Here is a 57,671-nt window from a genome sequence, read left to right as displayed (position 1 = left end):
CCTGTCCTGGCAGTGGGCGCGCGACGTCGAGCGCTCGATCATCGCGCCGGTGCAGGCGCGCGGCAAGGTGCAGGCCCTGATCGTCAGCGCCGAAGGCGTGGTCCTGCTGGGGCCCGAAGACCTGCAGGGCAAGACCATCGATCAGCCCAGCCTGCGCGAAGCGCGCCAGCAACGCACCGGCTACCTGGTCGAGGAGTGGCCGGACGGCCGCTCCTACCTGGTCGGCTACGGCGCGACCAAGGGGCGCGGCATCTATCCGGGCCTGGGCTGGAACGTGCTGGTGCGCCAGGACGTCGAAGACGCCTACCGGCCGGTGGCGCGCCTGCGCGAGCGCGCGCTGTGGAGCGGGGCGGCGCTGGCGGTGCTGTTCTCGCTGGCCGGCGTGCTGGTGGCGCGCCGCATCACGCGTCCGCTGGGCGAACTGGCCGATTCGGCCGACCGCCTGCGGCGCGGCGACACCACCGAGCTGGTGCCGAGCCGCGACGGCTACGACGAGGTGCGCAAGCTCTCCGGCGCGCTGAACGCGCTGGTGACCGACCTGGTGCAGCGCCGTGCCGAGCTGCAGGACTTGAACGCAACCCTCGAGCGGCGGGTGGAGGAGCGCACGCGCGACCTCGAGCGCGCGCTGGCGGCGGTGCGCGCCAGCGAGCAGCGCATCGGCGCCATCGTCGACGCCGCCCAGGATGCCTTCGTCGCGGTCGACCAGCGCGGCCTGATCGTCGACTGGAACGCCGCCGCCGAGCGCATGTTCGGCTGGCGCCGCCACGAAGCGGTGGGCTGGCCGCTGGCCGAGCTGGTGGTGCCGGAGCGCCACCGCGCCAGCGTCGGCAAGGCCTTGCACGCCTTCCGCCAGACCGGCCAGCTGGGCGCGCTCGGGCGGCGCCTGGAGCGCACCGTGATCAACCGCCAGGGTGCGGAATTCCCCATCGAGATGACGGCCGGCCTGGCCGGTCAGGGCGAGGACGCCTTCTTCAGCGTGTTCCTGCACGATATATCGGAGCGCAAGAAGGTCGAGCGCATGAAGAACGAATTCATCTCGACCGTCTCGCACGAGCTGCGCACGCCGCTGACGTCGATCCGCGCGTCCTTGTCGATGCTGGACGAGGGCATGGCGGGTGAGCTGGCGCCGGACGTGGCCGGCCTGATCCGCATCGCCAGCCAGAGCGCCGAACGCCTGGTGCGCATGGTGAACGACCTGCTCGATATCCAGAAGATGGAGTCGGGGAAGATGGAATACCGGCGCGCGGCCCAGCCGCTGCTGCCGCTGGCCGAGCATGCGCTAGCCTCGATGCAGGGGCATGCCCAGCAGGCCGGCGTGCTGCTGCGGCTGGACAGCCAGCAAGGTGCGGAACATATCCGCGCCGAGGTCGATCACGACCGCATGGTGCAAGTGCTGGTGAACCTGCTGTCGAATGCGATCAAGTTCACGCCGCATGGCCGGGCCGTGACCCTCGGGCTGGCGCAGAGCCAGGGCAAGGCGCGCCTGACCGTGACCGACGAGGGGCCGGGGATTGCGCCGGAGTTCCGCAGTCGGGTGTTCGAGCGCTTCGCGCAGGCGGATGCGGCGGATACGCGGCCGAAGGGCGGGACGGGGCTGGGCCTGAGCATCAGCCGGGCCATCGTCGAGGAGCATGGCGGAACGATTGCGTTCGAAACGGAGATGGGGAAGGGGACGCGCTTTGTGGTGGGGCTGCCGACGGCCTGAGGCCTTGCGTGGGAGCACGGTATGACACCCTGGGGCGCGTGTCGCTAGCCGTCGCCGGCAGCGATTGCCGGCCACATGGCGCCGATGCGAGGATGGACATCGCGGCTAATCGACGCCGCCTTTGTCCCCACTCTCAGGCTCCCATGAAAATCAAGATCCTTTCCGCTTTTCTGCTGTGCATCTTCGCCTCGCAGCCGCACGCTGCCGATACCCCCTTGTTCCGCATGGCCGCGAGCCCCGCACCGAATGCCGGTGGCATTTCTCCGGGCATGGTGTTCCAGGAGGTCGAGCGTAGCGACACCGCTTCGACCGTCGAACTCTTGCATCCTGCGGGAAGCGTCGCGGCAAAGTCCATGTTCATGCTGCGCGGCGCTTGCGCGTTGGCGAAGGAACGGGGAAAACGGGCGTTCAGGCTCGTCCAACTGTCCAGGCCGCTGCTCCGCGTTTCGTTGCGTTTTGTGAGCGAAGAGGATGCGGGCAAGTCCGCGCCGGAGTCCTTAATGGGCGAAGACAGAGTTGTTTCGGCCGCCTATTGCGATGGGATCCGCTCGGTCTTCCCGGAATAGTCCATGCACGACGTGGGAATATGCGTATTTCTTCATCGAGTTCGCCGGTACACTGCCTGGCTATGACACCGCATAACAAACTCCGCCTCGCGAACGTTCTCATGATATTGGGAGTCGCACCCGTCCTGATCGGCCTGGTCTGGATGGTCTCCGGTTACTCGTCCGCGCCACATGGCAAGGTGTACATTGCTGAAGCGCTGATGAAGATTGGCTTCGCCTATATGTTCGCACTCGTCGTGAGTTCCGGCAGCGCTGTATGGTCGCTCATTGTCGAAAAACGCAATACTGGAACGCGCGTAGGCGGCACCACTGCTATCAGATTGCTTGCTGCTTTCTTTCTGGCTGCCCCGTTAATAATCGGTATGTTTTAAGGATCGCACGGGGATGGCGAATCACGATCATTCTGCGGGCAGCGGTGTACAAGTACGTCTGCAATCGGCCACAAGCGGTCAGCTATGCGCGGGCTCAACAAGGAACATCCATGAATAAAAAAGATGCGGTTCGAGCGAATTTTTGGAATGAATCGACAGGCCATTGCGACTGCTGCGGCAAGCAATCCAAGACAATCTGGGGATGGCGCGAAGATCATATCCAGGGAACTACAACTTCGGCCTTTCTTCTGGTAGGGCGAGATCATCGTCGTCACGGCTAAGAACGCCTAACGAAACCTTCAGAGCAAGGCGCCGCGGCGAAGACAGTACGCCTGTACGGCAAGGAGCCGGCCTGTACGGCAAGGAGCCGCAACGCGGCTACGGAGGTTTTGTTAGGCGTTCCAAGTCCGCTTGAAGTCGGAACGGACGAACCATCCGGTCGGTTGCGGATCGCTGGGAATGCACGTAGCAGTCACGCACAGGAACTTGGTTTCCCGCCTGCGCGGGAACGACGGTCAGGTGGCGGGGCGCTGGTTAGCGCCATTCGTGCAGCGCTATTCCTCCGAATCCCTTCCAAGCTCCGAAGGCGGTTTCCAGCTTCGGCAGCAAACGCGTCAACGCCGCCTTATCCGCGTGGAAGGTCGTGGCCGATCCATCGACGCTTCTGCTGCCGGCCAGCGTGAACGCCTGCGCCTTCGCATGCGCCGCCGGTTGTCTGAGCACTATTAGCACCTGTTGTCCCTCCAGTTCGAACAGCAGCATGTCGCCTGCAGCCCCTTTAGCCGCGCGCTGGTAGCGACGCTGGGTCTCTGCCCCGATCGGCCCCGCCTCCAGCGCAATGCGCACCTGCTTGCCATGCATCTCGGCCCAGTCCAGGAAGGGCACGGCGAAGCGGTAGATCTGTCCAGGATCGGTGCGGTAATCCATCACCGACAGCGCGTCGGCCGATCTGGCCAGCTCGCGCAGCAGATCCGGCTTGCCATCCCACCAGAACGGCACGACGAATTCCAGCCGCATCGATCCTGCCGCCTCGCGCAACCGCGCCGCCAGTTCCAGGTAGCGCCGGTCGCGCTCCGACGGCGGCAGCACATGCGCCGGAAGCAGGTAAGGTTCGACGTCGAACTGCATGCCTTTCAGGCGCGCAGCCGGTTCCGCCTGCGCGTTGTAGGCGGCATAGGCACGGGCGCGCGCCGCCGTGGGCGCCTGCTCTCCGGGCAGCACCATGTGCGGGTCGCCATCGACCGCGGTCACCGCGATGCCGCGCGCTCCGGCCGCCTTGACGAAGGCCGCCAGTGCTTCCGGCTCGATGACGCGTCCTTCCTGAAGAGGAACAGTGACGAACAGCTCGCCGATCTTCTCTTGCGTGGCCCAGTCGATCAGCGCCTGGCCGCGCTCGCGCCATTCGGCCTGGTTCCAGATCCAGGTCGAGCGGGGCGCCCGCGCAGCCGCGGCCGGCTCCAGAGTCAGTGCGTCGAGCGACAGGCTGGATGCCTGCGCCGGACACAGAATAGTGAACTGTTCCCACGTGTGGCGCTCCAGGCCCGCGGGCAGGGACAGCCGCCCGGTGGAGGACAGGCTGCCCATGTCGATCGCATCTTCGCGCGCGGCGCGCGCCGCGTCAGCGGCCTGCCACAGGAATTGTCCCTTGCCTGAAAACGTCGCCTGCAGGCTTGCCGCGGCACGCGGCAGGTACCAGGGGCCGCGCAGCAGCACGCCGGCAGGTTTCGTCCCGGCCTTGCACTCGATGCGCAGGCGGCCATCCTGCAAGCTCGCCTGAACGCGCTCCTCGACCCCGAAGGTACGCATCCGCATTGTCGCCAGCAGGTTCTCGCCGAAGGGCATCGGCGCCGGTAGATCGGGCTGCGGCTTGGCGGGCACCAGGGTATGTTCGCTGACCGCCAGCGTCCCCTTGCTGTCGTCACCCTGCAGCAGGATGGTCTGTTCGGGACGCGCATCCGCCGGCAGCATGTACACCGTCTCGATCCGCGCGACGTCGATTCCCAGTTCGATCTTGCGGCAGCCCGGACCATCGCCGATGAAGGCGCGCGCCGGCGCGTCGCCCGTGGCGGGACAGACGCTCAGCGTTGCGGCATGCAGCGGGGCGGTCATGACGAGCAGGGCAAGAAGGTGGCGGGACATGAGGGCAGTCTAGCGCGTCGCCTATTTCTGGGCGCCGCTTTGCCAGGTGCCCTTGCGTTTCATCGTGCCCCAGGTTGATTCCGTCTGCATGGCCCAGCGCCACAGGCCGATCAGGCGCCAGACCGAATTGAGCTGGCGGTAGCCGAAGTTCTCGAGGATCACGACCAGCCCGAGCATCAGCAGCTGCTTGCCGCGCGGGTAGATGTGGAAGGACATCTCTTCCAGCAGCAGGCCGGAGGCCGACAGCAGGATGCCCAGGCCCACGGCCACGAACAGGAAGGCGCCGAAGGCCTGCCACGAGATCAGCCCGGTGAAGAAGGCCAGCACCATGAACACATAGCCGCCCAGCTCCACCAGGGGCCCCAGCCACTCGAACAGCAGCATGAAGGGGAAGGCCAGCCAGCCCGGCACGCCGCCGTTGCGCGACAGCGGCAGGCCCCAGTTGGCGTTCAGGCTCTCGGCCAGGCCGCGCTGCCAGCGGATGCGCTGGTTCCTGAGCGTCTTGTAGTCTTCCGGCGCCTCGGTCCAGCACACCGGGTCGGGCACGAACTCGATGCGGTAGGGCTGGCGGCGTTCGCGCAGCAGGCGGTGCATACGCACCACCAGTTCCATGTCTTCCCCGATGGTGTCGCGGCGGTAGCCGCCGGCCAGCACCACGGCGTCCTTGCGGAACACGCCGAAGGCGCCCGAGATGATCAGCATGCCGTTCATCGACGACCAGCCCAGACGCCCGAACAGGAAGGCGCGCAGGTATTCGACCACCTGGAACAGCGCCCAGATGTTCTTCGGCAGCCCGACCTTGGTGAGGAAGCCGCCGCTGACCTCGCAGCCGTTGGCCACGCGCACCGTGCCGCCGGCCGCTACCACCGTCGGGTCGCGCAGGAAGGGTTCGGTCACCTTGGCCAGGCTGTCGCGCTGCAGGATCGAGTCCGCGTCCACGCCGCAGAACAGCGGGTAGCGCGAGATGTTGATGCCGGCGTTGAGCGAGTCGGCCTTGCCGCCGTTGACCTTGTCGATCACGCGTACGTTCGGGTAGCGCGTGGAGCGGTAGACCTGGCGCACTTCCTGGGTCGGGATCTGGCGCCGGTAGGCTTCGGGAAAGGGCAGCAGCGCGAACTCGCGCTTGAGCACCTCGAGGGTGCTGTCCTTGGAGCCGTCGTTGATGATGACGATCTCGAACTCGGCGTAGCTGAGCTGGAGCATCGATCGGATCGAGGCGGCAATGGTCGCTTCCTCGTTGTAGGCCGGGACCAGGATGCTGATCGGCGGCTCCAGGCCCGAGTAGGCGCGCGGCAGGTCGGCCATGAACAGTTCCTGCCCCTTGCGGCGCAGCGCGCGCAGCGAGAAGGCGTTGAGCGTCAGGTAGCCCACGTTCAGCGCGATGAAGTAGCAGAACACGAACCAGGTGATGAATTCGACCAGGAAGTGGCTGAAGCTCATGCTGTCTCCTCCTCGGCCAGCACCTGCTGCAGCATGTCGGCCGCGAAGCGGTCGGTGAGCGAGGCGCGCAGCTGTTCCAGGTCGGCGCGCGATAGGGCCGGCAGTTCGCGCAGCGCCTGCGCGGCGCGGTAGCGCACCCACCATTGCGGGTCGGCCAGCAGGGCGCCCAGGCGGTCGGCGTCTTCGCGCGTGCCGATGCGGCCCAGCGCGCGCGCGGCCTGCACCCGCACCTGCCAGTCTTCATGGGAGAGCAGGGCGCGCACCTCCTGGATGGTCTCGGGCGTGATCACGCCGCGAAGGCCGGCGATGACGATCGGCACCGCATCGCTGCGCAGGGCGCCGGCCAGCACCTCGGCCGGCAGCGATACGCGCAGCGCCTCGGCGATGCGCAGCGCGCGCGGCAGGCGATCCCGCGGCAGGGTGGGCAGCACGCGTCCCAGCACCTTCGCCGTGGGCGCTGCGGCTTGCTGCAGGATGCCGGCCACGTGCGACAGCGCCCAGTCCTCGCGTTCGATGAACAGCGGCGTCAGGTACTCGGCGGCGGCATCGGGATCGACCCGCACCAGCGCCCACAGGGCGGTGAGCGAGGCCGCGCTGTCGCTCAGCTCCGCCAGCGGCAGCAGCTGGGGCCAGGCTTCGCGGTCGCGCAGGTGGCCCAGCACCAGCACCGCCAGCAGGCGTTCCTCGCGCGCGCCACGGGCCAGCATCGCGCGCGCCAGGCGGTCCGCGCCCAGCTCGCGCGCCATGGCGTTGAGGGCCTCGGTGGCCTCGCCGCGCAGCGAACCCTGCAAATGCACCCATAGGCGCAGGAAAGCCAGGCGCTCGCGCGGGGCCAGGACAGGCAGATCGGGACGTTCGCCGACGATGGTCTGGTTCAGCAGCGGGCGCCAGCGCGCCAGCACGCGTGCTTCGTGGCGTTCGCGCCGGCGCAGCGACACCCGCAGCTGGACGATTTGAAGGCTCAGCAGGAGCGTGAGGCCAAGCGCGACGATTCCCGTCCAGAGCGCGACGGTGACGAAGGGATCAGACGACTGGACGATCGCCAATGCGGCCTCGGACGGGAATCATGAAGAATGCCACCGTCATGCGGCGGGCCTCAGGAAGCGGCGCACGCGGGCCAGCAATTCGTTCGGCTGGAAGGGCTTGATCACGAAGTCGTTGGCGCCGGCGTCCAGGGCGCGCACGGTGTCGCGCTCGGTATTCTTGGCCGTCAGCATCAGGACGGGGACCGCGGCCCAGTCGGCGCGCTCGCGCACCAGGCGCACGATCTCGAAGCCGTCGATGTAGGGCAGCATCACGTCGAGGAGGATCAGGTCCGGCGCGACGGTGGCGGTGGCGATGTGCTCGCTGGCGGCGCGGCCGTCGGCAAGGTGGGTGACGCGGTAGCCCTGGCGTTCGAGCATGAAGCGCAGGACCTGGGCGATGTGGTCGTCATCTTCGACCACCAGCACGAGCGGCGTGGAAGTGGGTTCGTTCGGCATCTGTTCAATAAGAAGAAGTTGCCCAGATTATATAGCGGCGCCGGTATGGACGGTCGCTCGTTCAGTATAGGCGAGGGTCAGGGTGACCCGCTTCCGCCTCGCGCACCCACTGGGCGGGCGCGCAGCGGATGGAGCAGGGAGCGCAGGTCGTTGTGGTCGAGTTCGTACATCAGGGCCAGCAACTGGCCCAGCTCGCCCTTCGGAAAGCCTTCACGCGCGAACCAGCCCAGGTAATGGCCGGGCAGGTCGGCGATCTTGCGTCCCTTGTATTTACCGTAAGGCATCTCCCGGACCAGGAGCAGGGTGAGGTGTTCGGAATTCATCGTGCGTCACTTTAGCAAACAACGGCGAGCCTGTAGCATCTAAGGGACAATATGTGAACAAGGGGAGCAGACCATGAGCGACGAATTCGACCTGCAACGCTTCGTCGATGCGCAGGCGCCGGTGTACGACACGGTCGTGGCCGAACTGCGCGCCGGGCGCAAGCGCAGCCACTGGATGTGGTTCATCTTTCCGCAGATCGCCGGGCTCGGACAAAGCGAAATGTCGCAGCGCTATGCGATCCGCTCGGCCGACGAGGCGGCGGCCTACCTGGCGCATTCGCTGCTGGGCCATCGCATGAACGAGTGCGCGGGGATCGTGGCCGCGCTCGATGCCGACGCCATCGAGGATGTGTTTCCGCCGCCGGACGACGTGAAATTCCACTCGTCGATGACCTTGTTCGCCGACGTGGCGCCGGATGTGGCCGTGTTCCAGGCTTGCATCGACAAGTATTTCGATGGGGCGCCGGATCGCAATACGCTGGCGCGGCTCTGACGTGATTTGATTCGCCGGCTAGTGGGAGGAAAGTGGGCAGTTAGATGCTAGGCCTGGCCGTACTGCTTCTCCAGCACATTTTTGTGGCCACGCTCGGCGATGTGGATGATCACCGTATGCGACAGCACCAGGGTCGGATGCCGGGCCCGGTGCTTGGCGAACCAGAACACGTCGTCCAGCTCCTCTTCCTCGTGCGAGGTGGTCATGACCAGCTTGTCTTCCGGGATGTCGTCGTAGTCGTAGGCCTCGAGGTTGGCGTCGTCCACCGACTCCGCCCAGTCTTCGCAGTACTGGCCCCAGGCCAGCACGTAGCGGCAGTGCGAACCGGCCAGCCAGCGGCTCGCTTCCCAGCGCCACATTTCTTCGCAGACCTCGTCGATCACGAGCACGGCAAGGAAAGGGGCGGACGGGAGCAGGCCGACGGGCGGCAGTTCCTCGTTGGGGCGGACGTGAAGATAAGTCAGGGTCGGTTTTTGCATGATAGCGGTTGGATGCGTAAGCCCCGGCATTGTGCCAGATGCGGGCGTTTACAGCTTGTGCATGCCCGGCAGACCTTGTTGCGTATAATCGCCTCTGGTATTCCCAATATTTTCCAGAAAACAACAATTCATGGCTTCATCTTCCGACAACATCAGCATGGCGGTGTTCTGCGACTTCGAGAACGTCGCACTCGGCGTTCGCGACGCCAACTACGAAAAATTCGACATCAAGCCGGTGCTGGAACGCCTTCTGCTCAAGGGCAGCATCGTCGTCAAGAAAGCTTATTGCGACTGGGACCGCTACAAGGGCTTCAAGTCGACCATGCACGAAGCGAACTTCGAGCTGATCGAGATCCCGCACGTGCGCCAGTCCGGCAAGAATTCGGCGGACATCCGCCTGGTGGTCGACGCGCTCGACCTCTGCTACACCAAGTCCCACGTCAATACCTTTGTCATCATCAGCGGCGATTCGGACTTTTCGCCGCTCGTCTCCAAGCTGCGCGAGAACGCCAAGCAGGTGATCGGCGTGGGTGTGAAGCAGTCGACCTCGGACCTGCTGGTGGCCAACTGCGACGAATTCATCTTCTACGACGACCTGGTGCGCGAGCAGCGCCGCACCGCCGCCAAGCGCAAGGAAGAGCAGGACGCGCGCCGCGGCCAGCCGCAGAACAAGCGCCCGAGCGACGACCGCCGCAAGGAAGAGCTGGAAGCGCGCAAGGTGCAGGCGCTGGAGATGGTCGTCGAGACCTTCGACGCCCTGGTGACCGAGCGCGGCGATACCGGCAAGATCTGGGCTTCGCTGCTGAAGGACACGCTCAAGCGCCGCCGTCCGGACTTCAACGAGACCTATTACGGCTTCCGTACCTTCGGCAACCTGCTCGAGGAAGCGCAGACGCGCGGCCTGTTCGAGTTCGGCCGCGACGAGAAATCAGGCACCTATGTGTACCGCAGCGCGCATGCGCCGGTGCTGGTTCCGGCCGCGGAGCCGGCGATCGAAGCGCCTCTCGCCGAACAGGCGTTCCAGGCCGAAGCCGACGTGGCCGCCCTGGAGGCGCCGCAGGAAGAGCCGGTGCGCGAATCGCGCCGCCGCGGCCGTGGCGGCCGCAAGCAGGGCGGGCGCGGCGAGCAGGCTGCGCCGGTGCCGGAAGCGGGCTTGCCGGATGCCGACAACGCAGTGCCGCCATTGGCGCCTGAGCCTGCACTTGAATCGGCAGCGGACGCCGTTCCCGAAGCGGCGCCGCTGGAAATCCCGGCCGCCGAGCCGGCGCCGGCGCCGGCCAAGGAGCGCCGCCGTGCCCCACGCAAGACCGCCGCCCAGAAGGCAGCGGAGGCCGCTGCTGCCGCATCCGTGGCCGAACCCGTGGCCGAGCAGCCGGCGCCTGACTCCGCACCGGCCGAACCGGCCGAACCGGCAGCGGAGCCGGCCGTGACCGGAACGGAAGAGGGCGAAGACGAAGCAGGTAAACCGGCGCGCAAGAAGTCGGCCCGTCCCGCCCACAAGGCGCCGGCGCGCAAGCCCGCCGCACGCGGCCGCCGTCCGGCCAAGCCCAAAACGGGCTCGGAGAACGGCTGACCTGGCGAAGCTGCGCGTGTGCGCCGCACGCGCGCAGCTGCTGCAATAATGGAAAGGCCTGCGATGGCGCGGGCGACGCTGCAATGACCCGCCGAAGGAGCCTGCCATGCGAGTGCCTGCCGGACTGTTGCTGTTGTTTTCCCTGAGCGGGCTGGCGGCGGCAGCGCCACCGGCCGACCATCCCATCCTCGGCATCTGGCGCCTCAGCCTGCCCGAACTGGGCTGCTCCGAGACCTACCGCTTCCGCGGCGACGGCACCACGCTCGTCACCAGCGCCGAGGAAGTGTCCGAGAGCGAATTCAAGATCCCCGACAAGCCCAGCGCCAAGGGCTTCTATCGGCTGGAAGACCGCATCACCAAGGACAATGGCAAGAAGGATTGTTCCGGCGCCATCATGAAGGTGGGCACCCGCGCCACCAACTTCATCCGCTTCCACCCGTCCGGGGCCCTGTTCCTGATGTGCGCCGACGAGACGATGGAAACCTGCATCGGTCCCTTCGAGCGGGTGCAGGGCGAGGAAGCCTAGAACCTGATGGAATAGGTGTGAACCTGTCGGCAATAGGCGGGGTCGTCGCTTCGGTGTATATTGCTGTGCGAAACGACAACCTCACCCTCCCGCCGTCCTATGTCTCCCGTCCTGCTTTTCTGTATCCTGATCGCGTATTTCGCCCTGCTGCTGGGCGTCGCCTGGGCCACCTCGCGCAACGCCAACAACGACAGCTTCTTCATCGGTAACAAGAGCAGCAACTGGATGCTGGTCGCCTTCGGCATGGTCGGCACCACCTTGTCCGGCGCCACCTTCATCAGCGTGCCCGGCAATGTCGGCGCGGACGGCTTCGGCTATGCGCAGATCCTGATCGGCTACGTGATCGGCTACATCCTGGTCGCCTACCTGCTGCTGCCGCTGTACTACCGGCTCAAGCTGACTTCGATTTACCACTACCTCGACGTGCGCCTGGGACGCCGCGCCTACCAGAGCGGGGCGGGCTTCTTCATCATCTCGCGCCTGCTGGGCGCCACGGCGCGTCTTTACCTGGTCGTCAATATCCTGCAAGCGATCATCCTCGACAGCCTGGGCATTCCGTTCTGGATCACGACCCTGGTCATCCTGGTCATGATCCTGATGTATACCTACCAGGGCGGCGTCAAGACCATTGTCTGGACCGACACCCTGCAGACCACCTGCATGCTGTTCGGCCTGTTCGCCTGCGTCTGGTTCCTGCTGAACGAGCTGGGCATGTCGGTTCCCGAGAGTCTGAACGCGATGCAGTCGCAGGGCCTGTCGCGCATCTTCACCATGGACTTCGACAGCCCCAACTTCTTCCTCAAGCAGATCGTCGCCGGCGCCTTCATCGTGCTGACCATGACCGGCATGGACCAGGAGATGATGCAGAAGACGATCTCGGTCAAGACCGTGGGCGACTCGCAAAAGAACCTGCTGACCCTGACCGCCGTGCTGGTGGTGGTGCTGATGGCCTTCCTGTTCCTGGGCGGACTGCTCTACCTGTACGCTCCGACCGCCGGCGTGACCGCCACCGGCGACAAGATCTTCCCGGCCGTGGTCATGGGCCACTTGCCGGCCACGGTGCAGATCATCTTCCTGATCGCCCTGATCTCGGCCCTGTTCCCCAGCGCCGACGGCGCCATCACCGCGCTGACCTCGTCCTTCTGCATCGACATCCTGGGCATCAAGCGCCGCACCGACCTCAGCGAAGCCGGCAAGGAAGGCCTGCGCCGCCACGTGCACCTGGGCTTCGCCTTCCTGTTCCTGCTGCTGGTGCTGGGCTTCAAGATGGCCGACAGTCCGAGCATGATCGTGGTGATCCTCAAGCTGGCCGCCTATACCTACGGCCCGCTGCTGGGCCTGTTCGCCTTCGGCATGATGACCAGGCGCACCCTGCTAGATCGCCTGGTGCCGTTCGTGACGATTGGCGCACCGATCCTTTGTGCGCTCCTTGAGTACAATCAGGCTTACCTGCTCGGCTCTTACCGACTCGGGCTGGAATTGCTTATGGTTAATGGCATACTGGTATTTATCGGCCTGTTCGCGATCTCGCAGCGCGCACCGGCCGGGGCCGGACCGGCCACCGTTGCCGCCTGACAGAACGCTGCGTCCATTCATTGATGGGAGTTTCGATGGCATTCAAGCCTTTCAGCGCCGTGCGGCGCGGCTTCAGCTGGTTGTGGAGCGCGCTCGACGCGACCCGCCGCACCTTCGTCAACCTCTTGTTCCTGCTCTTTATCATCCTGCTAGCCTGGATGATCTTCGGCGGCAGCGGCGTCAAGCCGCTGGGCGCGAATACCGCGCTGGTGCTCGAGCTCAAGGGCGACCTGGTGGAGCAGTACCAGGCCTCGCTGCGTGAAACGGTGCTCGACAGCGTTGGCGGCGACAGCAAGCGCACCGTGCTGCTGCGCGACGTGATGCTAGTCCTGGACAAGGCCGCCAAGGACCCGAACATCTCCACCGTCGTGCTGCTGCTCGACGAAATGGACGGCGGCGGCCTGGCCATGCTGCGTGAATTCGGGGCCGGCGTCGACCGGGTCAAGGCTGCCGGCAAGAAGGTGGTGGCCTGGAGCGGCAACTACGACCAGAAACGCTACCTGGTGGCCTCGCACGCCAGCGAGGTCTACATGCACCCGATGGGCATGGTCCTGATCGAGGGTTTCGGCCGCCACAAGAACTATTACCGCGACGCGCTGGACAAGCTGGGCGTGACCGTCAACCTGATGAAGGTCGGCACCTACAAGAGCTTCGCCGAGCCCTACATCGCCAACGGCCCCTCGGACGCCGCGCGCGAAGCCGACACCTACCTGTTCAACGCCCTGTGGACCGGGTATACCGGCGAGGTCGAGAAGAACCGCAAGCTGAACTCCGGCGCCGTCGCACGCTTTGTCGACAGCCTGCCGCAGCAGATGGAAGCTGCGGGCGGCAGCTTCGCCAAGGTGGCGCTGGCCAACAAGCTGGTCGACGGCCTCAAGACCCGCGACGAGATCCGCGCCATGCTGATCAAGCGCGGCGTCTACGACGACGACACCAAATCCTTCCGCCAGGTTGGCTTCTACGACTACCTGTCGCGCCACCCGCAGAAGCCTTTCGGCAGCGCGGTCGGCGTGATTGTCGCCGCCGGCAACATCACCGAAGGCCTGGGCGGCCCCGGCGTGGTCGGCGGCCTGACCACGGCCAACCTGATCCGCCAGGCGCGCGAGGACGACGAAATCAAGGCCGTCGTGCTGCGCGTGGACTCCCCTGGCGGCAGCGCCTACGGCTCCGAGCTGATCCGCCGCGAACTGGAACTCACGCGCGCCGCCGGCAAGCCGGTGGTGGTGTCGATGGGCAGCCTGGCGGCATCGGGCGGCTACTGGATCTCGATGGCGGCCGACGAAGTGATCGCCGACCCCTACACGATCACCGGCTCGATCGGCGTGTTCGCCATCCTGCCGACGGCCGAGAAGGTGCGCGACAAGCTGGGCATCCATACCGACGGCGTGACCACGACCTGGTTGGCCGACGCCTACAACCCGCTGCGACCGCTCGATCCGCGCTTCGGCCAGGTGGTCCAGAGCAGCATCAACCACGTCTACGCCGAGTTCACCAGCAAGGCGGCCGCGGCGCGCAAGACCACGCCGGCCAAGATCGACGAAGTGGGGCAGGGCCGGGTCTGGACCGGCGCCCAGGCCAAGGAGCGCGGCCTGGTCGACCGCCTGGGCAGCTACGAGGACGCCCTGAACTCCGCCGCCCGCCGCGCCAGGCTCGGCGAGGGGTACCGCGTGGACTATGTCGAGCGTCCGGTATCGCGCGTCGAACGCTTCCTGCAGCTGATGGGCGCGTCCGCCTCCCAGGCGGTGACCATCCAGGTCAAGCTCGGCCTGCTCGAGGAAGCGATGCCGGCCGGCCCGGTGGCGGAGGTGGCCCGGGATATGGCCTTCCTGTCGGAGCTGACCAGGGAGCGCAAGCCGTTTGCGGCCGTCACGCACTGCCTGTGCGGCCTGCCATGATTCGACATGTAGCGAGTTTGTAACCGTTTCCTACACGGATCAACGGGCGCGGAACGGAGGTTTCGCGCCCGTTTTTCCTTGACTTGCCGGGAACAGGCGGCGAACGGTGTAAATCGATGTAAAGCCCCTGGCGCCAGTGTGGGAACCAGGGCGCGCGCAATGTACGTTATGAAACATATCGCGCAAAAACACCATGCTACAGTCAACCGGACACTGAAGAACACAATGCCGTTCTGGCCGGAAAGACAAGGAAGAGCATGGACACCAGGGAGCCCCCGACCACGACCCGTACGCCACTCACGCATGGCGCCCCGCCCACCGCCAAACCGCGCCGCGCGCGCATCGTCGGCACCGTCATCGCCGTGCTGGCGATGGTGGGACTGGCGGCGCTGGCCTGGTACCTGACGCACCGCCCGGCGGGCAATCCCGCCGGCGGACCGGCTGCCGCAGGAGCGGCTCCGGGAGCGCGCGCAGCCGGACCGGGAGGCGGAGGAGGCCGGGGCCGCGGCGGGCCGGCGACCACGGTTGGTGTGGCGACTGCCGAGCAGGCCGATATTCCCGTCACGCTCGATGCCCTGGGCACCGTGGTGCCTGCGGCGACGGCGACGGTGCGTCCGCAGGTGTCCGGCGTGATCCAGAAGATCCATTTCACCGAAGGGCAGCTGGTCAAGGAGGGCCAGGTGCTGGCCACCATCGACCCGCGTTCCTTCGAGATGGCGCTGATGCAGGCGCGCGGGCAGCGCCAGCGCGACGAGGCCCAGCTGGAAAGCGCGCGGGTAACCCTGTCGCGCTACCGCACCTTGCTGGAGCAGGATTCGATCGCGCGCCAGGAAGTGGATACCCAGGCGGCGCTGGTCAAGCAACTGGAGGGCACCGTCATGACCGACCGCGCCTCGGAAGGCACGGCGCGCCTGAACCTGGGCTATGCCTCGGTCAAGGCGCCGATCAGCGGCCGGGTCGGCCTGCGCACGGTGGACATCGGCAACCTGGTGGGCAGCGGCGATGCCAACGGCATCGCCGTGATCACCCAGCTCTCGCCGATCGACGTCGAATTCACGGTGCCGCAAGACCAGCTGCCGACCCTGCAGGAACGCATCGGGGCCAAGGCCAGGATGGAAGCGACGGCGCTGGACCGCACGCGCAGCCAGACCCTGGCGACCGGCGCCTTCAGCGCGCTCGACAACCAGGTGGACGTCCAGACCGGCACGGTGCGCGCCAAGGCGCGTTTCGCGAATGCCGACGGCAAGCTGTTCCCGAGCCAGTTCGTCAACCTGCGGTTGCAGGTGAACCTGATCAAGGACGCCGTGGTCGTGCCGGTGACGGCGCTGCGGCATGGGGCGAACGGGGACTTCGTGTATGTGCTGAATGCGAAGGAGAAGACGGTGGCGATGCGCCCGGTGACGCGGGGCGAGGCGACGGTCGACAAGGTGCAGGTGCGTACTGGATTGAAGGCTGGCGAACAAGTGATCACGGAAGGGGCGGACCGCCTGCGTGATGGGGCCAAGGTGACGCTGCCGGGCGACCGTCCGGCCGGTGGACGCGGGCAAGGGCAGGGCCGCCAGCGCCAGGGAGCGCAGCAATGACGTATCGTGTCCGCCCTGCGCCCTCAGCTCCGTCGTCCCCGCGCAGGCGGGGACCCAAGTTTGCTGAGCAGCCGGGTACGCATGCAAACTTGGGTTCCGGCCTTCGCCGGAACGACGACGGTTTGGAGCTGTCGGCATGAGCCCATCCACCCCCTTCATCCACCGCCCGGTCGCCACGGCCCTCCTGATGCTGGCCATCGTCCTGGCCGGCCTGGTCGGCTACCGCTTCCTCCCGTTGTCCGCGCTGCCCCAGGTCGACTTCCCGACCATCCAGGTCCAGACCTTGTACCCCGGCGCCAGTCCCGAGGTGATGGCCCGCACCGTCACCGCTCCGCTGGAACGCCAGTTCGGCCAGATGTCCGGTCTGACCCGCATGAGCTCCACCAGCGCCGCCGGCGTCTCGGTGATCACCCTCCAGTTCGGCCTCGGCCAGACCCTGGACGTGGCCGAGCAGGAAGTGCAGGCGGCCATCAACGCCGGCGGTTCGCTGCTGCCCACCGACCTGCCGGCCCCGCCGGTCTACGCCAAGGTCAACCCGGCCGACGCCCCGGTGCTCACGCTCGCGATCACCTCCGACACCTTGCCCCTGACCGAGGTCCAGAACCTGGTTAACACCCGCCTGGCCCTGAAGATCAGCCAGGTCTCCGGCGTCGGCCTGGTCACGCTCTCGGGCGGCCAGCGCCCCGCGGTGCGCATCCAGGCCGATACCGAAGCGCTGGCTTCCTACGGCCTGGGCCTGGACAGCCTGCGCAGCGCGATCACGGCCGCCAACGCCAACAGCGCCAAGGGCAACTTCGACGGCCCCACGCGCTCCTACGCGATCAACGCCAACGACCAGCTGCTCACCGTCCCCGACTACAAGAACCTGATCGTGGCCTACCGCAACGGCGCGCCGGTCAAGCTGGAAGAAGTGGCGCGCGTGGTCGACAGCGCCGAAAACGTGCGCCTCGGCGCCTGGGCCAACATGAAGCCCGCCATCATCCTGAACGTGCAGCGCCAGCCGGGCGCCAACGTGATCGCCACCGTCGACGGCATCAAGGAGCGCCTGCCCGAGCTGCAGGTCGGCCTGCCGGCCTCGGTGCGCATGGACGTGCTGAGCGACCGTACCGCCGGCATCCGCGCCTCGGTCCACCATGTGCAGATCGAGTTGCTGCTGGCCGTGGTGCTGGTGGTGCTGGTGATCTTCGCCTTCCTGCACAGCATCCGCGCCACCGTGATCGCCAGCCTGGCGGTGCCGATTTCGCTGATCGGCACCTTCGGCATCATGTACCTGCTCGGCTACAGCCTGAACAACCTGTCGCTGATGGCGCTGACCATTGCCACCGGCTTCGTGGTCGACGACGCCATCGTCATGATCGAGAACATCGCCCGTTACATCGAGGAGGGCGAAAAACCGATGGCCGCCGCCATCAAGGGCGCCACCCAGATCGGCTTCACCATCATTTCGCTGACCGTCTCGCTGATCGCCGTGCTGATACCGCTGCTGTTCATGGGCGACGTGGTCGGCCGCCTGTTCCGCGAATTCGCGGTGACCCTGGCGATCACGATCCTGATCTCGGCCGTGGTCTCGCTGACCCTGGTGCCGATGATGTCGGCGCGCTGGCTGCGCGCCCGCGAGGACGAGCATCCGGGCCGGCTGGCCCAAAAGACGCAAGCCTTCTTCGACCGCGTCATCCAGCGCTACGACGTGGCCCTTGGCTGGGTGCTGGCGCGCCAGGGCCTGACCCTGATCGTGGCGCTCGGCACCCTGGTGCTGACCGCGCTGCTGTGGGCGGTGATCCCGAAGGGCCTGTTCCCGACCCAGGATACCGGCCAGCTCCAGGCGCGCCTGGAAACACGCCAGTCGATCTCCTACCGCGACATGGCCCAGCTCCAGCAGGCCGCCGCGCGCGAAATCCTGCGCGACCCGGAAGTCGCCTCGCTCAGCTCCTACGTGGGCGTGGACGCGGCCAACAACACCATGCTGCATACCGGGACCATGCTGATCAACCTGAAGGCCGACCGCGGCGACCAGGAAGAAATCATCGAGCGCCTGCGCAGCCGCGTGGCGAATGTGGCCGGCGTAACCCTCTACCTGCAGCCGACCCAGGACCTGACCATCGACGCCGAAAGCGGGCCGACCCAGTACCGCCTGTCGATCGAAGGCGCCGACAGCGCCACCGTCAACCAGTGGGCGCACAAGCTGGTCGAGAAGATGCGCACCCTGAAGCAGCTGCGCAACGCCACCACCGACGCCGGCGCCACCGGGGCGGCGGCCTTCATCGACATCGACCGCGACACCGCGTCGCGCCTGGGCGTGACGGCCGCCTCCATCGACGACGCCCTGTACAGCGCCTTCGGCCAGCGCATCGTCTCGACCATTTTTACCGAGACCAACCAGTACAGGGTCATCCTCGAAGCTCAACAGGACCAGGCCACGTCCCTGGACAGCCTGGCCAACCTGCAGCTGCGCACCAGCTCCGGCCAGCCGACGCCGCTGGCGGCCGTGGCCACCATCACCGAGCGCGAGGCGCCGCTGCAGGTCACCCACGTGGCCCAGTACCCGGCGGCCACGGTCGGCTTCGACACGGCCTCCGGCGTCTCGCTGGGCCAGGCCGTGGACGCCATCCGGGCCGCCGCCGGGGAGATCAGGATGCCGGCCTCGGTATCGATGAGCTTCCTGGGCGCGTCCGGCGCCTACCAGGCGTCGCTCTCCAACCAGCTGTGGCTGATCCTGGCCGCCGTGGTCTGCGTCTACATCGTGCTGGGCGTGCTGTACGAGAGCTACATCCACCCGCTGACCATCCTGTCGACCCTGCCGTCGGCGGGCGTGGGCGCGCTGCTGGCGTTGTGGGTGACGGGGCAGGGATTGGGCGTGATCGGCATTATCGGCATCATCCTCCTGATCGGCATCGTCAAGAAGAACGCCATCATGATGATCGACTTCGCCATCGAGGCCGAGCGCGACGAAGGCAAGGCGCCCCTGGACGCCATCCGCCAGGCCGCGCTGCTGCGCTTCCGCCCGATCCTGATGACCACCCTGGCCGCGCTGTTCGCGGCGATCCCGCTGATGTTCGGCTGGGGCGAGGGCGCCGAACTGCGCAGGCCGCTGGGCCTGGCCATCTTCGGCGGCCTGATCGTGAGCCAGCTCCTGACCCTGTTCACCACGCCGGTGATCTACCTGGCCTTCGACCGCCTGGCCCGCCGCCGGACCGGCAAGGCGCGGAACAAGGGACCTGATACGCCGAAGGAGGCGGGCGCATGAACCTGTCGCGGCCCTTCGTCGAGCGCCCGATCGCCACCGTCCTGCTGACCCTGGGCCTGGCGCTGGCGGGCATCGCGGCCTTCTTCGTGCTGCCGGTCTCGCCGCTGCCGCAGGTCGATTACCCGACCATTTCGGTGTCGGCCTCGCTGCCCGGCGCCAGCCCGGAGACCATGGCCTCGAGCGTCGCCACGCCGCTGGAGCGAAGGCTTGGCACCATCGCCGGCGTCAACGAGATGACGTCCAGCAGCAGCACCGGTTCGACCCGCGTCAGCCTGCAGTTCGACCTGAACCGCAAGATCGACGCCGCCGCGCGCGAGGTGCAGGCGGCCATCAACGCCGCCCGCGTCGACCTGCCGGCCACCTTGCGCAGCAACCCGACCTACCGCAAGGCCAACCCGTCCGACGCCCCGGTCATCATCCTGGCGCTCACTTCCAGGACCCGTACGCCGGGCCAGATCTACGAATCGGTCTCCAACATCATCCAGCAGCGCCTGGCCCAGGTGAAAGGCGTCGGCGAAGTGGAAATCGGCGGCGGTTCCCTGCCGGCGGTGCGCGTGGAGCTGCTGCCGTATGCGCTCAACCGCTACGGCGTCTCCGCCGAAGACGTGCGCGCCGCGATCCAGGCCAGCAATCCGAACCGTCCCAAGGGCGTCATCGAAGGCGGCGGCACCCGCTTCCAGATCTATTCGCAGCCGGCGATGACGGGCAACGGCCGCAGCGCCGCCGACTACCGCGACCTGGTCATCGCCTGGCGCGACGGCGCCGCGATCCGCCTGCGCGACGTGGCGGACGTGATCGACGGCCCCGAGAACATCCATACGCTCGGCCTGTTCAACGGCCAGCCCGCCGTGATCGTGCTGGTCACGCGCCAGCCGGACGCCAACGTGATCGAGACCGTGGACGGCGTGCGCGCGCTGCTGCCTTCGCTGCAGGCCCAGTTGCCGGGCGACGTGACCCTGCAAGTGGCCTCGGACCGGACCAATTCGATCCGCTCCTCGCTGCACGAGATCGAGTTCACCCTGGTGCTGTCGATCCTGCTGGTGGTGCTGGTGGTGAGCGTGTTCCTGCGCAGCGTGCGCGCCACCGTGGTGCCGGCGGTGGCGACCGTGGTCTCGCTGCTTGGCACTTTCGGCATCATGTACCTGCTGGGGTTCTCGCTCAATAACCTGTCCCTGATGGCGCTGACGGTGGCCACCGGCTTCGTGGTCGACGACGCCATCGTGGTGCTGGAAAACACCAGCCGCCACATCGAGCAGGGCATGGACCGCATGAAGGCCGCGCTGCTGGGCGCGCGCGAGGTCGGCTTCACGGTGCTGTCGATCTCGCTGTCGCTGGTGGCGGTGTTCATACCGCTGCTGTTCATGGGCGGGCAGGTGGGGCGGCTGTTCCGCGAGTTCGCCGTGACCCTGTCGGCTGCGGTGATGATTTCGCTGGTGATCTCGCTGACCACGACGCCGATGATGTGCGCCTGGCTGCTGCGCAGGAACGAGAAAGAACGCAAGCAGGGACGCCTGGCGCGCTGGTCGGAGAAAGGTTTTGGACGCGTGCTGCGCGCCTACGAGCACTCGCTCGACTGGGCGCTGGACAGCAAGCTGCTGGTGATGTTCAGCCTGGTGTTCGTGATCGGCCTGAACGTGTACCTGTTCGCCGCCGCGCCCAAGGGTTTCTTCCCGCAGCAGGACACGGGGCAGATCAGCGGCGGCATCCGCGCCGACCAGAGCATCTCCTTCCAGGCCATGCAGGCCAAGATGCGCCAGCTGGTCAACATCATCAAGCGCGATCCGGCGGTCGACACGGTGGTCGGTTTCACCGGCGGCGGGCGCGCGGGCGGGGGCTTCATGTTCATCAACCTCAAGCCGGCCGACGAACGCAGCGAGGCAGGGCAGGCCGTGATCGCCCGCCTGCGCCCGCAGCTGGCGCGGGTGACCGGCGTGTCGCTGTTCCTCAACCCGGTGCAGGACTTGCGCATGGGCGGACGCTCCAGCAATTCCACTTACCAGTACACCCTCAAGAGCGACAATGCTGCCGACCTCAAGCTGTGGGCGACCCGCCTGGCCGAATCGATGAAGCGCCAGCCGGCCCTGGTGGACGTGGACACCGACCAGGCCGAGAACGGCGTCGAGACCTTCGTTACCATCGACAAGGAGACGGCTGCGCGCATGGGCATCAGCACGCGCGACGTCACCAACGCGCTGTACAACGCCTTCGGCCAGCGCCAGGTCGCCAACATCTACGACGAGTTGAACCAGTATCACGTGGTGATGGGCGCGGCCCAGCGCTACGCCCAGTCGCCCGAGGCGCTGCGAGATGTGCACGTGCCTGCGAAGGCTGCGGCTGCCATCGCATCCACGCCCACCAACCTGACCGCGGCGCGCGATCCGTCCAGCGGCCAGGCTCTTGGCGCCAGCGCCACCTCCATGGTGCCGCTGATGGCCCTCGCGCGCTTCGACGAAAGCTCGACGCCGACTTCGGTCAACCACCAGGACGGCGAACTGGCCACGACGGTGTCGTTCAACCTGGCCGAAGGCGCCAACCTGGAGGACGGCCAGGCCGCGGTGCGGCAGGCCGAAGCCGACATCGGCATGCCGACCAATGTGCGCGGCAGCTTCCAGGGCACGGCCAAGGCGGCGCAGGAATCGAACAAGGAGCAGCCTTTCCTGATCGCGGCGGCCATCATCGTCATCTACATCGTGCTCGGCATCCTGTACGAAAGCCTGGTGCACCCGGTCACCGTGCTCTCGACCTTGCCCTCGGCCGGCGTCGGCGCGGTGCTGGCCCTGCTGCTGTTCAAGATGGAGTTCTCGATCATCGCGCTGATCGGGGTCTTCCTTCTGATCGGCATCGTCAAGAAGAACGCCATCCTGATCATCGACTTCGCGCTGGAGGCCGAGCGAGCGCGCGGCCTGAGTGCGACTGAAGCAGTCCGTGAAGCCTGCCTGCTGCGCTTTCGGCCCATCCTGATGACGACCCTGGCGGCGGCCCTGGGCGCGCTGCCGCTCGCGATTGGCTTCGGCGAAGGCTCCGAGCTGCGCCGCCCGCTGGGCGTGGCCATCATCGGCGGCCTGATCGCCAGCCAGGTCCTGACCCTGTTGACCACGCCGGTGGTCTACGTCCTGCTCGACAAGCTGCGCACCAAGACCGCATCGGAGCGCGAGCTGACCCGGCATCCCCTCGACGACGAGGACGGTCCTTCCCTAGCCAAGCCATGACATTTATGCGAACCACGCCCACACTCCTGACCCTCACCCTGGCGCTGCTTGCGGGCGGCTGCGCCGTCGGTCCCGCCTACCAGCGCCCGAGCACGCCCGAGCCCGCCGCCTTCAAGGAAGCGCAAGGCTGGGTGCCCGCCGCGCCGAGCGACGCGCTCGAGCGCGGGCCCTGGTGGCAGCTGTTCGGCGATGCGGAACTGACCCGCCTGGCCGACGAAGCAGCGCGCGCCAACCAGGAAGTGGCGGCCGCAGTGGCCAATTATGCCCAGGCCCGGGCCGTGGTCGCCCAGCAGCGCGCCTCGCTGTTCCCGGTGGTGTCGCTGGGCGCGGGCGCCGACCGGGCAGGGGGCGGCGAGCGCTCGCCTTCCAACCAATACCGGGTGTCGATCGGCGGCAGCTGGGAGCCGGACCTGTTCGGCCGCCTGCGCAATTCCGTGAGCAGCGCCCAGGCCAGCGCCCAGGCGACCGCCGCCGACCTGGCCAACGTGCGGCTGGCCGTGCAGGGCGAGCTGGCCACCAACTACTTCGCGCTGCGCCAGCTCGACGCCCAGCGCGCCCTCCTGGGCACGACCGTCGCGGGTTACGAACGGGTGCTGCAGATCACCCAGAACCGCTTCTATGCGGGCATCGCGGCCAAGTCCGACGTGCTGCAGGCCCAGACCCAGCTGGCCAACGCCCGCAACGATGCCCTGAGCCTGGCCCGCCAGCGCGCCCAGCTGGAGCACGCGATCGCGGTGCTGGTGGGGCGGGCCCCGAGCGAGTTCTCGCTGGCGGCCGCGCCCTGGGCCGTCACCATCCCGGAGGTGCCGGTCGGGGTGCCGGCGACCCTGCTGCAGCGCCGCCCCGACATCGCCGCCGCCGAGCGCGACGTGGCGGCCGCGAACGCCGAGATCGGCGTGGCCCGCTCGGCCTACTTCCCCAACATCGGCCTGAGCGCTTCCTACGGCGGCGCGGCGAGCCGGGTCGGCGACTTGTTCTCGGCATCGGCGGCGGCATGGTCCTTCGGCCTGTCCGCCGCCCAGACCCTGTTCAACGCCGGCGCCACCCGCGCCGGGGTCCAGGGCGCCGAGGCGCGCCACCAGGCGGCCGTGGCGCGCTACCGCCAAACGGTGCTCGACGCCTTCGCCGACGTCGAGAACCAGCTCTCGGCCACCCGCGTGCTGGCCCAGCAGCAGGACCTGCGGCGCCAGGCAGCCGAGGCGGCGAACCTGGTCGAGGAGCAGATGCTGAACCGCTACAAGGCCGGGCAGGTGAGCTATACCGAAGTGGTCCAGGCCCAGGTGACGGCCCTGTCGGCCCGCCGCGCGCTGGTCCAGGTGCAGGCCGACCGCCAGACGGCGGCGGTGGCGCTGATCCAGGCGCTGGGCGGCGGATGGCGGGCCGATGCAGCGCAATAAAAAGGGCGTAGACTATTGCTGACGCTTGGATCACTTCGAGCTGGAAGTTTCCGTGCGGAAAGAATACAATCAATTGGTTCGCTGACGCAGAGCTACCGCTATGAAAAAATGGATTGGCCGCCTACTGAGCGGCTCGGAAAAAGAGGAACAAGCCCCGGAAGACACGGAGGAGATGCTCGACGAGGAGGAGCAGGACGCCGAGCTTCGTTCCCTGAACAAGGAGGTCGACGCCACCTATTACCGCTTCCTGACGGCGGCGGCTGGCTATGACGCGTCCAAGGAACTCCAGACCCGCATCCTCGACGGCGTGCGCATGCTGGTCCACCACCCGGGCAGCGCCGCCGAGCTGGTGCCGCGCGTGCCGGAACTGATCCCGAAGCTGCTGCGCGGCCTGATGGACGAGAATCTCTCGACCGCCGAGCTGTCGCGCGAGCTGTCGGCGGACCCGGTGCTGGTGGCGGAAGTGATCCGCGAGTCGAACAGCGCCTATTACAAGCCGCTCACGCCGATCAAGACCCTGGAAGCGGCCGTCATGATGCTGGGCCTGAACGGCGTGCGCATGCTGCTGGCGCGCGTGGCGTTGCGCCCGCTGGTGAAGATGCAGGTGGAGGGCTTTGCGCGCCACGCCTTGCCGATCGTCTGGAGCCAGTCCGAGAAATGCGCCTTCGCAGCCAGCATGCTGGCGCCGGGAATGTCGGCCAGCGTGTTCGAATCCTACCTGGCGGGCCTGATGCAGAACGTCGGCCTGATCGTGGCCTTCCGCATGGCCGACCGCCACTGCGAGGGCGGCCGCATGCCGGGGAACAGCGACTTCGGCCTGCGCCTGCTGAACATCAGCCGCCAGCTGTCCGCCGTCATCGCGGCCCACTGGAACTTCCCGCAGGAGGTGGCCGACGCCATCGCCCACGCCGGCAAGCCGGACACCCCGCTGGCGGAAGCGCTCGCCCATGGCGACCGCGTGTCCAAGCTGCGCCTGCTGATCGATGCCGACGTGATCGAGGAAGACGACGCCTTCGTCACCGAGGGGCTGGACAACTTCCAGCGCCGCTGCCTGGGCAAGCTGGGCGACCTGAACGCCTGAATCGCCCTAGCTCGCGGTTATGGCTTTGGCAAGCATTGGCATTCGCCAGCGCGCGGCCGGCGCTCTAAGATGACGCGGTCGACCGCTCATCTGGAGAACGCATGAAACCGACCGCCGCGCTGCTGGCGCTTTCCCTCGTGTCCACTGCGGCCGCAGCCGCACCGCTGCCGCCCGAGCCCGCGGCGGCCCTGACCCGGCAGCTGGAAGCGATCATGCACGATCCGGCCATGCCGCTCCCCGGCCTGTCGGTGGTCGCGATCCGCGCGGGCGAGATCGTCTACAGCAGGCAGCTGGGCAGCAAGCGCCTGGCGACCGGCACCGCGCCGGCGCGGCCGATGGATGCGGACACGATGTTCCGCATCGCCTCGATTTCCAAGCTGGTGACGGCGATCGGCGCCATGAAGCTGGTCGAGCAGGGCCGCCTGGCGCTGGACGCGGACGTGAGCGGCTACCTCGGCTACCGGCTGCGCAATCCGCATTTCCCCGACCGCCCGATCACCCTGCGCATGCTGATGACGCACACCTCCTCGCTGCGCGACGAGGGCGGCTTCAAGTGGGACCCGGCGGTCGACCTGCGCGAGGTGCTGGTTCCCGGCGGGCGGCGCTACGGCAAGGGCGAGGCATGGTCGGCGAAGGCTGCGCCGGGCGCCTTCTTCGAATACGTGAACTTCAACTCGGGCATCATCGCCACCGTCATGGAGCGTGCCGGCGGCGAGCGCTTCGACCGCCTGATGCGCAAGCTGGTCTTCGACCCGATGGGGCTGAAGGCCGGCTTCTACCTGGCCGACTTCGCGCCCGCCGGCATCGACGACGTGGCCACCCTGTACCGCAAGCGCGAGAAGGACGGCGAGGAGAAATGGGACCCCAACGGTCCGTGGATCGCCCAGTCCGACGACTTCGGCGCGGCGCCGCCGGCCGCGCCGCCGGGCCTGGAGCAGTACGTGACCGGCACCAACGGCACCCTGTTCGGGCCGCAGGGCAGCCTGCGCATCTCGGCCGGCGAGCTGGCCGCGATCATGCTGATGCTGATGAACGAGGGCCGGCATGGCGACAGGCAGATCCTCCAGCCAGAGACCGTCGCCACGATGCTGAGCCGGCAGTGGACCCTGGGCGGGAAGGGCGCAAACGGCAGCGGCGACAGCGACAATTTCCGCGGCCTGTACCACGCCTGGGGACTGGGCAACCAGCACTTCCTCGACGTCAGCACGGTCAAGGAGGGGCGCGCCAGCGGCGACCGCCTGGTCGAAGGCGGCGGCTTCAAGGGCGTGGGGCACCTCGGCTGGTCGTGGGGACTGAACGCGCTGTTCGTCTTCGACCCGCAGACGAAGGACGGCATGATCTACGTGAGCAGCGGCGTGGGCGCGAACCCCGAGCTGCAGCCCGGCCGCTTCTCGTCCGAATCGCGCTTCCAGGAGCGCATTACCGATGCCTTGTACCGGGGAGCGATCCGCCCGCACTGATGCGGGGTGAATATTTTGTAAAAAGCCGGCGCACGCATCGGGCTTGCGGCAGAATACGCATCCCTTATCGTTTTTGCATTCTTCGATGTTCCGCCCGACCGCCGCCGTACTGCTCCTCGCCGCCTATCCTGTCCAAGCCCAGACTAGCCCCGCACCTGCGCCCCAGGCGAAGCCGGGAGCCGACATCCAGACCGTCGAGGTCAAGGCCAATGCCTCTTCCTACGACCCGCGCCGCGACGATACCGCCAGCAAGATCGTGGTCACGAACGAAGAGATCCGGCGCTACGGCGACACCTCGGTGCTCGATGTGTTCAAGCGCCTGCCGGGCATCACGGTCAGCGGCGCCGCAGGGCGCGGCGGAGGCGAAATCCGCATGCGCGGCCTGGGCAGCGGCTACACGCAAATCCTGATCAACGGCGAACGGGCTCCCGCCGGTTTCTCCATCGACGAGCTTTCACCCGACGCGATCGAGCGCATCGAGATCCTGCGCGCGGCGAGCGCCGAGTTTTCGACCCAGTCGATCGCCGGCACGATCAACATCGTGCTGAAGAAGGCGATCCAGAAGGCGCAGCGCGAACTGAAGCTCGGCGTCGGCAAGAGCGGCGACGCCAGCAACCCGAACGCCAGCCTGCAGCTGTCCGACCGCGCCGGCAAGATGTCGTATTCGCTGAACGCCAGCGCCTGGCGCTTCCACTTCGATCGCCCGTCGCCGGCGGAAGAAACCGCGACCGCGCCGGACGGCCGCCTGACGCTCCTGCGCCGCACGGTCCAGCGCGACGAAGGCAGCCCCCATGGCTTGAACCTTACTCCGCGCATCAACTGGAACCTGGAGGATGGCGACACGCTCACCTGGCAGTCGCTGGTGAACCACAACCGCAACCAGTACCACGGTCACGCCGTCACCGACACGCTGCTCGGCGCGCAGCCGCGCTACGACACGCGTGACATGCGCTCGACCGGCCGCAACACGATCGCACGTACAGACCTGAACTGGGTACGCAAGCTGGGCGACGGGGCCAAGCTCGACCTCAAGCTCGGCGCCAACGGGCTGCGCGCCAAGGGCCTGTATCGCGAGAATGACGCCAGCGGTGGCGAGCTGGCCCGCGATTCCAGCGTGTGGAGCGCCACGCGGGAGCGAGGCCTGTCCAGCACCGGCAAGCTTTCCATGCCCTGGCGGACCGGCCATGCGCTGGCGATGGGCTGGGATGGCGGCCACACCCTGCGCGACGATGCACGCATCGAACGCGAGGTCTTCCCGCGCACCGGCCGCGTCGTGGAACCGAACGAAACCTATGAGGCCAGCGTCAAGCGCCTGGCGCTGTTCGCCCAGGACGAATGGAACCTGACGCCGCGCTGGTCGATGTACGCCGGCCTGCGCTGGGAAGGCATCGACACCACCAGCGAAGGCAATACCTTCGCCTCCATCAGCCGGCGCAGCAGCGTCTGGAGCCCGCTGGCCCAGACCTTGTACAAGCTGCCCGACAGCCGCGACCAGCTGCGCCTGGCGCTGACCCGCACCTACAAGGCGCCGGCCGCCAGCAGCCTGATTCCGCGCCGCTTTACCACGCCCAACAACAGCCAGACCGAGCCCGACTTCCGCGGCAATCCCGACCTCAAGCCGGAACTGGCGACCGGCATCGACGCGTCCTATGAGCACTATTGGGCCGAGAAGGCGCTGCTGAGCGCGAGCGTCTCGGTGCGCCGCATCAGCGACTTCACGCGCCAGGGCCTGATTGTCGAGAACGGACGCTGGATCCAGACGCCGGTCAACGACGGCAAGGCGCTCACGCGCAGCCTGGAGCTGGAAGCGAAGTTCCCGCTGTCGGCGGTGATGAAGGATTCGCCGGACCTCGACCTGCGCGCCAGCTTGGCGCGCAACTGGTCCCGCGTGGACGCGGTGCCGGGGCCGGACAACCGGCTCGACCAGCAGACGCCCGTATCGGCTACGCTAGGCGTGGATTACAAGACGCTCGGCGGCAAGCTGTCGGCAGGCTCCAGTTTCGCCTTCAAGAGCGGCGGGCCGGTGCGCATCAACCTCAACCAGCTGGGCTACCAGAGCGTGCGCCGCGATCTCGATGTGTACGCGCTGTGGAAGTTCAATCCGCAATACCAGCTGCGTGTGGCGCTGTCGAACCTGCTCAGGCAGGACTTCGTATCGGACTCGCAGTACAACGATGCGAACGGGACGCTGCGACGTGCTGCGATCTATCCAGGTTACACGATGGCGCGGGTAACGCTGGAGGCGCGTTTCTGAGTGTGGTTGGCGCAGCTTGTACAGCGAGCGAAACCTGATGCGGAGGAGCCCACCTATATCTCAACCGGAGTACTCAAGCAAAAGGTCGCTTGTTCTAAGGACTGCAACATAACCCGCGTTTCAGATGTCAAAAAACATTAGCCTGTTCAATGGTTCTAACCCTACCAGCGTGTTCAGCTCGTTCCCTAGAGCGATTTTTAATAATAAGTTCTTGAGACACGATTTCGAAAGATTTATTGTTTACTTCATATAAATACTATCATTTCAAAGTTACAGTTAGTTAGATTATTAGGATGCACGAACGTTAGAATGATTATTGATAGTGCGCTGCGGCAATCGTAGCGAACCGGGAAGAGTGCAAGCTTCCGCTCGCTGAAAAGATCATTAAACTAGTGCTCCTTTATATGAGAAACAAAAATGTTATAAGATTGGTAGCCCTTCAGGTAGGCGTTTCATCAATCCTTTTGAATAGCAATTTGGCATTTGCCAAGGATCCAACGGGGGCAGACACCCCGCAGCAAGTGTTAGTCGACGGCGAGCGGGAAGTAGCAGTCGCAGCGCGGATCATTATCAGCGCTTCTAGACCTTCTTATAGCAGTAGGGCGGGGGTCTCCTACTTTGGGTACCTAGGCAGCATCGGCGTACAATCTCCACCGCCTTCTGTGAACGATTCGGCTATTTCTTGCACAACTACTAAGCCTGTGGTCGTTACAACTGGCGAAAAATATAAGAACGAACCGGATTTCCTAAGTTCCGGCATGTACGGGATAAGTCTGGACCGCACTTATAGAAGTAAAGCGACTACCGGAAGCTGGTTTGGAGCTAAATGGCTCGCCAGTCTCGATCATCCGAAATTGTATTTCGAAGGTGTATGGGTCAACAACGCTGGCTATAGTCTTCCAAATTCTATCCGAGTGACTGAGCCTGATGGAACAACATACAAGTATGTTGTGTACAGGGATGAGTCAACTACTCGCGCGGATTACTACTCATACTCTGCCAATACCGCTACGGGCGCTCTATCTGCCAATTCTGCTGCGGGTACTTTTTCTTGGAGAGCAGGTAGTGGCTATGGGCGTCTGGTTGACGATAAAAATTATCAGTATGACTTAAACGGAGTGCTGCGGACGATAACAGACCGGCTTAGTGGTGAAGTTCTGACCTTTGGCGCAATGCCTGCTGGCGCTGGAGTGATGACAATCTCAAGCAATTTGGGCCGCTCTATATCCTTAACTTTCAATTCTAACCGCCGTGTGACGCAAATTGTCGATCCGAACGGCGGGGTTTGGAAGTATGAGTACAACGGTAGCGGAATGCTGTCTAAAGTAATCTCGCCAGGCATAGACCCTGATATCCGCGAATACCATTACGAGAACACGAGCGCTACCAACGGAACTACGCTGCTGACGGGAATATCGATCAACGGCGTCCGACATAGCCGATATAGTTACTTTGCTGATGGCCGTGTACAGCAGAGTGGTTTTGAAAATGGGGAAGAAGTAGATAATTTCACTTACGGACCCGGTCAAACGACCGTATCCGACGCGCGCGGTCAGGTCACGACTTATACGTACGCTTCCTTCGGTGGCGAAAGCAGAGTAACAAGTATATCTCGAGCAGGGAGCTCGACGTGTCCTTCGGCGGCGGCCTCCACTGCCTATGATGCGAACGGGTTCATAGACTATACTGTCGACTGGAGTGGTAATAGAACTGACTATACGTTCGACCCAGATGGAAAATTATTGGATGTCACTACAGCGGCCGGTACTGCGAACGCGAACAAGAAAGTCTACTCTTGGGTGACTTTTCCTACGAAACGCGTGACGCAAATCGACTATATAAACTCGGCAAATAGCCCATATTTGCGAGTAATTTATACTTATGACTCCCTCGGGTTGCGTCCGATTGCTCAGGCCTTTATAGATTTGACGACTGGAGCTCAACGTAGCGTTAATTACACCTACAGCACTCGTGCAAACGGGACTTTTGCCAGCGTCGCCGCAGCGACGTCTTATCCAGGAAATGCTACTGCTGTAACGACGGTAAATTACGATACGAACGGCAATGTATCATCCAAAATTAATGCATTAGGACAGAGCGAAAATTGGGGTTCCTATAATGGCTTAGGGCTTCCTCAGTCCTATACCGATCTTAACGGCGTTCTCACTACTTATGAGTACAACGAGAACGGTACGTTAAGGGCGAAAAACGAGATCGGCGCAAGGCGAACGACATGGTCATATAATCATGATCGCAAAATCACGTCTATCGCAAACCCTGACGGAAGCGTCACACGCTTTAGCTATAATTCGGCTGGACGACTGGATGCGATCGGCAACGCCCAGGGAGAATATGCGCAAATTGCATTCGATGCTGCTAGCAATTCCACTCGAGTTAGTTCGCCACGAATGTTGCCATATCTAAACGGAAGCGCCCCGGCTGGAAACGCTAGCGGGGAATTCAGTGCGACGACCTTTTTCGATTCGCTTGGCCGTGAATATGCGAAAATTGGTAATAACGGAACAAGAATCGACAGGCGCTACGATAACAACGGCAATCTGAAAATCGTTAGCGATGCTGCAGGTCGCCAAGTTTCCTATGACTACGATGAGCAAGACCGTCTGATTCGTAGTACTGCAGCAGGTAACGGCGTAACAGAATATCGTTACGATGGGGCGGGCAATTTGTGGCAAGTTATTGACCCGCGAGGTCTTACCACAACCTATACCTATAACGGTTTTGGCGATGTGCTCAGCATTAGCAGCCCTGATACCGGACTCACCTCGTACAGCTACGACGTCGCCGGTAAAGTGAGCACTGAAAGGTTTTCAGACGGTAAGGTCACTTTTTATGAATGGGACAAGCTTGGCAGGCCTACTTATCGCGGCAGTGGACAGAAGGGCTACATGTTCACCTATGACGAAGGCACGTATGGTATCGGCAAGCTAACCAGGTTCAACGACTGGACCGGCGCTACTACGTATGCTTACAACGCGTATGGCCAACTGGTCAAGCAGGTCAATGATATCTACGGAAACGTATTTACGACTAGCTGGTCTTATGATGCAGCCGGACGGTTGTCTGGGATGACGTATCCCGATGGCATGACTGTCGGTCGTAGCTATGATGGATATGGTCGAGTATCTGCGCTGACGAGCAGCTTGGGTGGTGTATGGTCGACCCTTGCAAGTGGATTCTTGTACCAGCCTGCAAACGATGTTCGGTACGCTTGGCGGTTTGGCAATAACCTTCCCCGAATGATTACGCTCGATAACGATGGGCGCACTCAACGGTTGCAGAGCCCATCAACCCACGATTTAGGTTTCGGTTATACCAATACCGGGACGATTGACACTATCAGCGACTACGTATATGCAGGTCGTAGCTCATCGATCACCTACGATGCGGACGACCATATCGCCACCGTTGCGTTGAGCAACGGAGTCTGGCAAAGCTTTGGCTGGGGGCATGCTGATACGCTTGTCAATCAAAGTCGCTCCGGTATTGGCGGCTATACGTTCAACACTGACCCAAACAGCAACAGGCTAATTTCGTGGAGTGGCGGCGGTGAGTGGCGCAGCTTCGGGTACGATGCTCGAGGCAACTTGACGGCTGAATCCCGCGATGATGGTAGCCGGACCTATACATATGAAGAGTGGAATCGGTTAAGTAACGTGTTGATCAATGGCGCGGAAGTAGGCCTTTATCGCTACAACATGCTTCATCAACGTGTCCTGAAGATTTCCGGTGGTGTCAGCACGTATTATATTTACGGTCCAGACGGACAGTTGATCGCCGAACGTGGTCCGCAGAACGCGAACTACGTTTGGCTTGATGGTGAATTGATGGGCATGGCGCGTGGCGGACAGTTCTACGCGAGCCACAACGACCAATTGGGACGCCCGCAGGTACTTACTAATGCAAGCGGACAAGTTGCGTGGCGTGCCGAAGATATTGCGTTCGAGCGACGTGTAGTGGTAGATAGTGTTAGTGGGTTCAATCTCGGGTTCCCAGGGCAGTACTACGACAGCGAAACTGGCCTTTTGGTACAATTGGCATCGGTATTTTGATGCTAAGGTCGGCCGTTACATTCAAAGTGATCCAATCGGGCTTGCAGGTGGAGTAAATACATATACTTATGCTGAAGGAAATCCGATCTCGATGGTCGATCCCTTCGGTTTGGCTGGTCATCATTTTGTGCCGCAGTCACTGTGGAGAAACGAGCCTTTGCCTGAAGCGACTCGACGTGTATTTGATCGCGCGACGACTGGCCCGATCCCTGGTGGACACAACTATGGCGACGGCCACAGCGATTACAATAAAGCCGTTCGTGAATTATATGAGAAGTGGAAGAGCCAAAATAACATTCAATGCGCGAAGATGACGCCACAGCAAGCTGATGATTTTATTAACCAAGTTAAGCGTTCTCAGGATCCTAGAATCCGAAATTTCAATCATCGAATTTTTCAACGTATCATAAACGGAGCCATGAGGCTGATGCCGATTCGTTCAAATGAATAAATCTATTGATCAAAAAGAATGGGAAATTCTGTATCATGCCTTACGTGCTGTATGTGCAAGGCACGGAAAGGAAGATCCATTTGGGAATTCTGATTACTGGGTCGTGGACGATTGCTGGGGAGGGGTGACTCAAAAGATCGTAGTCACTTCTCCTTGTTTCCTAACTCCCGAACTTGTAGATGAAATATCGAATTGTGTTCGTGATACTGGGCTATGGGGGGCGCAGGTTGTTGTGTCTCTTGACTTTAATCTTCCTGGAGAGAAGCTCCCTCCTATGGGACTGATTGTGGATGCACAGGGTGTTATCGAGCAATGGGATCTTGATTCAATACGCAAGCGGGTGGGGGGAGATTTTTACAGAAGGCCCGGTCAGATCTTGCGTTTTAAGCCAAAGTAGTATCGTTCTGTTGATGATGCCGCTCTCACTCCGATATCAGTGCGCATCAACCTCAATCAGCTGGGCTACCAGAGCGTGCGCCGCGACCTGGATGTGTATTCGCTGTGGAATCCCAGCTGCGCGTTGCGCTGTCGAACCTGCTTAGGCAGGACTTCGTGTCCGACTCGCGGTACATCGACGCGAACGGCACGCTGCGGCGTACCGCAATCCATCCGCGCTACGCGATGGCGCGGGCAACGCCGGAAACGTGCTTTTGAAGCGTCGGGGCCACGTTGAGCACATATGGAGAAATGAAACTGGATACATTCGTGCCTACCGCAGCCGAACTCAATGAGCGGCTGCTCAAGCGTTACACGGAAGTCGTCGAGATCGGCGCGTTGCGGAAGCTGGCGGCCGAGCGCGACCTGTCGAGCCTCTTCGTGCCGGCGGTCAGCGACAGCTACGCGACCAGCAAGGTGAGAACCATGATCGTGGGGCGCGAGACCGCAGGATGGGGTTCGACGCTGCGCAAGGACTTGGCTCACCCTGACCGCATGTCGTCCGTCCGCGCCTACCTCGACCACCAGATGCAGTTCCACCGGCGGAAGGTGGGAACCGTCGCCGAGCGTTCCAAGTTCTTCCAGTTTTACCGGGAAGCCGCGCGTACAATGGCGGCGCCGGCCGAGCGCGCTGCCCGGGACGCGCCCGTGTGGGCGAACCTGTTCTGCTTCGACGCCGCCAAGACGCGCCCGGTCCGTGGCGACGACACGGCTAGTGGCGAGATAGTCCGGCTGTCGGGCGCACTGCTGCGCGTCCAGCTCGAGGTTTTACGGCCGCAGCTCATCGTGTTCACGACCGGCAGCAGCTGCGACCGTTACCTGAAGCAGATGTTTTCCGGCCTTGCGGTTTCGCAGGTCCATATTCCTAAGAGGATCTGGGAATTTACCCTCCCGATCTGCAACAACGCAGGCGGGGAGGAACGAGTAACGGCCTTCCGTACTCCGCATCCGCGCCATGCCGGCTCGAACCGCGCCCGATCGGCCATCCTTGCGGAGGCATTGGCTCCGGGAGCGCTCGCCGACTATCTTGTTTCAGCGAGCGCCGCCGTCCAGGTTCCGGCCGGCCACCCCTGACAGCCTGTCAATACGCCAGAAAACCACCGCACCCCAACTCAACAAGGCTATACTCCCGCTTTGCTTTTTTTCATCCAGGGGTCCACCTTGTTCAAATCCATCGTCCTGCCCGTCGCCCTCCTGGGCGCCGCCACCGTGGCGGTCGCCGATGAAGGCCAATGGCAACCGCACCAGCTGCCGCAGCTGAAATCCGAACTCAAGCGCATCGGCATCGCCATGCCGGCCGAGAAGCTGGCCGACCTGACCAAGCACCCGATGAGCGCCATCGTGTCGCTGGGCGGCTGCTCTGCGTCCTTCGTGTCGCCCGACGGCCTGGTGGTCACCAACCACCACTGCGCCTATGGCGCCATCCAGCGCAATTCGACCCCTGAGAAGAACTACATCGTCAACGGCTTCCTGGCCAAGACCCGCGCCGAGGAACTGCCGGGCGGCCCGAACACGCTGGTGTACGTGACCGAGAAGGTCGAGAACGTCACCGACCGCGTGCTCAAGGGCCTGTCCCCGAACATGTCCGGCCGCGAGCGCCACGAGCTGGTCGAGTCGCGCATCAAGGCCCTGATCGCCGAGTGCGAGACCGACAAGTCGATCCGCTGCTCGGTCCCGGCCTTCCACCGCGGCCTGGAGTACTACCGCATCAAGCAGCTGATGATCCGCGACGTGCGCCTGGTGTACGCGCCGTCCGACCGCATCGGCAACTTCGGCGGCGACATCGACAACTACGAATGGCCGCGCCAGACCGGCGACTACTCCTTCCTGCGCGCCTACGTCGGCAAGGATGGCCGCCCGGCCGATCCGTCGCCGGACAACGTGCCCTACAAGTCGAAGGACTTCCTGGTGGTCTCGGCCGAAGGCCTGAAGGCGGGCGATCCGATCCTGCTGGCCGGCTACCCGGGGCGCACCAGCCGCTACAAGCTGCCGTCGGAAATCCGCTTCGCGCGCGACGTCGACTTCCCGGCCAAGGTCGCCAGCATCACCGCCGACCTGTCCGTGATCGCCGCCGCCACCATGGGCAACCCGGCCTGGAACGTGCGCTACGCCAGCGTGGACAAGGGCCTGAACAACGTGCTCAAGAAGACCCAGGGCCTGCTCGACGGTTTCGCGCGCAAGGACATCGCCGCCATCAAGGACGTGCAGGACGCCGAGTTCCGCGCCTGGCACAAGCAGAACGGCAACGGTTCGAAGAACCTGCTGGCCGAGCTGGATGGCGTGATCGCCGCCGACATGGCGCAATCGCGCCAGGAAGCCGCCTGGCTCGAGGCTACCCACAGCGACCTGCTGAAGAGCGCGCGCACCCTGTACCGCCTGGCGATCGAGCGCCAGAAGCCGGACGCCCAGCGCGAAAGCGGCTACCAGGAGCGCGACCTGTCCTTCATCAAGGCGCGCCTGACCCGCCTCGAGCAGTCCTTCGTGCCGCAGGTCGACGAGGCCCGCTACGGCGCGGCGCTGCAGCGTTACGCCCGCATCGACGCCAAGTTCCGCCCGCAAGGCCTGGACGGCCTGCTGCCGGCGCCGGGTTCGCTGAACGCGATGTACAAGGCCAGCGAGCTGTCCGACACCGCCAAGCGCCTGGCCTGGATCGGCAAGGACCCGGAAGCCTTCCGTAAGTCGAACGATCCCTTCATCCAGCTGGCCGTGCGCCTGTACGACACCGGCCTGGCGTTGGAGAACAACCGCAACGAGATCGACGGCAACCTGGAACGCGTGATCCCGCAATACATGACCGCCGTCATCGCGTGGAAGAAGTCGCAGGGCAAGCCGGTCTATCCTGACGCGAACTCGACCCTGCGCGTGACCTACGGCACCGTGGCGCCGTACGCGCCGCGCGACGGCCTGGTCAAGGGCCCGTTCACCACCGTGGAAGGCATCACCGAGAAGGCCACCAACAAGGACCCGTTCATCGTCCCGGCCGTGCTGCTTGATACCATCAAGGCCAAGCGCTACGGCGTGTTCAAGGACCCGGTGCTGAATACCGTGCCGGTGAACTTCCTGTCGAGCGCCGACACCACCGGCGGCAACTCGGGTTCGGCCGTGATGAACAAGCGCGGCGAACTGGTGGGCCTGAACTTCGATTCGACCTATGAGTCGATCACCAAGGACTGGTACTTCGACAGCGCCATCACGCGCGCCATCCACGTGGACATCCGCTACATGCTGTGGGTGATGAAGGAAGTCGACAAGGCCGACAACCTGCTCAAGGAAATGACGATCAAATACCCGAAGAAGTAAGCGGGGGATAAAAAAACCGCGCCGGGATCGCTCCCGGCGCGGTTTTTTTACGTCCTTACTTCAGGTGCTTGCCGAGGAAGGTTTCCAGGCGGGTGTAGAACTCGCGGAGGTTCTTGGTGTCGTAGAAGCCGTGTCCTTCGTCCGGCGCCAGGAACCACTCCGGCTTGTTGCCGGCCTTGGCCAGGGCGTCGCGCATCGCTTCGCCGTGTTCGAGCGGGGCGCGCTTGTCCTTGCCGCCGTGGATCAGCAGTACCGGGGCCTTGATCCTGGCGGCCAGGTTGACCGGCGAAATGGCGGCGACCTTGTCCTTGTCGCTGCCGACCACCTTGCGGATATACGCCGCCTTGACTTCGTCGGTGCGCAGGTTCTCCGGCTTGCCCAGCAGGCTCAGGTCGTAGACGCCGATATAGCCGACGGCGCACTTGAACATCGCCGGCTGCTGCGCCGCGAGCATCATCGCGGCATAGGCGCCGAAGCTGGCGCCGTAGACGCAGGTCTTGCCGCCGTCGACCTCGCCGCTGGCGGCCGCCCAGCGCACGCCATCGACCAGGTCGTCCTGGATCTTGCCGCCCCATTCCTGGTAGCCGGCGCTTTCGAAGTTCATGCCGCGACCACCCGAGCCGCGGAAGTTGACCTGCAGGACCGCATAGCCGCGGCTGGCCAGGAACTGGGCGTCGCTGTCGAAGAACCAGGTGTCGAAGGGGCCGTGCGGTCCGCCGTGCGGCATCAGCACCAGCGGCGGCTTGGCGCCGTCCGCCGTCTTCGCCGGCAGGGTCAGGAAACCGTGCAGGACCTGGCCGTCGCGCGCAGTGAATTTGATCGGACGCTGCGCCGCCATCTTGGCCGGATCGATCATTTCCCAGGTCGAGAACAGCAGGTCGGCCTTCATGGTCTTGCGGTTGAACAGGTAGTAGGAGCCCGGGTCGCGGTCGCTCAGCACCCCGAACAGCAAGGTCGAGCCGTCCTCGCTGAAGTCGATGAAGCTCACGAAATGGTCCGGGAACAGGCCGCTGAGGGTCTTGTGGAGCTGGGCGTCCGCATTGCTGTCGTCGAAATAGCGCATGCGCGGACGGCCGATGCTGCCGCTGGCGCCGAAGGGCTCGGCGAAGCGCGAACCGGCCTGCATGTAGTTGAAGCTGGCCTCCGGATCTTCGAACAGCACGGTGCGCTTGCCGGTGCCGACTTCTTCGCGCACCAGCCGGTCGGGGCCGCCGTCGGGCGACTGGCTGACGTACAGCGCGCTGTCGTCGGCGCTGAAGGCGAAGGGCCGGTAGCGCGCGCCCAGCTCGGCGCCGCTGCGCTCCCAGCGGCCGGAGGCGTCGTCGCGGCGCATCAGCAGCGGGTGCGCATCGTCGCCGATTCCACCCGCGAAGCGGGGCTTGCCGTTGGACTGGATGACGAAGCCAAGATCCGCCGCGGGTACGTCGGCGACCAGGGTGCGCACGGCGCTGCGCGCGTCGATCTCATACAGCTGGCTGCGCTTGCCTTCCCACAGGTGGGAAGTGACGAAGATGCGACCGTCGCGCTGGCGCGGAATGTCTTCGATCGAGCCGAAGCCCGCGTCGTCGCCGTAGCGTTTGCCGCGGCTCGATTCATAGTACATCTTGTAGCCGTACAGGTATTCCTGCTTGCCGCCGTCGAGGTCGACGGACAGGATCTCGCCGGTGGAGACAGGCCGCTCGCGCGAGCCGAGTTCGCGGCCCTTGCTGATCGCCAGGCGCGTATTGGTGACCCACACGTAGTCCTCGGGCACCTCGAACGCCGGCATGCGGATCGCGCCGACCTGGCGCATTTCCGGGATGGCATACATCATCACCACCGGGACATAGCGGTTCTTGTCGGGGATGCGCACGGTCACCGCGATGTGCTTGCCGTCCGGAGACAGGCGGGGTCTCGACACAGGGTCTTCGTGGAGGAAGGCCTCGAGCGGGACGGCGGGGGTGGCCACGGCGTGCCCGGACAGGGCCAGCGCCGCCAGCAGCACGGTGCGTGAGAGGAGGAAGCGTGCTTGCATGAAGACTCCGTTGCATGGACTGACCTGCCATTATCGCGTATGTACTTGCAAGAATTATCACGCTTTCTCACAGGTAATAGACATTTCTTGCACTCCAGGACGCGGCATTTCTTGCGTTCCAGCACGCGAGCCAAGATAATCCCTCGCCGGCCTGCCGCACTTGGGTCTTGCACGACCCTCCATTTCCTTTCGAACGACCGCATGAACGACACGCTTGTCCTCGCCGGGCTCACGACCACGCCCCTGGAACTCATTTCCTTCCTGCTCGCGGTCACGACCGTCCTGCTGAACATCCGCCAGAACCACTGGGCCTGGCTGTTCTCGATCGCCTCGTCGGCGACCTATGCGGTGGTGTTCTACGACGCACGCCTGTACGGCGACATGGGGCTGCAGTTCGTGTTCATCGCCGCCTCGGTCTGGGGCTGGTACCAGTGGCTGCGCGGCGCCGGCAATGCGCCGCTGGTGGTGTCGCGCCTCAAGCCTGCCGGCTGGGCCTGGGCGCTGGCCGGCTGGCTGCTCGGTTTCCTGCTGCTGTCCAGCTTCCTGGACCATTACACCGACACCGACGTGCCGCATGCGGACGGCTTCCTGACCGCCGGCAGCCTGGTGGGCCAGCTCCTGCTGGGCCGCAAGAAGGTCGAGAACTGGCATGTCTGGATCGTGGTCGACATCCTGTACGTCGGCCTCTACGTCTACAAGGGGCTCAACCTGACCGCGGTGCTGTATGCCGTGTTCGTGCTGCTGGCCTGGACCGGCCTGCGCGCCTGGGGCAACATCGCGAGGAGGGACGCATGAAGCCGATCGTGCGCGTCGCCATCCTCGGCGCCGAGTCCTCGGGCAAGTCGACCCTGGCCGACGCCTTGGCGGCGCATTACGGCACCGTGTGGGTGCCGGAATACCTGCGCGAATTCGTCGACACCCACGGCCGCGTGCCTTTCGAGCACGACCAGTTCGGCATCGCGCGCACCCAGCTCGAACGCGAGCGCGCGGCGATGCGCGACGCGACCCGCTTCCTGTTCTGCGACACCACGCCCCTGATGACGGCGCTGTACAGCCGCGTGTACTGGGGCAGGGTGGACGAGGAACTGGCGCGGCTGGAGGCGGTCCACGACTACGACTGGACTTTCGTGACGGCGCCGGACAGCCCGTGGGAGCCGGACGGCCTGCAGCGCGAATCGGAAGAGGTGCGCCAGATGGTGCACCGGATGCTGGTGGAGACGCTGGAGGCAAGGGGCATCCCCTACGTCCTGCTGGGAGGAAGCCTGCCGCAGCGCCTGCGGCAGGTGGAAGCGCTGCTAGGGCCGGCTTAGAAGTCGAACTGCGCCGACAGGCGGAAGGTGCGCGGCGCGCCCGGCAGCAGGTAGCCGCCCAGCGCCTGCGTCACGTCGCGCCAGTAGAACTTGTCGAAGGCATTATCGACGCGCGCGCGGATGATGGTGTTGACGCCACCCAGGCGCAGCCCATACGAAGCGCCCAGGCCGGCCACGTGGTAGCCCGGCACCTTCACGCGGTTGCTCGGATCGAAGGCCTTGTTGCCCGAGTACTGCCACACGGCGTCCACCTTCAGGCCCGGCAGCTGGGGCACGGCGTACTCGAGGTAGGCGGTCGAGCGGAATTCCGGCACGTTGGTGACGCGCTTGCCTTCCACCGTCGCATCGCCGGTGCCGGTCTGCTCGGCGTCGAGGGCCGCGACCGACAGGCTGTAGCTCAGGTTCTGGGTGGCCTTGCCCTGGGCCGACAGCTCGATGCCGCGGTGGCGCTGCTCGCCGGCGCGCACGAAGGCGTTGGCGCCATTGATGTACTCCAGGCCCTGGGTGATCTCGAACAGGCTGGCGCTGACCATCAGCTGGTAATTCACGATCCCGCGCACGCCGAGTTCCGCCTGCTTAGAGCGGCCCGGAGCCAGGGCGGTGTTCTCGTTGGCGGTCTCCATCGGGGCGATTCCGCCGTACTGCAGGCCATGGTTCACCGATCCATACACGGTCCAGTCCTTGGCAGGCTTGTAGACCAGCGCCACGCTCGGCAGCACAAAGGAGTCCTCGGCGTGCACCCAGGGCAGGCCGGCCTCGGCCAGTTCGTCGCGCTTGAGCTTCACGTAGCGCGCGCCGGCGTGCAGGGTGAAGGCAGGGGACAGGGAGATCACATCCTGCACGAACAGCGAGCGCTCTTCGTTGCTGCGGCGTTCCATGACCGGGCCGGTGCGCGGGTTGCCCGGCGCCGGATCGACGACCAGGTTCTGGTAGATGTTGCTGTAGCCGGCGTAGTCGTAGACGTATTCGCCAAAGCTGTCGTGGCGCTCGGCATAGCCCGCGCCCAGGTTGAGCGTGTGGCGCAGCGCGCCGGTGGCGAAGCGGCCCTGGATCAGCGCCTGCACGCCGAACGGGGTCTTGCGCTCGCCGGTGCTCTGGTAGTCGTAGACGTCATAGTCGCCGTTCGAGCAGTAGCCCGGATAGAAGCCGTCGCCCTCGTTGCTGCAGCCGTAGGGGAAGGCGGTGAAGTCGTCGCGCTTGAACCAGTGCTTGTTGGCGGTGACGGTGGCCTTCCAGTCGGGGTTGAAGGTGTACTCGAAGCGCAGGCCCAGGTTGCTGCTGTCGGTGTCGACCGGGCGGGTCCAGGGCTGGGCGTTGAGCAGGGTCTTGGGCGACACGTCGGCCGGCAGGACTTCGTTGCGGATCAGCTGGTAGCCGGGTGCGGTGATCTGCGACTTGCGCTGGTGGTCGAGGTCGAGCTGCAGCAGGGCGTCCGGGCTGATCTGCCAGTCGAAGGCGGCGGAGACGAACTGGCGCTCGCCGTCGGCGCCGCGCACGTAGGACTTGAGGTCCTCGGCGGCGGCATTGACGCGGTAGCCGAAGCGGCGGTCCTCGAAGCGGCCGCCCAGGTCGATCGCGCCGTACACGGTGCCGCGTTCGCGCACCTCGAAGGTGGCCGAACGCAAGGGCGCATTGGTCGGGCGCTTGGTGACGAAGTTGATCATCCCGCCCGGCGCCGCGACGCCCGCCTGCAGGCCGGCCAGGCCGCGCAGGATCTCGAAGTTCTGCTTGTTCTCGAGCGGGATCTGGGTGTCGCCCGGGATGGCGATCATGTCCTTGCGGTAGCTGGTGGCGTTGTCGAGCGCGAAGCCGCGGATCGAGAACTGCTCGGCGTAGCCGACGGCGTTATAGGCGTCGCCGACCGAGGCGTCGAAGCGCACGGCGTCGGTGGCGCTGCGGATCGACAGGTCCTGCATCTGGCCCAGGGTGACTGCGGTGATCGACGCCGGGGTGTCCAGCAGGGAGGTTTCGGAGAAGCCGCCGACGGTGGCGCGGTCGGTGACGACCCATTTGCTGCCGGTGACGACCACGGACGGGACCTCGGTCTGGGCGGATGCGGAGTAGGCCTGCAGGAGGGCGCAGGCAAGGACGGTGTACTTCAGCGTGAGTTTCATGGTTTGCTCGTCTTCGCGCGCCACGGGCGCGCTGCTTTTTCAAAAAAGCCGGAGCCAACGTGGGGGAAGGGCAAACAAGGGTGGGAACTGCGTTGCGCTTTCCTTCGCTGGCATTATCCAGATCAGGTACGAAGGGTATCTCTCACCCGGAACATCGGTTCCAGGACCCCTAGCGAAGGCGCGAGTGTACCACGTCCGCCCGGGACGTGGTGGATGTGGCAATGGTTCGCTTGTTACACGGCCAGCTCGAGCACCTTGCGGCTGACCTCGAGCGTCACGCCGCGGTCCTCGCCCAGCTTGACCAGGCGGTGCGCCTCGAGCGCCGCCAGCACCGGCTCGACATGTTCCTTGCCCAGGCCATAGCCGGACAGCCTGGTCGGCACGCCCACGCTGTTGAAGAAGGCCTCGGTGCGCTCGATGGCCGCGTCGATGCGCGCGTCCTCGTCGCCTTCAAGCAGGTTCCACACGCGCGCCGCGTATTGCAGCAGCTTGGCGCGCTTGACCTCGCGCCGCACGCGCAGCATGGCCGGCAGCACCACCGCCAGGGTCTGGGCGTGGTCGAGGTTGTAGAGCGCGGTCAGCTCGTGGCCGATCATGTGGGTGGACCAGTCCTGGGGCACGCCGACCCCGATCAGGCCGTTCAGTGCGAGGGTCGCGGTCCACATCAGGTTGGCGCGCACGTCGTAGTTCTCGGGTTCGCTCAGGGCCTTCGGGCCGTCCTCGATCAGGGTCAGCAGCAGGCCTTCGGCGAAGCGGTCCTGCACCTTGGCGTCGACCGGATGGGTCAGGTACTGTTCCATCACGTGGATGAAGGCGTCCACCACGCCGTTGCCGACCTGGCGCGCCGGCAGGGTATAGGTCTTGGTCGGATCCAGCACGGCGAAGCGCGGGAATACGTGGCGCGAGGCGAAGGCGCGCTTTTCCTGGGTCGCCTTGCGCGTCACCACCGAGGCAGAGTTCATTTCCGAGCCGGTGGCCGGCAGGGTCAGGACGGCGCCGAAGGGCAGGGCCGACTGCACGCTGGCGGCGCGCTGTTCGAAGATGGCCGTCCATGGATCTTCCTCCAGCAGGCTGCCGGCGGCGATGAACTTGGTGCCGTCGATGACCGAGCCGCCGCCCACGGCGAGCAGGAAGTCGATGCGCTCGGCGCGCACCAGTTCGATGGCGCGCATGAGGGTTTCGTAGGTGGGATTCGGTTCGATGCCGCCGAATTCGAGCAATGTGTGTCCGGCAAGCGCGGCCATGACTTCGTCGTAGACGCCGTTGGTGCGGATGCTGCCGCCGCCGTACAGCATCAGGACACGCGCGCCTTCCGGCACCAGGGTCGACAGCGTGGCGATCTGGCCCTGGCCGAACAGCACGCGGGTCGGATTGTGGAAATCGAAGTTATGCAAGGCGAACCCCTCTTTGTGATCGGACAAAGAGGGGATTATCGCCGAATCAGGGCGTGCGCGCTGTCACGCCTCGGCGGTGGCGGCCGTCGTGGCCTGGCTGGCGCCTGCGGCGCTGGGCTGCACCAGGTGGCGCAGCAGGGTGGTGCGGGTGGCGTCGCCGATCGCGCGCCAGTGCTCGCGCCGCTGCGCCGCGCGCTTGCGGTGCTTGGACGGCATGTCTTCCAGCGGCTTGAGGTAGAAGGGAAGGCGAATCAGGAAGCTGCGCTCGTTCATCTCGCTGCCGCCCAGGATGCGCCAGAAGCCGTCGTAGGCGTTCTCGAAGTGGCGCGTGTCCTGCGGGTCGTAGGCGATGTGGGCGGTGCAGCGGATCGCCACCACCCGGTCCATGCCCAGCGCCTGCGCCACGCCCTGCATCGCGGCGAAGCAGAAGAAGCTCGGCGAGTTGTTGGGGAAGACCTTGTCGAAGGCTTCGAAGGCGGCGCCGGAATCGGCCCAGCGGCCCTGGTTACGGGTGAGGAAGGGCACGGTCGGCATGTCGACGCCGGCCATCGCGCCGTCGACCCAGGTATAGGACAGGCGGTGCAGGTACTGGCCGTCGGCCATCAGCGAAATGGTCAGGTCGCCTTCGGCGTCGTGGCGCGGCGACATCTCCAGGCGCAGCACGAAGTGGTGCTCCTCGGTGTCGTGCTGCCACAGGTTCAGGCCGCCGCCGCCGTAGACGGCATCCTTGTAGGCGGCGTTGAAGCAAGCGTCCTCGAAGCGGTAGTGCGACAGCACGCACTGCACGCGCTCGCGCGCGCTCAGGCCGCGCACCAGGAAGTCGCGGTCGCCCAGGTGGTCGAAGGGATCGCCGTTGGGCGAGGCTTCGGCGAAGCGGCGGATGAGGTCCAGGCGGCTCAGGGCCTGGTGCTCGCGCCAATAGCGCAGCATGCGCAGGCGGCGCGCAATGCCGTGCACGGGATTCGGAAGGTGAGCGATATGCATTCGGACGCTCCATTCGGCGTAAAGTGGCGGCGCCGCGTAGGCGGCAGCCGGTCCTTATCTTGTCGTCCACTAGACGTGAACGTGCTCAGCGGAATGTTAATTCCGCTCCGCAATTATCCGCCGAATCGCTAACTCGTGCCTGGATGAAACGAATAGAGTGGTGGGGAACCAACGAAACGTGACGTGTCCATGGTCTGCTCTCTCTGTGTTTTGTTGACTTTTTGTTTTTGCCAGGCAGGCACTACAAGACTACCATGTTTGCGCGGCGACAGGCTTCTAATTCATCACCGATAATGCGCGGACCGAAGCAGACCGGAGGTGGAGATGGCGTATGAACTCTATTATTGGCCCGGCATCCAGGGACGCGGCGAATTCGTCAGGCTGGCGCTGGAGGAGGCCGGCGCGGATTATGTGGACGTGGCGCGACGCCAGGGAGGCATGGAGCTGCTGACAGGCGCCCTCGAGACCGAGGAATATCCGTCGTTCGCGCCGCCCTTCCTGAAGGCCGGCGAGCTGACGGTCGGGCAGGTCGCCAACATCCTGATGTACCTGGGCGAGCAGCACGGGCTGGCGCCGCGTACCGATCCGGGGCGCCTGTGGGCGCACCAGCTGCAGCTGACCATCGCCGACCTGGTGACGGAGGTGCACGATACCCATCACCCGATCGCCACCTCGCTGTATTACGAAGACCAGAAGCCGGAAGCGCTGCGCCGCGCGGCCGACTTCGTCGAGACGCGCATTCCGAAGTTCCTGGGCTATTTCGCGCGCCTGCTCACCAATCCCGAGCCGCGCGACTTTCTCGTGGGGGACAAGCTGACCTATGCGGACCTGTCGCTGTTCCAGGTGATCGAGGGGTTGCGCTATGCCTTCCCGAAGGCCATGAAGCGCATGGAGCGGGAGTATCCGGCGCTGACTTCGCTGCGCGACCGGGTGGCGGCGCGGCCCAATATCGCCGCCTATCTTGCTTCGGATCGGCGGATTCCGTTCAACCAGAACGGCATATTCCGCTACTACCCCGAACTAGACCAATAACCTCAAAACCGTCGTTCCGGGACGACGGTCTTGAGGGTGACAATAGAGCTTAATCCCACTGAGGCCCGAAGTCCGGGCTTACGAGGCGCTCGTCCCGATCAAGAGCGTCAAGCGCAGCCAGGTCCTCCGGCGCCAGCACCAGCTCGCGCGCCTTCAGGTTGCTGGCCAGGTTCTCCCGCTTGGTCGACGACGGAATCACCGCATACCCCTTCGCCAGCAGCCAGGCCAGCGTCACCTGGGCCGCCGTCGCCTGATGGCGCGCCGCGACCGCCGCGATCACCGGATCGTCCATCACCTTGCCGTAGGCCAGCGGCATATACGCCGTCAGGTGAATCCCGCTCTCCCTGGCAAACCGGGCGAATTGACGGCTCTGCAAATACGGATGCAGTTCCACCTGGTTGGTGGCGATATTCTCCGCCCCCACCGCCTCGATTGCCTCGCGCATCAGCGCAATGGGAAAGTTCGAGATGCCGATCGCGCCGGTCAAGCCCTGTTCGCGCGCCGCCAGCAGCGCCTGCATCGACTCGGCCACCGGCACCGCACCGCCCGGCGAGGGCCAGTGGATCAGGGTCAAGTCGACCTGCTCGACGCGCAGCTTACGCAGGCTTTCCTTCAGGCTAGGCACGAGCTTGTCGCCCGCCAGGTGCTCGGTCCAGATCTTGGTGGTGACGAACACCTCGCCCCGTGCGACGCCGGATTCCGCCAGCGCCTGGCCGACTTCGGCCTCGTTGTCGTAGATCTGCGCCGTGTCGATGTGGCGGTAGCCCAGCTCGAGGCCGTTGCGTACCGAATCGATGACTTGCTGGCCCTTGAGGCGGAAGGTGCCGAGGCCGAGTTGAGGCATGTGCATGGTAAGTCCTTTCAAATAATTTAGTGAGTGGCGATGGCGGCGCGGCCGGCGGCGGCCTTGGCCGGCACGCCGTCGCGGCGGTCGAGCCAGCCGGCGAGGGTGGTGAGCAGCAGGGCGCCGACCACGACCAGCGCGCCGATCCAGGGCGTGGCCATCAGGCCGAGCTTGGCGACGATCAGGCCGCCGCCCCAGGCGCCGAGGGCGATGCCGACGTTGAAGGCGGCGATGTTCAGGCCCGAAGCCACGTCCACGGCCTGCGGCGCGTCGCGCTCGGCGCGCTGCACCACGTAGACCTGGAGGCCGGGCACATTGCCGAAGGCGACCGCGCCCCAGGCCAGCACCGTGAGGAGCACCAGCGGCTTGCTCGGCGCGGTGAAGCTCAGGACCAGCAGCACCAGGGCCAGCAGGGCGAACACGATCTGCAGCGCGCGCACCGGACCCTGGCGGTCGGCCAGCTTGCCGCCCCAGATATTCCCGGCCGCGACCGACACGCCGTAGACCAGCATCACCAGGCTGACGGTGCCGGCCGCGAAGCCCGCCACTTCCTGCAGGATCGGGGCCAGGTAAGTGAAGGCGATGAAGGAGCCGCCATAGCCGAGCGTGGTCATGGCGTACACCAGCAGCAGGCGCGGCTTCTTGAGCACCGCGAGCTGGGTGAGCAGGCTGGAGGGCTTGCTGCCGGCGATGTTCGCGGGCACCAGGATGGCGCTGCCGGCGATGGCGACCACGCCCAGCAGCGACACGGCCAGGAAGGTGGCCTGCCAGCCGAAGTGCTGGCCGATGAAGGTCCCGAGCGGCACGCCGGTGACCAGGGCCACGGTCAGGCCGGTGAACATCAGGGCGATGGCGCTGGCCGCTTTTTCCTTCGGCACCAGGCTGGTGGCGATGGTCGAGCCGATCGAGAAGAACACGCCGTGCGCCAGGCCGGTGAGCACGCGCGCGGCCATCAGGGCGGAATAGTTGGGCGCCATCCAGGCGACCAGGTTACCGATGGTGAACAAGGCCATCAGGCCGAGCAGCAGCTGCTTGCGCGGCACGCGGCCGGTGAGGGCGGTCAGCACCGGCGCGCCGACGGCCACGCCGAGCGCGTACAGGCTCACCAGGAGGCCGGCCGAGGGGACCGACACGCCCAGGCTGGCGGCGATGGTGGGGATCAGGCCGACGATGACGAATTCCGTCGTTCCGATGGCGAAGGCGCTCAGCGTGAGCGCCCAGAGTGCGAGAGGCATGGTGTTTCTCCTTGTCGTGCGATGCCAATGAAGAGGCATGCAGTTTGCCGTGCCGGCGAGCAAGGAAAAATGGTCCGACGTACAATTGACTTTTGAGTTGGAGTCACAAATGATCGACGTCGATGCCCTGATTGTCTTCTCCACCGTCATAGATGCGGGATCCTTCTCGGCCGCCGCCGAGCGCCTGGGGCAGACGCCCTCGGGCGTATCGCGCACCATCTCGCGCCTGGAGGAGCAGCTGGGCATGACCCTGATGCGGCGCACCACCCGGCGCCTGCAGCTGACCGAGGAGGGGACCTGGCTGCTGGGCCGCGCGCGCAGCCTGCTGGCCGACCTGGCCAATACGGAAGCCGAAGCCGCCGCGCGCCGCTCCCAGCCTTCCGGCCTGGTGCGCGTGAACGCCGCCACGCCCGCGCTGGACCACCTGCTGGCGCCGCTGGTGCCGGCCTTCCTGGACGCCTACCCGCTGGTGCAGCTGGAGCTGGTCAGCGGCGAAACCTATGTCGACCTGATCGAGGAGCGCGCCGACCTGGCGATCCGCATCGGCGCGCTGCCGGATTCGACCCTGAATGCGCGCCGCCTCGGCGCCAGCCCGCTGCGCGTGATGGCCTCGCCCGGCTACCTGGAGAAGCATGGCACGCCGTCCACGCCGGCGGAGCTGGAGCGCCACCGCACGCTGGGCTTCGCGGCGCCGGCCTCGCTCAACACCTGGCCCTTGCAGCACGAAGGGGCCGAGGGCTGGACCATCACGCCCGCGGTGACGGCCACCAGCGGCGGCACCCTGCGCGAGCTGGCGCTGGCCGGCGCGGGCATCGTGTCGCTGTCGGACTTCCTGACGCGTGGCGACGTGGCCGCCGGCCGCCTGGTGCCGGTGCTGGCCTCGCACAGCCTGCCCTGGGGCCAGCCGGTATGGGCCGTGTTCTATAAACAGGGAGCGCTGGCGCCGCGGGTCGCGGCCCTGGTCGACTTCCTGGCGGCGCGCCTGGGCCAAGTGCTGGAACGCTAGGCTGTGGGTTTTTTGCCGCCTGCTACCCAAGATGGATGACATGATGCTTTGGCGCAGCTATAGTTTCCTCATATAAATACCGACAAACGGTATCCTTGGGGGAGAGAACATGTGGACATGGTTGAGGGCAGTGCTGCGGCCGGCCGGTTCGGCTTTTTTCCAGGCGGTGGGGGCGGGCGGCGCCAGGGGCCGTTTCCATGAGCTGGTCATCAAGGCGCGCGACGGCAGCATCCGCACGGCCATCAACGCCGCCCGGCTGCGCAAGGAAGTCGACCACGCGCTGACCCAGGCGCGCATGCAGGTCGACGCCGCCGACGACCTGGGCGCGTCCGCCCGCGAAGTGAAGGAGCTGTCGAGCAGCGTCAAGAGCGGCACCGCCGAGATCGCGGACACGGCGGAGCGCAACCTGACGGTGGCGCGCGAGTCGATGGAAGGCCTGGTCCAGCTCGAACAGCGCATGCGCGCCATCGAAACCCAGGTCGACGGCTTCGCGCGCACGGTCGGCCAGCTGGTGGAACATTCGCGCTCGATCAGCGAGTTCGGCACCGTCATCCAGCGCATCGCCAACCAGACCAACCTGCTGGCCATCAACGCGGCCATCGAAGCGGCGCGCGCGGGCGAAGCGGGCCGCGGCTTCGCCGTGGTCGCCGCCGAAGTGCGCCGCCTGTCCCTGCAGGTGAACGAAGAGACCGCGAAGATCGCCGGCGTGAACAGCGAGATGCGCGAGCTGGTCGAGTCGACCGCCGGCGCCACGGCCGGCATCCTCGACGGCGTCAATGTCTCCACCCGCGAAGTCGGCGCGGCGGCCGGGCGCTTCTCCACCTTCGTGGCCGACTTCGAACGCATGACCGCCACCGTCAACGACATCGCCGGTGCGATGGCGGCGCTGGACGGCATCAACCAGGACATCGGCCGCAAGGTCGGCGAAATCGCCGCCAACGCCGGCGCATCCGGCAAGTCGATGACGGACGCTTCGCGCCGGGTCGACGAGGTGCGCGCCACCACCGAGGAGCTGCAGGGCGTGCTGGCCGAGCACCCGACCGGCGGCACCGCCTTCGACGCCCTGGTCGACACGACTACCGGCCTGCGCGACGCCGTGCTGGGCTGCCTGGTCCGCCACGCCGGGCGCGGCGTCGACATCTTCGACCAGGCCTACCAGCCGATCCCGGACTCGAACCCGCCACGCTATTCCACCGTTTACGACCGCGTCGTGGAGCGCGACCTGCAGGCCCTGTTCGACGGCGTGCTCGCGCGCCTGCCGGGCTGCGCCTACGCGCTGGCGGTCGACAGGCGCGGCTACGCGCCGGCCCACAACGCCAAGTTCTCGCAGCAGCCCACCGGCAGCTATGAGCACGACCTGGTCCACTGCCGCCACAAGCGCATCTTCGACGATCCGGTCGGCAGCAAGCTGGCCGCCAACCGCAAGCCCATCCTGTTCCAGACCTACCTGCGCGACACCGGGGAAGTGATCAACGACCTGTCGATGCCGCTGGAGATCAACGGGCGCCACTGGGGCGCGGTGCGGGTCGGTTTCGACTCGGCGCGCCTGCACGGGCAAGGGGGGCGCCAGGCGCATTCGCTTGTGTCAGAATACCGTCCTTGATCACATCGAAGACGTGTATGGAGAAGCTGATTTCCGAACTGCGCCGGCTCTACCTGCCGGCCGATGCGCCGCCTCTGGAGGCGCTGGCGCGCCACCTGCGGGGCGAGGACACGCTCGTCCTCGGGCTGACCGACAGTGCGGGCCTGAGCCGTGCCGCCCTGATCCCGTTCCGCAAGACCGGGGAGGGCGGAGAGCACTGGACCCTTTTGTGCGCGGTCGCCAACGCGCTGCAGCAGGACCTGGGCTTGCCGGCGCCGGCGGTGAGCATCTCGGGCGACGGCGCCTACGGACTGTGGCTGTCGTTCGAGCAGCCCGTGCCGGCGGCCCGGCTTGCCGAATTCGTGGCCCTGCTGCGGACCGCGTATTTTCCCGACGTGGAGCTCGATCCCGGCGCTGCGGTGGGACCGGTGGAGCTGCCGCCCTGCCTGCACCGCGCCACCGGCATGTGGGCGGCCTTCATCCATCCGGGCATGGGGGCGTCCTTTGCCGACGAGGCGGGGCTGGACATGGCGCCGCCGGCGGCCGGCCAGGCCGCCTTCCTCGAGCACCTGGAAAGCATCGGGACCGAGGCCTTCGAACAAGCGCTGGGCAAGCTGCGTCCTGCACCAGCCCTTACCGCCCAGGCGGCGCCCGCGGCGCCGGCCAAGACCGTGGACGAAGGACTGCTGCTCAAGGACGCCACCCTGGAAGACATCGTGGCCTACCTGCACTCCAAGAACATCGAGCCGACCTTCCGCCACCTGCTGCCGCGCTGACGCGCCGTGGCAAGCTCACAACAATGTATAAAGAGAAAACTATTTTTTCTTAAAGGAATGCATTTTTATACATACGGGTGATATTCTGTAGGAAGTATCCTACAGAAGCTCCCATGCCAACTCGCCTTGCCTCCCTCGCCGCTAGCGCGGCCGTTTCGTCGACACGAACCAGGCTGACCGCACTCGTCCTGATCGCAGCGGCGGGCGGCGTGGCGTTCGACGCGGCGCCGCACCGGCAGGCCGCCGTCCAGGCCCCGGCGAAGCAGGCAATGTCCGCTGCCCTGCCATCGGCAGCCGCGCCCGTGACCGCGCAGGCGCCGGAGCAACCCGCACCTGCGCCGCGCCGGATCTATCCGTATTCCATCGTGCCCGGCGGCGTGGCCGACCGCGCGGAGCTGGCGCAGGCGATCAAGACCGATAAGGTGGTCGCCGATCACTACGCCGGCTTCGGCGTCGACAAGGCGCGTCCGGTGACGGTCGCCAGGCCGCGCGCCGTCTACGTGTCCTACCGCAAGGACGACAAGGTGTACTGGACGAAGAAGAAGCTGATGCTGGAGGAAGGCGAGACCCTGCTCACCGACGGCGTCAACGAGCTGCGCGCGCGCTGCGCGAACCGGATCTCCGATACGCCGATGCTGCCGGTATCCGCCGACGAGCCGAGCCAGGTCGAGTTCGATGCGTCCAGCCTCGATGGCAGCATCGTGAACACCTCGGCCGAAGACATCGAGGACGCGGGCTTCGACGGCCAGCCTTACCAGCTCAAGACCTTCGCAAGCATCGCCGCCGAAGCGCCTTCCGGCGCCACGCGGGCGCCGGGCGACCGCTTCCGGTTCTCGCGCATGGGCCAGTGGGAAGGCAGTCCGCTGATGTTCTCGACCTCGCAGCTGAGTACCAGCAGCAGGTCGGAAACCTCGTCCACGCCTCCAACGGACACATCGCGGTCCACGACCTCGCCCGAATCCTCCGTGCCGCCGGCGTCCACGGACGCCGAAACGAGCCTACCGAAACCCGGGCAGCCACAGGAAGATCCGTCACCCTTCATTCCCGCGCCGCCGGGATTGCAGCCGGAGCACCACCCTGAGCTGCCCTACGGCGGCGACGAGACGCGCCTGGCCGACGTGCCCGAGCCGGGGACCCTGTGGCTGGGCAGCCTGGCCGGCGTCGCCATGGTGTTGCTGCGCCGGACGCGCCGCAACCCGCGCCGGGACTGATCAGGTCTCGAGCGCGCCGCTGCGCTCAAGGCGCTTGTAGTAGACCAGCGACCACGCGGCCGGCAGCACTACAGATCCGATCAGCACCGCCAGGCACGCTGGCGCCGGCATGCGCGCCAGCAGCAGGAGCAGGGACAGCGCCGCGCCAATGACCATCGAGCGCGCCGCGAAGCGATGGGTCGCATACCAGACCCGTTCGCTGGCCAGGGTCCACGGCGTGCGGATGCCGAGCCAGAAGTTGCGCTTCACCTTGCCCATCACATTGCCGGTCAGCGCGAAGAACAGCGCGACGCCCGTCAGCAGCACGCGGTCGACCGCCAGGTTGCCGCTGTGCGCCGCCCAGGCCTGTACGCACTGCAGGAAGGACAGGAGGCCCACTATCGCCAGGCAGGTGTAGCCGTAGGTCGGCAGGAAGTCCTCGACCGAAAAGCGCTTCGGCGACAAGGCGGGCAGGGCGTACCACCACACGGCGATCAGCACCGCCATCGCTGCGCTGTGCGCGAAGATCGCCGCGCGCGGCGCATACCCGTCGACTTCGCCCTGCGCGTTCCAGTGCATCGGGATCTGCTGCGGCAGCTCGGGGTAGAGCCAGGCGCAGAACCCCAGCGCGGCAAGCATGACGAGGATGGACGGCAGCAGGTAGGGCTTCTTCATCGCGAATCTCCTTTGGCGCCTTGCGCCAGGTCCAGGGTCCAGGCCAGCACATCTTCCAGCACGGTCGTGTTCAGCGCATACCAGATGGTCTGGCCTTCACGCCGGCTGGTGATCAGGCCGGCCGCTTTCAGTACGGCGAAATGGTGCGACATGGTCGGCTTGGTCATGTCGAAGCGCGCCGCCACGTCGCCCGCGCTCATCTCCTCGTGCCGCAGCAGGCGCAGGATCTCGCGCCGGGTCGGGTCGGCGATAGCCTTGAAGACGTCGTTGAGCGGCACAGTCATTCGATGAGTATCTAATTAGATGATTATCTAAATACTGCGTGCGTAGAAGCGGAATGTCAAGCCGGTCCTTGGCTTTATCCTTATATGCACAATATACTGAACGTATACGAATCATATATGGAGGGTGCCGTGGGCATCGTTAACATCGAAGACGAGCTGCACGATCAGCTGCGCAAGGCGACCAAGGTCTCCTGCCGCTCGATCAACGCGCAGGCGGCGTTCTGGATCCGGATCGGCATGCTGTGCGAGACCAATCCAACCCTGAGCTTCAACGAGATCATCCAGCGCGAGCTGCAGTCGGCAGGGGTCTCGGTGCCGCCGCTGGCGGTGAGCGAGCCATGACCAAGCAGCCCCACGAGCTGGCCCTGATGGCCGAAGCCGGGCGGCTGCTGGCATCCGTCTTCGGGCTGCTGGACCGCACCCCGCTGGCCGGCATGTCGACGCTCGCCGTCAACGACATGGTCGAGCGCTACATCGTCGACGAGCTGAAAGCGCGGCCGGCGAGCAAGGGGCAGTATGGTTATGCCTTCGCCCTGAATTCGTCGGTGAACGAGGTGGTCTGCCACGGGGTGCCGTCGGCATCCGAGGTGCTGCGCGAGGGCGACATCGTCAATCTCGACATCACGCTGGAGAAGAACGGTTACATCGCCGATTCGAGCAAGACCTATCTCATCGGCGAAGTCGACCTGGCCGCGAAGAAGCTGGTGCAGGCCACCTACGAAGCCATGTGGAAGGGGATCCGCGCGGTGCGTCCCGGGGCGCGGCTGGGCGACATTGGCTGGGCGATCGAACGCCATGCCAGGCGCAATGGTTATTCCGTGGTGCGCGATTACTGCGGCCACGGCATCGGCCGCGAGATGCACGAGGAGCCGCAGGTACTCCACTTCGGCAAGCCGGGGACAGGCCTGCCGCTGCGTGAAGGGATGGTGTTCACGATCGAACCGATGCTCAATCGGGGCGGGCGCAGCGTGAAGACCGAGGTGGATGGATGGACCGTGGTGACGCGGGATGGCTCGCTGTCGGCGCAGTTCGAGCACACGGTTGCCGTGACGGCGAGCGGGGTGTCGGTGCTGACCTTGCGGCCTGATGAAATGGGAATGCTCGGCACGCGGAAGCAGTTGGAGGGTGCGGCAGCAACTGGCCTATCGAACCCTATTTGATCGTCTCATCCAGCGCTGGCGGTCATGCTCTCGGATCATTCCTGACAACCAGTGACGAAAATCCTGCTGACATGGACATTCTTGGTGGATGGAATGGCGTGCCTCCGACTCAGGTTCTGCAGATCCTTTTCCGACAACAGGGCATCGGTCACATAACTGATCCCGCAAGGTTGGTCCGGTATGAGTATCAGGCTGGGCCCGGGCCCAAGCTCAGGGCGGAGCGATCGATTCTTGCGAGTCAGGGTCTCGAGACTGTCGCCGACCTGGACACCGTCCCTAGTGCGTAAGCCGGCACTTTCGATGGAAATCCGCCAGATTTCCCCGTCGATCACTTCAGCATCGACCGGAACCATGCCTATCCTGACCCTTAGAAGTTCATAGCGTTCGCCGGCTTCGTCGAGCCGCCACTCGCGAAGCAGGACCCGATCTCGTGCAAGGAGCGGAGGCGGATGGCCAATGACGAGATCACCAACGCGCATGCCATCGATCGGCTCGTTCTTGCCGGCGCAAGCAAATGCGGCCAGCAGGGCGCCGAATCCCAGGGCCAGCGCACATAGCGAGGACGCTTTCACCTTGTTCTCCTTGATGTCTTGATCTGATCCGGTAACAAAAGCAGCATGCGAGTAGCCGTCTGCCAATCGGCTCACGCGGTTTCGGCCTCACGAATCAGCTCCAGGAGGTCGGTGACGCCGATATCGACACCAGCTTGGGTCAACAGGGTGCTGGCCTGGCCCCGATGGTGGGTCTGATGGTTAAAAAGGTGTAGGAACAGGCTCCCAAAACGCTTCTGAAAGCGCAGTCCACGCGAATTCTGGTACGTCAGCACCTGGTCGAGATCCGATGGATGCAGTTCTTCCGCCAGGGCGGTGATGATCTTGTCCAGTCGCGTGCGATGCGCCTGCAGTTGCGGCAGGCTGTCGCCGTAAGACTGCGTCAGACTGGTGGGCGCAGGCAGGCCGCGGAGCGAATCCAGCGCGCGAAATCGAGAGGGATGCAGGGCGAAGCGGCTCAGCCAGATCGTATCTCCGACGATGAGATGGTTCATGGTCCCGAGAAGCGAGCCGAAAAACGCCTTTCGATCGCTACGCAGTTCTTCAGGAGAGAGCTTCGCGGCAGCGTCGTACAGCCTGCGATTCATGGTCTCGTTGTACTGCGCGAGCAGAACGACATCTACACAGTTGGGCATGCGTTTTTCCTTTTTATGTAAGCCGTCAGCGTCCTCGGAAAACCCAGGTCACGAGGCGTGACACACCGCTTCGATATTGTGCCCATCCGGTCCGATGACGAAGGCCGCGTAATACGCGCCGCTGTACTGCGGGCGCAAACCGGGGGCGCCGTTGTCCTTGCCGCCTGCCTCCAGCGCAGCGCGATAGAAGGCATCGACCTGCCCGCGCGTCTCGGCCGCGAATGCCAGGTGAAGGTGGGCCGGCTTTTCATCGGTCTGAAACAGGATGAACGAAGCCGGTCCCTGCGCGCACAGTTCGATGCCGTAACGCGGTTCTCCTTCCGCCCCCGCCGTGACGCCCAGCGGCGCGAGCGCCTTGATGAAGAACGCCTTGCTTGCTGCAAAGTCGCTGACACCGATCTTGACGTGGTCGAACATTCACTCTCCTCAGGCCGTAAAGGAATATGACGCGTAGTGTACGACGGTATTTCCGGTCACCCAAGTGGCAGCGGCGTATCGGTACGCTTGAGCGTACGCAGCACGAAACTCGACTTGCTGTGCCGGATGCCCGGAATCTTGTACAGCCTTTCGCGCAGCAGGCGTTCATAGTCGCGCGTGTCCTTCACCGCGATGCGTACGAAGTAATCGTAGTCGCCCGAAATCAGGCTGGCCTCCAGCACTTCCGGGATCGACTCCAGCGCGCGGCCGAATTCGTACAGGGTCTCTTCGCTGTGGCTGTCCAGCGTGACCTGGACGATCACGGTGTCGTGGTAGCCGAGGTGGGCCAGGTCGACCTTGACCGTATAGCCCTGCAGCAGGCCGGTGTCGGTCATGCGCTTGATCCGGTTCCAGCACGAAGTGGTCGACAGTCCCACCGCGGCGCTGATCTCCTGCAGCGGTGTGCGCGAGTCCTTCAGGAGGATGGCCAGGATCGCGCGATCGGCCGCATCGAAAATTTTTCTATCATTGTCCTGATCCATGGAAAACCCTTCAGGGTTGGGTGCCAAATGACGCAAGATTATGAAGCACTTTCAGCTCCAATGTGAATACCATTTTGCTCATGGATACCTTCGCACCCCCACCTGCGGCCGCTGCCGCATCTGTTCTTCCCGTCATGACCGGCGCCGGCCTGTTGCTCGACCTGCTGGTGCGCGCCGGCGTCGACACCGTCTTCGGCTATCCCGGCGGCGCCGTGCTGCCCTTGTATGACGCCCTTCAGCAGGACCGCCGCCTGCGCCACGTGCTGGTGCGCCACGAGCAGGCCGCGGTCCACGCCGCCGAAGGCTATGCCCGCAGCACCGGGCGGCTGGGCGTGGTCTTCGTCACCTCGGGCCCGGGCATGGCCAACACCACCTCGGGCCTGCTCGACGCCCTGAGCGACTCGATCCCGATCCTGTGCATCAGCGGCCAGGTGCAGACCGCCTCGATCGGCACCGACGCCTTCCAGGAGTGCGATGCGCTCGGCATCTCGCGCGCCGTCACCCGCTGGAATGCCCAGGTGCGCAGCGTCGCCGAGATCGCGCCCACCGTGCTGCGCGCGATCCGCGAAGCCACCGGCGGGCGCCCCGGACCGGTGCTGGTGGACCTGCCCAAAGACATTCAGGCGCAGCCGGTCACGGCGCACGAGCATAAAGACGCGCCGGCACCGGCGCGCGCACCGGTCTGCTCGGCTTCGCTGGACCAGGCCGCGGCCCTGATCTGCGCCGCGCGCCGCCCGGTCTTCTACGGGGGCGGTGGCCTGGTCAATTCCGGAGCCGAGGCCTGCGCGGCCTTCGCCCAGCTGGTGCGCCTGAAGAACGCGCCCTGTACCCTGACCCTGCTGGGGCTCGGCGCCTTTCCCGCTTCCAGCCCGCAGT

At 65.2% G+C, this 57,671-nt stretch carries 48 protein-coding genes, 1 pseudogene and 1 riboswitch (2 of these 50 running past the window's edge); of the genes and pseudogenes, 31 read left to right on the top strand and 18 right to left on the bottom strand.

Features of this window, described 5'->3' with window-relative positions:
• The 3 genes from J8847_RS03265 to J8847_RS03255 form a co-directional block, all read left to right on the top strand.
• Window positions 1-1,705: the 3' portion of an ATP-binding protein gene (locus J8847_RS03265; protein WP_211523244.1), read on the top strand. The gene continues 581 nt to the left of window position 1, outside the view; the window shows 1,705 of its 2,286 coding nt (coding positions 582-2,286); its start codon lies off the left edge, out of view; it ends in the stop codon at window positions 1,703-1,705.
• A gap of 143 nt (window positions 1,706-1,848) precedes the next feature.
• A complete protein-coding gene (locus J8847_RS03260; RefSeq protein WP_211523243.1) occupies window positions 1,849-2,271 on the top strand; it encodes a hypothetical protein in 423 nt (140 codons plus the stop codon).
• A 101-nt stretch (window positions 2,272-2,372) separates the two neighbouring features.
• Entirely contained in the window at window positions 2,373-2,642 is a 270-nt protein-coding gene (locus J8847_RS03255) for a hypothetical protein (protein ID WP_211523242.1), read from the top strand.
• A gap of 534 nt (window positions 2,643-3,176) precedes the next feature.
• Here J8847_RS03255 and J8847_RS03250 read toward each other — a convergent pair.
• From J8847_RS03250 to J8847_RS03230, 5 genes are all read right to left on the bottom strand, one after another.
• Entirely contained in the window at window positions 3,177-4,781 is a 1,605-nt protein-coding gene (locus J8847_RS03250; RefSeq protein ID WP_211523241.1) for a hypothetical protein, read from the bottom strand.
• Between the two features lie 21 nt (window positions 4,782-4,802).
• The gene (locus tag J8847_RS03245; protein ID WP_211523240.1) at window positions 4,803-6,221 is read right to left on the bottom strand and encodes a glycosyltransferase family 2 protein; all 1,419 of its coding nucleotides are present in this window, start codon (window positions 6,219-6,221) and stop codon (window positions 4,803-4,805) included.
• The gene (locus tag J8847_RS03240; RefSeq protein WP_211523239.1) at window positions 6,218-7,267 is read right to left on the bottom strand and encodes a HEAT repeat domain-containing protein; all 1,050 of its coding nucleotides are present in this window, start codon (window positions 7,265-7,267) and stop codon (window positions 6,218-6,220) included. The genes J8847_RS03245 and J8847_RS03240 overlap by 4 nt, the downstream gene beginning before the upstream one ends.
• A gap of 36 nt (window positions 7,268-7,303) precedes the next feature.
• Window positions 7,304-7,702 (bottom strand): response regulator transcription factor, encoded by a 399-nt coding sequence (locus tag J8847_RS03235; protein ID WP_211523238.1) that lies wholly within the window; start codon window positions 7,700-7,702, stop codon window positions 7,304-7,306.
• A gap of 77 nt (window positions 7,703-7,779) precedes the next feature.
• Window positions 7,780-8,025, bottom strand: a complete 246-nt coding sequence (locus J8847_RS03230; RefSeq protein ID WP_211523237.1) for a DUF3820 family protein — start codon at window positions 8,023-8,025, stop codon at window positions 7,780-7,782.
• A gap of 73 nt (window positions 8,026-8,098) precedes the next feature.
• On the opposite strand from J8847_RS03230, the gene J8847_RS03225 reads away from it, so the two are divergent.
• A complete protein-coding gene (locus J8847_RS03225; protein WP_211523236.1) occupies window positions 8,099-8,518 on the top strand; it encodes a DUF1810 domain-containing protein in 420 nt (139 codons plus the stop codon).
• Between the two features lie 47 nt (window positions 8,519-8,565).
• Here the strand turns inward: J8847_RS03225 and J8847_RS03220 are convergent, their stop codons facing one another.
• A complete protein-coding gene (locus tag J8847_RS03220; protein ID WP_211523235.1) occupies window positions 8,566-8,997 on the bottom strand; it encodes a hypothetical protein in 432 nt (143 codons plus the stop codon).
• A 130-nt stretch (window positions 8,998-9,127) separates the two neighbouring features.
• On the opposite strand from J8847_RS03220, the gene J8847_RS03215 reads away from it, so the two are divergent.
• From J8847_RS03215 to J8847_RS03130, 17 genes and pseudogenes are all read left to right on the top strand, one after another.
• Window positions 9,128-10,570, top strand: a complete 1,443-nt coding sequence (locus J8847_RS03215; RefSeq protein WP_211523234.1) for an NYN domain-containing protein — start codon at window positions 9,128-9,130, stop codon at window positions 10,568-10,570.
• Between the two features lie 106 nt (window positions 10,571-10,676).
• Window positions 10,677-11,096, top strand: a complete 420-nt coding sequence (locus J8847_RS03210) for a hypothetical protein (RefSeq protein ID WP_229429565.1) — start codon at window positions 10,677-10,679, stop codon at window positions 11,094-11,096.
• Between the two features lie 99 nt (window positions 11,097-11,195).
• The gene (locus J8847_RS03205) at window positions 11,196-12,671 is read left to right on the top strand and encodes a sodium:solute symporter (protein WP_211523233.1); all 1,476 of its coding nucleotides are present in this window, start codon (window positions 11,196-11,198) and stop codon (window positions 12,669-12,671) included.
• 35 nt (window positions 12,672-12,706) lie between these two features.
• On the top strand, window positions 12,707-14,566 hold the full coding sequence (gene sppA / locus J8847_RS03200) for a signal peptide peptidase SppA (RefSeq protein WP_211523232.1): 1,860 nt from the start codon (window positions 12,707-12,709) through the stop codon (window positions 14,564-14,566).
• Between the two features lie 257 nt (window positions 14,567-14,823).
• Window positions 14,824-16,149, top strand: coding sequence for an efflux RND transporter periplasmic adaptor subunit (locus J8847_RS03195; protein ID WP_211523231.1), 1,326 nt, complete (start codon window positions 14,824-14,826; stop codon window positions 16,147-16,149).
• A gap of 136 nt (window positions 16,150-16,285) precedes the next feature.
• Window positions 16,286-19,393: an efflux RND transporter permease subunit gene (locus J8847_RS03190; RefSeq protein WP_211523230.1), complete on the top strand. Its 3,108-nt coding sequence runs from the start codon at window positions 16,286-16,288 to the stop codon at window positions 19,391-19,393.
• On the top strand, window positions 19,390-22,602 hold the full coding sequence (locus tag J8847_RS03185; protein ID WP_211523229.1) for an efflux RND transporter permease subunit: 3,213 nt from the start codon (window positions 19,390-19,392) through the stop codon (window positions 22,600-22,602). The genes J8847_RS03190 and J8847_RS03185 overlap by 4 nt, the downstream gene beginning before the upstream one ends.
• The gene (locus tag J8847_RS03180; RefSeq protein WP_211523228.1) at window positions 22,599-23,999 is read left to right on the top strand and encodes an efflux transporter outer membrane subunit; all 1,401 of its coding nucleotides are present in this window, start codon (window positions 22,599-22,601) and stop codon (window positions 23,997-23,999) included. The genes J8847_RS03185 and J8847_RS03180 overlap by 4 nt, the downstream gene beginning before the upstream one ends.
• Window positions 24,000-24,099: 100 nt before the next feature.
• Complete coding sequence (locus tag J8847_RS03175; protein ID WP_211523227.1) at window positions 24,100-25,080, top strand: HDOD domain-containing protein; 981 nt, start codon at window positions 24,100-24,102, stop codon at window positions 25,078-25,080.
• Window positions 25,081-25,181: 101 nt separating this feature from the next.
• Entirely contained in the window at window positions 25,182-26,540 is a 1,359-nt protein-coding gene (locus J8847_RS03170) for a serine hydrolase (protein ID WP_211523226.1), read from the top strand.
• Window positions 26,541-26,625: 85 nt separating this feature from the next.
• The gene (locus J8847_RS03165) at window positions 26,626-28,794 is read left to right on the top strand and encodes a TonB-dependent siderophore receptor (protein WP_211523225.1); all 2,169 of its coding nucleotides are present in this window, start codon (window positions 26,626-26,628) and stop codon (window positions 28,792-28,794) included.
• A 476-nt stretch (window positions 28,795-29,270) separates the two neighbouring features.
• On the top strand, window positions 29,271-32,864 hold the full coding sequence (locus J8847_RS03160) for a DUF6531 domain-containing protein (protein WP_307727491.1): 3,594 nt from the start codon (window positions 29,271-29,273) through the stop codon (window positions 32,862-32,864).
• Window positions 32,830-32,916: pseudogene (locus J8847_RS24485) on the top strand (hypothetical protein); the annotation flags it as partial. The gene J8847_RS03160 and the pseudogene J8847_RS24485, both read left to right, overlap by 35 nt.
• A gap of 39 nt (window positions 32,917-32,955) precedes the next feature.
• On the top strand, window positions 32,956-33,315 hold the full coding sequence (locus tag J8847_RS24035; RefSeq protein ID WP_229512474.1) for a hypothetical protein: 360 nt from the start codon (window positions 32,956-32,958) through the stop codon (window positions 33,313-33,315).
• A complete protein-coding gene (locus tag J8847_RS03140) occupies window positions 33,308-33,712 on the top strand; it encodes a hypothetical protein (RefSeq protein ID WP_211523224.1) in 405 nt (134 codons plus the stop codon). Before J8847_RS24035 ends, J8847_RS03140 begins: the two co-directional genes overlap by 8 nt.
• 290 nt (window positions 33,713-34,002) lie before the next feature.
• Complete coding sequence (locus J8847_RS03135) at window positions 34,003-34,824, top strand: hypothetical protein (RefSeq protein ID WP_211523223.1); 822 nt, start codon at window positions 34,003-34,005, stop codon at window positions 34,822-34,824.
• A gap of 87 nt (window positions 34,825-34,911) precedes the next feature.
• Window positions 34,912-37,050, top strand: a complete 2,139-nt coding sequence (locus J8847_RS03130) for a S46 family peptidase (protein WP_211523222.1) — start codon at window positions 34,912-34,914, stop codon at window positions 37,048-37,050.
• 55 nt (window positions 37,051-37,105) lie between these two features.
• Here J8847_RS03130 and J8847_RS03125 read toward each other — a convergent pair whose 3' ends face one another.
• Window positions 37,106-39,064: a S9 family peptidase gene (locus J8847_RS03125; RefSeq protein ID WP_211523221.1), complete on the bottom strand. Its 1,959-nt coding sequence runs from the start codon at window positions 39,062-39,064 to the stop codon at window positions 37,106-37,108.
• Between the two features lie 201 nt (window positions 39,065-39,265).
• Between J8847_RS03125 and pnuC the strand changes: the two genes are divergently transcribed.
• Together pnuC and J8847_RS03115 are read left to right on the top strand one after the other, a co-directional pair.
• Window positions 39,266-39,859: a nicotinamide riboside transporter PnuC gene (pnuC, locus tag J8847_RS03120; protein WP_211523220.1), complete on the top strand. Its 594-nt coding sequence runs from the start codon at window positions 39,266-39,268 to the stop codon at window positions 39,857-39,859.
• Window positions 39,856-40,374: an AAA family ATPase gene (locus tag J8847_RS03115; protein WP_211523219.1), complete on the top strand. Its 519-nt coding sequence runs from the start codon at window positions 39,856-39,858 to the stop codon at window positions 40,372-40,374. The genes pnuC and J8847_RS03115 overlap by 4 nt, the downstream gene beginning before the upstream one ends.
• Here the strand turns inward: J8847_RS03115 and J8847_RS03110 are convergent.
• The 3 genes from J8847_RS03110 to J8847_RS03100 all read right to left on the bottom strand — a co-directional run bounded on the left by J8847_RS03110 (window position 40,371) and on the right by J8847_RS03100 (window position 44,866).
• Complete coding sequence (locus tag J8847_RS03110) at window positions 40,371-42,488, bottom strand: TonB-dependent siderophore receptor (protein ID WP_211523218.1); 2,118 nt, start codon at window positions 42,486-42,488, stop codon at window positions 40,371-40,373. The genes J8847_RS03115 and J8847_RS03110 overlap by 4 nt on opposite strands.
• 82 nt (window positions 42,489-42,570) lie before the next feature.
• Window positions 42,571-42,669: riboswitch (TPP riboswitch) on the bottom strand.
• A gap of 52 nt (window positions 42,670-42,721) precedes the next feature.
• Entirely contained in the window at window positions 42,722-43,882 is a 1,161-nt protein-coding gene (locus tag J8847_RS03105; RefSeq protein ID WP_211523217.1) for an iron-containing alcohol dehydrogenase, read from the bottom strand.
• Between the two features lie 63 nt (window positions 43,883-43,945).
• Window positions 43,946-44,866 (bottom strand): DUF535 family protein, encoded by a 921-nt coding sequence (locus J8847_RS03100; RefSeq protein ID WP_211523216.1) that lies wholly within the window; start codon window positions 44,864-44,866, stop codon window positions 43,946-43,948.
• A 324-nt stretch (window positions 44,867-45,190) separates the two neighbouring features.
• Here J8847_RS03100 and J8847_RS03095 point away from each other — a divergent pair, with 324 nt between their 5' ends.
• A complete protein-coding gene (locus J8847_RS03095; RefSeq protein WP_211523215.1) occupies window positions 45,191-45,898 on the top strand; it encodes a glutathione S-transferase in 708 nt (235 codons plus the stop codon).
• A gap of 49 nt (window positions 45,899-45,947) precedes the next feature.
• On the opposite strand, the gene dkgB is transcribed toward J8847_RS03095, so the two are convergent.
• Together dkgB and J8847_RS03085 are read right to left on the bottom strand one after the other, a co-directional pair.
• On the bottom strand, window positions 45,948-46,748 hold the full coding sequence (gene dkgB / locus J8847_RS03090; RefSeq protein WP_211523214.1) for a 2,5-didehydrogluconate reductase DkgB: 801 nt from the start codon (window positions 46,746-46,748) through the stop codon (window positions 45,948-45,950).
• 20 nt (window positions 46,749-46,768) lie between these two features.
• A complete protein-coding gene (locus tag J8847_RS03085) occupies window positions 46,769-47,977 on the bottom strand; it encodes an MFS transporter (RefSeq protein WP_211523213.1) in 1,209 nt (402 codons plus the stop codon).
• A gap of 109 nt (window positions 47,978-48,086) precedes the next feature.
• Here J8847_RS03085 and J8847_RS03080 point away from each other — a divergent pair, with 109 nt between their 5' ends.
• From J8847_RS03080 to J8847_RS03065, 4 genes are all read left to right on the top strand, one after another.
• Window positions 48,087-48,983, top strand: coding sequence for a LysR family transcriptional regulator (locus tag J8847_RS03080; RefSeq protein ID WP_211523212.1), 897 nt, complete (start codon window positions 48,087-48,089; stop codon window positions 48,981-48,983).
• A 109-nt stretch (window positions 48,984-49,092) separates the two neighbouring features.
• A complete protein-coding gene (locus J8847_RS03075) occupies window positions 49,093-50,586 on the top strand; it encodes a methyl-accepting chemotaxis protein (protein ID WP_211523211.1) in 1,494 nt (497 codons plus the stop codon).
• A 17-nt stretch (window positions 50,587-50,603) separates the two neighbouring features.
• The gene (locus J8847_RS03070) at window positions 50,604-51,341 is read left to right on the top strand and encodes a hypothetical protein (protein ID WP_211523210.1); all 738 of its coding nucleotides are present in this window, start codon (window positions 50,604-50,606) and stop codon (window positions 51,339-51,341) included.
• A gap of 113 nt (window positions 51,342-51,454) precedes the next feature.
• Entirely contained in the window at window positions 51,455-52,552 is a 1,098-nt protein-coding gene (locus tag J8847_RS03065) for a PEP-CTERM sorting domain-containing protein (RefSeq protein ID WP_211523209.1), read from the top strand.
• Here J8847_RS03065 and J8847_RS03060 read toward each other — a convergent pair whose 3' ends face one another.
• On the bottom strand, window positions 52,553-53,206 hold the full coding sequence (locus J8847_RS03060; RefSeq protein ID WP_211523208.1) for an SdpI family protein: 654 nt from the start codon (window positions 53,204-53,206) through the stop codon (window positions 52,553-52,555).
• Window positions 53,203-53,490, bottom strand: a complete 288-nt coding sequence (locus tag J8847_RS03055) for an autorepressor SdpR family transcription factor (RefSeq protein ID WP_211523207.1) — start codon at window positions 53,488-53,490, stop codon at window positions 53,203-53,205. The genes J8847_RS03060 and J8847_RS03055 overlap by 4 nt, the downstream gene beginning before the upstream one ends.
• 129 nt (window positions 53,491-53,619) lie before the next feature.
• On the opposite strand from J8847_RS03055, the gene J8847_RS03050 reads away from it, so the two are divergent.
• Together J8847_RS03050 and map are read left to right on the top strand one after the other, a co-directional pair.
• Window positions 53,620-53,832: a ParD-like family protein gene (locus J8847_RS03050; protein WP_211523206.1), complete on the top strand. Its 213-nt coding sequence runs from the start codon at window positions 53,620-53,622 to the stop codon at window positions 53,830-53,832.
• Window positions 53,829-54,650 carry a type I methionyl aminopeptidase gene (gene map, locus J8847_RS03045; protein ID WP_211523205.1) on the top strand — a complete coding sequence of 274 codons (822 nt, stop codon included), beginning with the start codon at window positions 53,829-53,831 and terminating at the stop codon, window positions 54,648-54,650. The genes J8847_RS03050 and map overlap by 4 nt, the downstream gene beginning before the upstream one ends.
• Window positions 54,651-54,685: 35 nt before the next feature.
• On the opposite strand, the gene J8847_RS03040 is transcribed toward map, so the two are convergent.
• Genes J8847_RS03040 through J8847_RS03025 form a run of 4 tightly spaced genes read right to left on the bottom strand, consistent with a single transcriptional unit; the run spans window position 54,686 to window position 56,795 of the window.
• The gene (locus J8847_RS03040) at window positions 54,686-55,297 is read right to left on the bottom strand and encodes a hypothetical protein (protein WP_211523204.1); all 612 of its coding nucleotides are present in this window, start codon (window positions 55,295-55,297) and stop codon (window positions 54,686-54,688) included.
• A complete protein-coding gene (locus J8847_RS03035; RefSeq protein WP_211523203.1) occupies window positions 55,294-55,836 on the bottom strand; it encodes a DinB family protein in 543 nt (180 codons plus the stop codon). The genes J8847_RS03040 and J8847_RS03035 overlap by 4 nt, the downstream gene beginning before the upstream one ends.
• 48 nt (window positions 55,837-55,884) lie before the next feature.
• Window positions 55,885-56,253, bottom strand: a complete 369-nt coding sequence (locus J8847_RS03030; protein ID WP_211523202.1) for a VOC family protein — start codon at window positions 56,251-56,253, stop codon at window positions 55,885-55,887.
• Window positions 56,254-56,309: 56 nt separating this feature from the next.
• A complete protein-coding gene (locus J8847_RS03025) occupies window positions 56,310-56,795 on the bottom strand; it encodes an Lrp/AsnC family transcriptional regulator (RefSeq protein WP_211523201.1) in 486 nt (161 codons plus the stop codon).
• Window positions 56,796-56,875: 80 nt separating this feature from the next.
• On the opposite strand from J8847_RS03025, the gene ilvB reads away from it, so the two are divergent.
• On the top strand, window positions 56,876-57,671 hold the beginning of the coding sequence (gene ilvB, locus J8847_RS03020) for a biosynthetic-type acetolactate synthase large subunit (protein WP_211523200.1). The gene runs 965 nt beyond the window's last position; only the first 796 of its 1,761 coding nucleotides appear in the window; its start codon is at window positions 56,876-56,878; its stop codon lies off the right edge, out of view.

The organism is Massilia sp. AB1 (genome assembly GCF_018119385.1).
GTDB lineage: Bacteria > Pseudomonadota > Gammaproteobacteria > Burkholderiales > Burkholderiaceae_D > Telluria.
Note: the sequence above shows the minus strand (reverse complement) of the source record. Positions and strands in the feature narration are given on the sequence as shown.

What these genes read in the sequence shown, in the direction of transcription:
- J8847_RS03070 (WP_211523210.1), top strand. Translation starts at nt 50,604, where the DNA reads ATGGAGAAGCTGATTTCCGAACTGCGCCGGCTCTACCTGCCGGCCGAT.
- J8847_RS24035 (WP_229512474.1), top strand. Translation starts at nt 32,956, where the DNA reads ATGGTCGATCCCTTCGGTTTGGCTGGTCATCATTTTGTGCCGCAGTCA.
- J8847_RS03085 (WP_211523213.1), bottom strand. Translation starts at nt 47,977, where the DNA reads ATGCCTCTCGCACTCTGGGCGCTCACGCTGAGCGCCTTCGCCATCGGA.
- J8847_RS03065 (WP_211523209.1), top strand. Translation starts at nt 51,455, where the DNA reads ATGCCAACTCGCCTTGCCTCCCTCGCCGCTAGCGCGGCCGTTTCGTCG.
- J8847_RS03260 (WP_211523243.1), top strand. Translation starts at nt 1,849, where the DNA reads ATGAAAATCAAGATCCTTTCCGCTTTTCTGCTGTGCATCTTCGCCTCG.
- J8847_RS03205 (WP_211523233.1), top strand. Translation starts at nt 11,196, where the DNA reads ATGTCTCCCGTCCTGCTTTTCTGTATCCTGATCGCGTATTTCGCCCTG.
- J8847_RS03245 (WP_211523240.1), bottom strand. Translation starts at nt 6,221, where the DNA reads ATGAGCTTCAGCCACTTCCTGGTCGAATTCATCACCTGGTTCGTGTTC.
- J8847_RS03075 (WP_211523211.1), top strand. Translation starts at nt 49,093, where the DNA reads ATGTGGACATGGTTGAGGGCAGTGCTGCGGCCGGCCGGTTCGGCTTTT.
- J8847_RS03180 (WP_211523228.1), top strand. Translation starts at nt 22,599, where the DNA reads ATGACATTTATGCGAACCACGCCCACACTCCTGACCCTCACCCTGGCG.
- J8847_RS03060 (WP_211523208.1), bottom strand. Translation starts at nt 53,206, where the DNA reads ATGAAGAAGCCCTACCTGCTGCCGTCCATCCTCGTCATGCTTGCCGCG.
- J8847_RS03095 (WP_211523215.1), top strand. Translation starts at nt 45,191, where the DNA reads ATGGCGTATGAACTCTATTATTGGCCCGGCATCCAGGGACGCGGCGAA.
- J8847_RS03220 (WP_211523235.1), bottom strand. Translation starts at nt 8,997, where the DNA reads ATGCAAAAACCGACCCTGACTTATCTTCACGTCCGCCCCAACGAGGAA.
- map (WP_211523205.1), top strand. Translation starts at nt 53,829, where the DNA reads ATGACCAAGCAGCCCCACGAGCTGGCCCTGATGGCCGAAGCCGGGCGG.
- J8847_RS03250 (WP_211523241.1), bottom strand. Translation starts at nt 4,781, where the DNA reads ATGTCCCGCCACCTTCTTGCCCTGCTCGTCATGACCGCCCCGCTGCAT.
- J8847_RS03185 (WP_211523229.1), top strand. Translation starts at nt 19,390, where the DNA reads ATGAACCTGTCGCGGCCCTTCGTCGAGCGCCCGATCGCCACCGTCCTG.
- J8847_RS03125 (WP_211523221.1), bottom strand. Translation starts at nt 39,064, where the DNA reads ATGCAAGCACGCTTCCTCCTCTCACGCACCGTGCTGCTGGCGGCGCTG.
- J8847_RS03110 (WP_211523218.1), bottom strand. Translation starts at nt 42,488, where the DNA reads ATGAAACTCACGCTGAAGTACACCGTCCTTGCCTGCGCCCTCCTGCAG.
- J8847_RS03190 (WP_211523230.1), top strand. Translation starts at nt 16,286, where the DNA reads ATGAGCCCATCCACCCCCTTCATCCACCGCCCGGTCGCCACGGCCCTC.
- J8847_RS03025 (WP_211523201.1), bottom strand. Translation starts at nt 56,795, where the DNA reads ATGGATCAGGACAATGATAGAAAAATTTTCGATGCGGCCGATCGCGCG.
- J8847_RS03140 (WP_211523224.1), top strand. Translation starts at nt 33,308, where the DNA reads ATGAATAAATCTATTGATCAAAAAGAATGGGAAATTCTGTATCATGCC.
- J8847_RS03235 (WP_211523238.1), bottom strand. Translation starts at nt 7,702, where the DNA reads ATGCCGAACGAACCCACTTCCACGCCGCTCGTGCTGGTGGTCGAAGAT.
- J8847_RS03210 (WP_229429565.1), top strand. Translation starts at nt 10,677, where the DNA reads ATGCGAGTGCCTGCCGGACTGTTGCTGTTGTTTTCCCTGAGCGGGCTG.
- pnuC (WP_211523220.1), top strand. Translation starts at nt 39,266, where the DNA reads ATGAACGACACGCTTGTCCTCGCCGGGCTCACGACCACGCCCCTGGAA.
- J8847_RS03255 (WP_211523242.1), top strand. Translation starts at nt 2,373, where the DNA reads ATGATATTGGGAGTCGCACCCGTCCTGATCGGCCTGGTCTGGATGGTC.
- J8847_RS03055 (WP_211523207.1), bottom strand. Translation starts at nt 53,490, where the DNA reads ATGACTGTGCCGCTCAACGACGTCTTCAAGGCTATCGCCGACCCGACC.
- J8847_RS03135 (WP_211523223.1), top strand. Translation starts at nt 34,003, where the DNA reads ATGAAACTGGATACATTCGTGCCTACCGCAGCCGAACTCAATGAGCGG.
- J8847_RS03170 (WP_211523226.1), top strand. Translation starts at nt 25,182, where the DNA reads ATGAAACCGACCGCCGCGCTGCTGGCGCTTTCCCTCGTGTCCACTGCG.
- J8847_RS03215 (WP_211523234.1), top strand. Translation starts at nt 9,128, where the DNA reads ATGGCTTCATCTTCCGACAACATCAGCATGGCGGTGTTCTGCGACTTC.
- J8847_RS03165 (WP_211523225.1), top strand. Translation starts at nt 26,626, where the DNA reads ATGTTCCGCCCGACCGCCGCCGTACTGCTCCTCGCCGCCTATCCTGTC.
- J8847_RS03115 (WP_211523219.1), top strand. Translation starts at nt 39,856, where the DNA reads ATGAAGCCGATCGTGCGCGTCGCCATCCTCGGCGCCGAGTCCTCGGGC.
- dkgB (WP_211523214.1), bottom strand. Translation starts at nt 46,748, where the DNA reads ATGCACATGCCTCAACTCGGCCTCGGCACCTTCCGCCTCAAGGGCCAG.
- J8847_RS03080 (WP_211523212.1), top strand. Translation starts at nt 48,087, where the DNA reads ATGATCGACGTCGATGCCCTGATTGTCTTCTCCACCGTCATAGATGCG.
- J8847_RS03035 (WP_211523203.1), bottom strand. Translation starts at nt 55,836, where the DNA reads ATGCCCAACTGTGTAGATGTCGTTCTGCTCGCGCAGTACAACGAGACC.
- J8847_RS03230 (WP_211523237.1), bottom strand. Translation starts at nt 8,025, where the DNA reads ATGAATTCCGAACACCTCACCCTGCTCCTGGTCCGGGAGATGCCTTAC.
- J8847_RS03030 (WP_211523202.1), bottom strand. Translation starts at nt 56,253, where the DNA reads ATGTTCGACCACGTCAAGATCGGTGTCAGCGACTTTGCAGCAAGCAAG.
- J8847_RS03175 (WP_211523227.1), top strand. Translation starts at nt 24,100, where the DNA reads ATGAAAAAATGGATTGGCCGCCTACTGAGCGGCTCGGAAAAAGAGGAA.
- J8847_RS03225 (WP_211523236.1), top strand. Translation starts at nt 8,099, where the DNA reads ATGAGCGACGAATTCGACCTGCAACGCTTCGTCGATGCGCAGGCGCCG.
- J8847_RS03100 (WP_211523216.1), bottom strand. Translation starts at nt 44,866, where the DNA reads ATGCATATCGCTCACCTTCCGAATCCCGTGCACGGCATTGCGCGCCGC.
- J8847_RS03195 (WP_211523231.1), top strand. Translation starts at nt 14,824, where the DNA reads ATGGACACCAGGGAGCCCCCGACCACGACCCGTACGCCACTCACGCAT.
- sppA (WP_211523232.1), top strand. Translation starts at nt 12,707, where the DNA reads ATGGCATTCAAGCCTTTCAGCGCCGTGCGGCGCGGCTTCAGCTGGTTG.